Source organism: Fusobacteria bacterium ZRK30 (genome assembly GCA_024628785.1).
Taxonomy (GTDB): Bacteria; Fusobacteriota; Fusobacteriia; order Fusobacteriales; family Fusobacteriaceae; genus Psychrilyobacter.
Genome location: CP102404.1, coordinates 922745 through 980415, shown reverse-complemented (window position 1 = coordinate 980415; position 57671 = coordinate 922745). Strand labels below are relative to the sequence as shown.

39 protein-coding genes, 4 pseudogenes and 1 riboswitch (2 of these 44 running past the window's edge) are annotated in these 57671 nt (G+C 31.0%); of the genes and pseudogenes, 22 read left to right on the top strand and 21 right to left on the bottom strand.

All coding sequences use genetic code 11. The features are described 5' to 3' along the window. Positions 1-343, top strand: the final stretch of a protein-coding gene (gene serS, locus NRK67_04655; GenBank protein ID UUV17197.1) for a serine--tRNA ligase. 929 nt of this gene lie to the left of the window's left edge; 343 of the gene's 1272 nt are visible here — the last part of the coding sequence; its start codon lies off the left edge, out of view; its stop codon occupies positions 341-343. A 538-nt stretch (positions 344-881) separates the two neighbouring features. Continuing rightward, positions 882-1862: a class II fructose-1,6-bisphosphate aldolase gene (locus NRK67_04650; protein ID UUV17196.1), complete on the top strand. Its 981-nt coding sequence runs from the start codon at positions 882-884 to the stop codon at positions 1860-1862. Positions 1863-1914: 52 nt separating this feature from the next. Here NRK67_04650 and NRK67_04645 read toward each other — a convergent pair whose 3' ends face one another. After that, positions 1915-2508: a hypothetical protein gene (locus NRK67_04645; GenBank protein UUV17195.1), complete on the bottom strand. Its 594-nt coding sequence runs from the start codon at positions 2506-2508 to the stop codon at positions 1915-1917. 172 nt (positions 2509-2680) lie between these two features. On the opposite strand from NRK67_04645, the gene NRK67_04640 reads away from it, so the two are divergent. Then, positions 2681-3448, top strand: a complete 768-nt coding sequence (locus NRK67_04640; protein ID UUV17194.1) for a sulfite exporter TauE/SafE family protein — start codon at positions 2681-2683, stop codon at positions 3446-3448. 32 nt (positions 3449-3480) lie between these two features. Here NRK67_04640 and NRK67_04635 read toward each other — a convergent pair whose 3' ends face one another. Then, positions 3481-5592 (bottom strand): glutamine synthetase III, encoded by a 2112-nt coding sequence (locus tag NRK67_04635; protein ID UUV17193.1) that lies wholly within the window; start codon positions 5590-5592, stop codon positions 3481-3483. Between the two features lie 92 nt (positions 5593-5684). Beyond that, positions 5685-5782: riboswitch (purine riboswitch) on the bottom strand. Between the two features lie 275 nt (positions 5783-6057). On the opposite strand from NRK67_04635, the gene glgB reads away from it, so the two are divergent. The 5 genes from glgB (at position 6058) to NRK67_04610 (ending at position 14257) form a co-directional block, all read left to right on the top strand. Next, positions 6058-7944 carry a 1,4-alpha-glucan branching protein GlgB gene (gene glgB / locus NRK67_04630; protein UUV17192.1) on the top strand — a complete coding sequence of 629 codons (1887 nt, stop codon included), beginning with the start codon at positions 6058-6060 and terminating at the stop codon, positions 7942-7944. A 151-nt stretch (positions 7945-8095) separates the two neighbouring features. Continuing rightward, positions 8096-9220 carry a glucose-1-phosphate adenylyltransferase gene (locus NRK67_04625; GenBank protein UUV17191.1) on the top strand — a complete coding sequence of 375 codons (1125 nt, stop codon included), beginning with the start codon at positions 8096-8098 and terminating at the stop codon, positions 9218-9220. Between the two features lie 15 nt (positions 9221-9235). Further along, complete coding sequence (glgD, locus tag NRK67_04620; GenBank protein ID UUV17190.1) at positions 9236-10357, top strand: glucose-1-phosphate adenylyltransferase subunit GlgD; 1122 nt, start codon at positions 9236-9238, stop codon at positions 10355-10357. 54 nt (positions 10358-10411) lie between these two features. Further along, positions 10412-11839 carry a glycogen synthase GlgA gene (gene glgA, locus NRK67_04615; GenBank protein ID UUV17189.1) on the top strand — a complete coding sequence of 476 codons (1428 nt, stop codon included), beginning with the start codon at positions 10412-10414 and terminating at the stop codon, positions 11837-11839. A gap of 21 nt (positions 11840-11860) precedes the next feature. Continuing rightward, on the top strand, positions 11861-14257 hold the full coding sequence (locus tag NRK67_04610; protein ID UUV17188.1) for a glycogen/starch/alpha-glucan phosphorylase: 2397 nt from the start codon (positions 11861-11863) through the stop codon (positions 14255-14257). 56 nt (positions 14258-14313) lie between these two features. Here the strand turns inward: NRK67_04610 and NRK67_04605 are convergent, their stop codons facing one another. The 7 genes from NRK67_04605 to NRK67_04575 form a co-directional block, all read right to left on the bottom strand. Then, positions 14314-14985: a phosphate uptake regulator PhoU gene (locus tag NRK67_04605; GenBank protein UUV17187.1), complete on the bottom strand. Its 672-nt coding sequence runs from the start codon at positions 14983-14985 to the stop codon at positions 14314-14316. Between the two features lie 49 nt (positions 14986-15034). Next, a complete protein-coding gene (pstB, locus tag NRK67_04600) occupies positions 15035-15799 on the bottom strand; it encodes a phosphate ABC transporter ATP-binding protein PstB (GenBank protein ID UUV17186.1) in 765 nt (254 codons plus the stop codon). Between the two features lie 42 nt (positions 15800-15841). Further along, positions 15842-16687: a phosphate ABC transporter permease PstA gene (gene pstA / locus NRK67_04595; GenBank protein ID UUV17185.1), complete on the bottom strand. Its 846-nt coding sequence runs from the start codon at positions 16685-16687 to the stop codon at positions 15842-15844. Between the two features lie 21 nt (positions 16688-16708). Further along, positions 16709-17587, bottom strand: coding sequence for a phosphate ABC transporter permease subunit PstC (gene pstC / locus NRK67_04590; protein UUV17184.1), 879 nt, complete (start codon positions 17585-17587; stop codon positions 16709-16711). 132 nt (positions 17588-17719) lie between these two features. Next, entirely contained in the window at positions 17720-18553 is an 834-nt protein-coding gene (locus NRK67_04585) for a phosphate ABC transporter substrate-binding protein (protein UUV17183.1), read from the bottom strand. Positions 18554-18864: 311 nt separating this feature from the next. Continuing rightward, positions 18865-19320 carry a D-aminoacyl-tRNA deacylase gene (gene dtd / locus NRK67_04580; GenBank protein UUV17182.1) on the bottom strand — a complete coding sequence of 152 codons (456 nt, stop codon included), beginning with the start codon at positions 19318-19320 and terminating at the stop codon, positions 18865-18867. Between the two features lie 46 nt (positions 19321-19366). Continuing rightward, positions 19367-20173, bottom strand: coding sequence for a Cof-type HAD-IIB family hydrolase (locus NRK67_04575; GenBank protein UUV17181.1), 807 nt, complete (start codon positions 20171-20173; stop codon positions 19367-19369). Between the two features lie 192 nt (positions 20174-20365). On the opposite strand from NRK67_04575, the gene hydE reads away from it, so the two are divergent. Then, entirely contained in the window at positions 20366-21454 is a 1089-nt protein-coding gene (gene hydE, locus NRK67_04570; GenBank protein ID UUV17180.1) for a [FeFe] hydrogenase H-cluster radical SAM maturase HydE, read from the top strand. Between the two features lie 84 nt (positions 21455-21538). Here hydE and NRK67_04565 read toward each other — a convergent pair. Next, positions 21539-22851, bottom strand: a pseudogene (locus NRK67_04565) (IS3 family transposase). A gap of 992 nt (positions 22852-23843) precedes the next feature. Continuing rightward, positions 23844-24596 (bottom strand): annotated as a pseudogene (locus NRK67_04560) (ATP-dependent DNA helicase). A gap of 1081 nt (positions 24597-25677) precedes the next feature. On the opposite strand from NRK67_04560, the gene NRK67_04555 reads away from it, so the two are divergent. From NRK67_04555 to NRK67_04545, 3 genes are all read left to right on the top strand, one after another. Continuing rightward, positions 25678-26757 carry a hypothetical protein gene (locus tag NRK67_04555; protein UUV17179.1) on the top strand — a complete coding sequence of 360 codons (1080 nt, stop codon included), beginning with the start codon at positions 25678-25680 and terminating at the stop codon, positions 26755-26757. A 598-nt stretch (positions 26758-27355) separates the two neighbouring features. Further along, positions 27356-28153 (top strand): tyrosine-type recombinase/integrase, encoded by a 798-nt coding sequence (locus NRK67_04550; protein ID UUV17178.1) that lies wholly within the window; start codon positions 27356-27358, stop codon positions 28151-28153. A gap of 127 nt (positions 28154-28280) precedes the next feature. After that, positions 28281-29147, top strand: a complete 867-nt coding sequence (locus NRK67_04545; protein ID UUV17177.1) for a hypothetical protein — start codon at positions 28281-28283, stop codon at positions 29145-29147. Positions 29148-29540: 393 nt separating this feature from the next. Here the strand turns inward: NRK67_04545 and NRK67_04540 are convergent. From NRK67_04540 to NRK67_04500, 9 genes and pseudogenes are all read right to left on the bottom strand, one after another. Next, positions 29541-30252: pseudogene (locus NRK67_04540) on the bottom strand (transposase). 265 nt (positions 30253-30517) lie between these two features. Beyond that, complete coding sequence (locus NRK67_04535) at positions 30518-30652, bottom strand: hypothetical protein (protein UUV17176.1); 135 nt, start codon at positions 30650-30652, stop codon at positions 30518-30520. Positions 30653-30704: 52 nt separating this feature from the next. Further along, on the bottom strand, positions 30705-30863 hold the full coding sequence (locus NRK67_04530; protein ID UUV17175.1) for a hypothetical protein: 159 nt from the start codon (positions 30861-30863) through the stop codon (positions 30705-30707). Positions 30864-30992: 129 nt separating this feature from the next. Next, positions 30993-31472: a DUF1097 domain-containing protein gene (locus tag NRK67_04525; GenBank protein UUV17174.1), complete on the bottom strand. Its 480-nt coding sequence runs from the start codon at positions 31470-31472 to the stop codon at positions 30993-30995. 25 nt (positions 31473-31497) lie between these two features. Beyond that, entirely contained in the window at positions 31498-32733 is a 1236-nt protein-coding gene (gene preA / locus NRK67_04520) for an NAD-dependent dihydropyrimidine dehydrogenase subunit PreA (GenBank protein UUV17173.1), read from the bottom strand. Next, entirely contained in the window at positions 32733-33923 is a 1191-nt protein-coding gene (locus NRK67_04515; GenBank protein ID UUV17172.1) for an FAD-dependent oxidoreductase, read from the bottom strand. The genes preA and NRK67_04515 overlap by 1 nt, the downstream gene beginning before the upstream one ends. 1333 nt (positions 33924-35256) lie before the next feature. Then, the gene (locus NRK67_04510) at positions 35257-35439 is read right to left on the bottom strand and encodes a hypothetical protein (protein ID UUV17171.1); all 183 of its coding nucleotides are present in this window, start codon (positions 35437-35439) and stop codon (positions 35257-35259) included. 824 nt (positions 35440-36263) lie between these two features. Further along, positions 36264-36356, bottom strand: a pseudogene (locus NRK67_04505) (prepilin-type N-terminal cleavage/methylation domain-containing protein). Positions 36357-37550: 1194 nt separating this feature from the next. Further along, positions 37551-38756, bottom strand: coding sequence for a tetratricopeptide repeat protein (locus tag NRK67_04500; GenBank protein UUV17170.1), 1206 nt, complete (start codon positions 38754-38756; stop codon positions 37551-37553). 214 nt (positions 38757-38970) lie between these two features. On the opposite strand from NRK67_04500, the gene NRK67_04495 reads away from it, so the two are divergent. The 4 genes from NRK67_04495 to NRK67_04480 are packed head-to-tail and all read left to right on the top strand — an operon-like array spanning position 38971 to position 43908. Beyond that, complete coding sequence (locus NRK67_04495) at positions 38971-40200, top strand: MFS transporter (GenBank protein ID UUV17169.1); 1230 nt, start codon at positions 38971-38973, stop codon at positions 40198-40200. A 25-nt stretch (positions 40201-40225) separates the two neighbouring features. Next, entirely contained in the window at positions 40226-41476 is a 1251-nt protein-coding gene (locus tag NRK67_04490) for an MFS transporter (protein UUV17765.1), read from the top strand. Positions 41477-41517: 41 nt separating this feature from the next. After that, the gene (locus NRK67_04485; GenBank protein UUV17168.1) at positions 41518-42756 is read left to right on the top strand and encodes an MFS transporter; all 1239 of its coding nucleotides are present in this window, start codon (positions 41518-41520) and stop codon (positions 42754-42756) included. Positions 42757-42804: 48 nt separating this feature from the next. Beyond that, positions 42805-43908, top strand: a complete 1104-nt coding sequence (locus NRK67_04480; GenBank protein ID UUV17167.1) for a hypothetical protein — start codon at positions 42805-42807, stop codon at positions 43906-43908. Positions 43909-44432: 524 nt separating this feature from the next. On the opposite strand, the gene NRK67_04475 is transcribed toward NRK67_04480, so the two are convergent. Next, positions 44433-44720, bottom strand: a complete 288-nt coding sequence (locus NRK67_04475; protein UUV17166.1) for a hypothetical protein — start codon at positions 44718-44720, stop codon at positions 44433-44435. A gap of 554 nt (positions 44721-45274) precedes the next feature. Here NRK67_04475 and NRK67_04470 point away from each other — a divergent pair. The 6 genes from NRK67_04470 to NRK67_04445 all read left to right on the top strand — a co-directional run. After that, a complete protein-coding gene (locus NRK67_04470) occupies positions 45275-45577 on the top strand; it encodes a GNAT family N-acetyltransferase (protein UUV17764.1) in 303 nt (100 codons plus the stop codon). A 190-nt stretch (positions 45578-45767) separates the two neighbouring features. Further along, entirely contained in the window at positions 45768-47138 is a 1371-nt protein-coding gene (gene istA, locus NRK67_04465) for an IS21 family transposase (GenBank protein UUV17165.1), read from the top strand. After that, positions 47135-47443: an ATP-binding protein gene (locus tag NRK67_04460; GenBank protein ID UUV17164.1), complete on the top strand. Its 309-nt coding sequence runs from the start codon at positions 47135-47137 to the stop codon at positions 47441-47443. The genes istA and NRK67_04460 overlap by 4 nt, the downstream gene beginning before the upstream one ends. A gap of 2 nt (positions 47444-47445) precedes the next feature. Then, entirely contained in the window at positions 47446-47865 is a 420-nt protein-coding gene (locus tag NRK67_04455; protein UUV17163.1) for an ATP-binding protein, read from the top strand. A gap of 973 nt (positions 47866-48838) precedes the next feature. Next, positions 48839-50479, top strand: coding sequence for a BamA/TamA family outer membrane protein (locus NRK67_04450; GenBank protein UUV17162.1), 1641 nt, complete (start codon positions 48839-48841; stop codon positions 50477-50479). A 12-nt stretch (positions 50480-50491) separates the two neighbouring features. After that, positions 50492-57671, top strand: partial view of a leukotoxin LktA family filamentous adhesin gene (locus tag NRK67_04445; GenBank protein UUV17161.1) — the beginning only. 8888 nt of this gene lie beyond the right edge of the window; the window shows 7180 of its 16068 coding nt (coding positions 1-7180); its start codon is at positions 50492-50494; its stop codon lies off the right edge, out of view.

Sequence of the window (57671 nt, the reverse complement as noted above, 5' to 3'; positions counted from 1 at the left end):
ATTAGGATTACCATATAGAGTAGTTCAACTTTGTACAGGAGATATCGGATTCTCAGCAACTAAAACATATGATTTAGAGGTATGGTTACCATCTGAAGATACATATAGAGAGATCTCATCTTGTTCTAACTGTGGAAATTTCCAAGCTAGAAGAATGGGACTTAGATTCAAGCCGGCTCAAGGCGGAAAGAGTGAATTTGTTCATACATTGAATGGATCTGGATTAGCAGTAGGAAGAACTTTACTGGCTATTATGGAAAATTATCAGCAAGCAGATGGAAGTTTCTTAATTCCAGAAGCTCTTAAGCCATATATGGGCGGATTAGATGTTGTTAAAAAGTAGTATATTCTTTATACTCCTAATTACAATCCTTACATCTAATATATATATATTAATAATAGTAGCAGGTTTGATGATTTTTTCAAACCTGCTATTTAACAAAAATTTAAAAAATTCTATAAAGAAGATGAAATATGTTTTTCTTCTTTATTTCACTACAATATTATTTCAATTGTTGATGATCCAGGATGGTGAGGTTATTTTTAAATTTTATAATTTTTATATCACCTGGAGGGGAGTTACCCAGGTTGGAATTAATTTTTTGAGGATTTTTGATATACTACTTATTTCGTGGCTAATAAATGCACAAAACATTTTTACTGGAAAACTACAGAGATATAACGAATTAATAGATACGATTATAGAATTAGTTCCAGAGGTTTTTGTTCTATTTAAGAAGAGAATGAAATTCAAGGCGTTTTTTAGGCATATTTTAAAGCAAATAGAGGGTAAAATATAATCTTTCAAAAGATTGCTTTTATGTATTAAATTTGGTATTATTAAAGAGTAGAAAAACTCAAATACAATAGAGGAGGTAATTATGAGATATAATTACAAAGATTTAGGATTAGTGAACACTAAAGAGATGTTTGCTAAAGCAAATAAAGAAGGATATGCAGTACCTGCATTTAACTTCAACAACATGGAGCAAATGTTAGCAATCGTTGAAGCATGTGCTGAGATGGGGTCACCAGTTATATTACAATGTTCAAATGGAGCTAGAAACTATATGGGTAAACCAGTAGTAGCTATGTTAGCTAAAGCAGCTGTTGACGTTGCAAGAGAAATGGGATCAGATATCCCTATCGCTTTACACTTAGATCACGGGTCATCTTTTGAGCAGGCTAAAGATTGTATCGAATGGGGATTCTCATCAGTAATGATAGACGCATCTCATCATTCATTTGAAGAAAATATTGCTGAATCTAAAAAAGTTGCAGAATACGCACATGCAAATGGTGTAACTGTTGAGGCTGAATTAGGTGTTTTAGCTGGAATCGAAGATGAAGTATCTAATGAAGAACATATTTTCACACAACCACATGAAGTAGAAGAGTTTGTAGCAAAAGCTGGAGTAGATTCTTTAGCTATCTCAATCGGAACTTCACATGGAGCACATAAATTTAAACCAGGAGATGATCCTAAGTTAAAGCTAGATATCTTAGCTGAAATTGAAACTAAGATACCTGGATTCCCTATCGTATTACATGGTTCATCATCAGTACCAGCTAAATTTATCTCAATGATAAAAGAGTTTGGTGGAGAGATCAAAGATGCGATTGGTATCCCTAATGAGCAATTAAGAGGAGCTGCAAAATCAGCAGTTGCTAAGATCAATGTTGATACAGATGGTAGATTAGCATTTACTGCTGGTATCAGAGAAGTATTAGCTACTAAACCAGGAGAATTTGATCCTAGAAAATATTTAACACCAGCAAAGAACTATATGAAGGAATTCTATATGTCTAAAATAACTGATGTATTCGGTTCTGAAGGTGCTTACAAAAAAGGAAATAAGTAATAAATTTAAAAGGAGATAGTCTGACTATCTCCTTTTTTTATTTAGATTTTAATTATGATCTCTTGTGATAGGTATAGCTGATTTTAGAATCCAAAACTCTCTGATACTGTTTTAATTTTCTTTTTTCCTTGCTGGGATCTAAAAAAAGCAATGAAAAAAACTCCCAAAGGAAAACCCATCCTCCTACATAAAACCCCTCTATGACTATCTCCCATACCAGGTGTGTAAGGGGAAGATTTTTTTTGATAATGGAAATTGCAAAAATAAATAAGACACCAGTAATAAAATTTCCCATAGCTGACCTGTAAATTTCATAGATCTCCTTTTTTTTCTTCTTGTGCAGATATAAAAAATAGTGTTTTATTTCCTTTATCCCTCTGTTCTCCTTAACTTTATCATAGATATTTTGAGGCATATTTATATTAACTAAAAGATTGTATCGAAAGGGAATGTCTTCTATGGACTCTTCTAGATAGGCAATTAAATCATCATCTAAATCCTTATTTTTAAAGGGGGAAAAATCCAGAGTACTGTAAAGAGCTTCATAGTGATCTACAAAAATATCTATTATATAAGAATTGGTTTTCTTATCAAATCTAAAAAGTTCATCTAATTTTATCTCATTTTTCAAATTGTTAAAAATCATTTTAACCACCCCATGGTTCTCTATATTACTTTTTACAAAGTTAAATAAAAAAATCCTTTTTAACGGCTTTAATAAGAGTGACAAAAGGAAGACTTGAAGGGATACAGGTTGACATAAATAAGAGATTAGCCTATCATAGATATACATATTAATTTTATAAAGGTGGAAAAAAATGATGATATTATACTTTGGTATTGGACTACTGGCAACAATTTTTGGATCACTGGTTGGATTAGGCGGAGGAGTGGTTATAAAGCCGGTTTTAGACGCTATAGGAACTTATGATCTGACTACTATTGGGATACTCTCTTCCTTTACGGTTTTTTCAATGGCTGTTGTATCTACAGGGAAACAAATAAAGAAGGGATTTAAAATTGAAAAGAATATGCTGGTAATTGCAGCAGGATCAATATTAGGAGGGGGAATTGGTAATTTATTATTTGGTATTTTTTTAAAAACTTTAAATAATGAAGGTTTTGCTACTGCGATTCAAGGATTTATATTGGCATTTCTTTTGATATTGGTTTTATTTAAAGAAAATTTCTCAAAATATCATGTAAAAAATTACTTGTGGTTATTCTTGGTAGGTATGATTCTTGGAACTATTGCATCTTTTTTAGGGATAGGAGGAGGTCCTATAAATGTGATGGTGCTGGTTTTACTCATGAATATGGATATAAAAAAAGCAGCAATAACTTCAATATTGATAATTTTATTATCTCAGTTTACAAAATTAACTTTGATATTTATAGAAACCGGATTTATAGGACTCGATCTATCCATGCTCTATGTAATGATTCCTGGTGGGATATTAGGAGGGTTTATAGGTGCTCACTTCAATCATAAATTAACCCATGAAACGATCCATAGAATATTCAATATTTCTATAATAGCTTTGGTGATTTTAAATATTTATAATGTGATAAGCAGTTTAGTATAGAAAAAAGAGCGGAAAAATCCGCTCTTTTTTATTTATAATTTAAATAATAATTCTTCGTAAGTCGGGAATGGCCACATCTTGTGTTCCACTATTCCTTCTAAGTTATCTCCATGAACTCTTAATTCTTTCATAAGAGGCAATAGTTCATCTTTAGTGAAGTTAACACTTAGTGTAATATCTTCTAAATTGTTTAACTCATCTAATTTTTCTTCTAGTTTTTTAGCTGCATTATATAAACCAGCATTATTTTTTAAGATAGAAGCCAGAAGTTCTTTTTGAGTTACTGCGAACCCTTCTCCTAATATTTTAGAAGATTTTTTAATTATTTCAGCCAGCTCTAAAGCGTATCTATTTGATGCCGGATAGATATCTTGAACAGCCATCTTAATCATTACAGCTGATTCTGTTACTATTTGGTTGTAATAATTTTCAGCATAGATATTGTATCTAGAGATTAATTCTCCCTCAGACAATACTCCGTGTCTTCCAAATAATTCAATTGTATCAGAAGTAATATAAGTTCCTATTACATCTGTAGTAGATTTTAAATTAGGCAATCCTCTTTCCTTAGCTTCTTTTACCCATTCTTCACCATAACCATTTCCAGAGAAGATGATTCTTTTATGTTCTTTGTATGTTTTAGATATTAATTTTTGAATTCCCTTAGTCTTATCTTCTACCCCTTCTAATTCATCAGCAAACTCTTTTAATACATCTGCCATAATAGTATTTATCATGATATTAGGTGTAGAAGTACTTTGGCTGGAACCAGGCATTCTAAATTCAAATTTATTTCCTGTAAATGCAAATGGAGAAGTTCTGTTTCTATCGGTGATATCCATAGATAACTTAGGTAAAGAATCTACCCCAATTTCCATTTTACTTCTAGTTTCTAATTTTTCATCGGTCTTTTTGAAGATAGTCTCTAACTCATCTCCTAAGAAGATAGAGATTATAGCTGGTGGAGCTTCATGTCCTCCTAATCTGTTGTCATTAGATGCACTTGCAGTAGATAGTCTAAGAAGTGGTGCATACTTATCTACAGCCTTTATAACAGCAGCTACAAAGATTAAAAATTGTGCATTCTCTTTAGGATTTTTCCCTGGATCAAATAAGTTTATACCATCATCAGTAGCTAGAGACCAGTTATTATGCTTACCTGAACCATTAACATCTGCAAATGGTTTTTCGTGTAATAATGCCACTAAATCATGTCTGATAGCCACTTTGTTTATAGTATCCATCACAAGTTGATTTTGGTCGGTAGCTACATTTGAAGTACTGTATACAGGTGCAAGCTCAAATTGGTTAGGAGCTACTTCGTTATGTTTAGTCTTTGAAGGGATTCCTAATCTCCATAGTTCAAAGTCCAGCTCTCTCATATAGGCAGCCACTCTCTCTTCTATAGTTCCATAATAGTGACTTCTAAGTTCCTGTGATTTAGCAGGTTTTGCACCAAATAATGTTCTACCTGTATGAGCCAGGTCCAATCTCTTATTGAATAGGTTTTTTTCAACTAAGAAGTATTCCTGCTCTGCTCCTAAACATGTAGTAATATGTTGAGAAGTGTTGTTTCCTAAGATCTTTAAGATTCTAAGAGCTTGTTTTTCAACGGCATTCATTGATCTGAGCAGAGGTACTTTTTTATCCAAAGCCTCTCCTGTATAAGCAACAAAAGCAGTAGGGATATATAGTGTGATCCCTGTATTATCATCTTTTAAAAAAGCAGGTGAGGTAGTGTCCCAGGCAGTATATCCACGGGCTTCAAAGGTAGATCTTAGTCCGCCATTTGGAAATGAAGATGCATCTGATTCTCCTTTAATTAACTCTTTACCAGAGAATTCCATTATGATTTGTCCATCTCCGATAGGAGAGATGAAAGAATCATGTTTTTCTGCAGTAAGTCCATTAAGGGGTTGGAACCAGTGGGTAAAATGAGTAGCTCCTTTTTCTATAGCCCAGTCTTTCATAGCATTGGCTATTACCTCAGCAATGGAAAGAGTCAATTCCTTTCTACCATTTTGTACCTCTAAAAATTCTTTGAATACACTCTTTGGGACACGCTGTCTCAAAGTAGTTTTGTCGAAGCAATAATCTCCATAAATTTCAGGTACACTTTTAGTTTCATTAATAATTTTTTCCATTTTGACCTCCTAAGTTGTTTGAATGTTCGTTGTGATTAATTTATAAAAAAACAAGACATGTTTTAAGTAAGTGAAAAACAAGCCTTGGACGATAGCGGCATAAATTCACTTATAGTGGTTAATTTGCGGTAAACCCTAGAAACTCCCAACCATATTATGGGGATATATAAGTTTTATATAAATTTTAAAAAAGGGGGACAGTGACCCGAAGTCACTATCCCCTATAAGAAACTGTTTTTAGTTTTTTAGATACTAAGCCCATCTTTGAAGTAAAGCTAAATATGAAAATGTCTAATCTGTCAATTTTTTTTAAAACCATTTGCTTACCTCCAATATTTTATGTGTACCAACTATTTAGAGCATTATAACAAATTTTTAGGAAAAAAGCAATTTTTTTTTGTAAACATGATCGAGTTGGGGTATACTCCTAATGTAAAACAAACTTAACAAACAAAGGGGTTAGTTATGAAATATGAGGAAGAAAAAAAGGAAATTGAATTTGATGTTCATATTTTTCACGAAGGGAACCATTTTGAGTCATATAATTTATTAGGTGCACATATAAATGACTGTGGAGTATCTTTTAGAGCTTGGGCTCCCAATGCAAAAAGTCTCTCAGTGGTAGGGGATTTTAATAATTGGGATCATAATAGTCACAGGATGAAAAAAATTAATGACTTTTGGATTCTTCAAATTGACGGGATAAAAAAAGGCGATAAATATAAATATGCTGTTGAAACATGGAGTGGCAAAAACCTTGTAAAATCAGATCCATATGCGTTGTATTCAGAATTAAGGCCAAATACAGCTTCAATAGTATGGGATTTAGAAAATTATGTTTGGAATGATCAGGAATGGCAGGAGGATAAAAAATCCTATCAACCGTATAAAAATCCTATGAATATATATGAGGTTCATTTGGGATCCTGGAAAAAACCCCAGGGGAAGGAAAATTTCCAGACCTATAGAGAGTTAGCAGAGGAACTGCCTAAATATGTTTCTGAAATGGGATATACCCATGTAGAATTGATGCCTATAGCTGAGTATCCACTGGATGATTCCTGGGGATACCAGGGTACAGGATATTTTTCAGTTACTAGCAGACATGGAATACCAGAAGATTTCAAGTATTTGATAGATGAGCTACACAGACACGGAATAGGAGTTATTTTGGACTGGGTACCGGGACATTTTTGCAAAGATGCTCATGGTTTATATAGATTTGATGGGACCCCGACATATGAATATAGCAACCCAGTATTGGGAGAAAATGAACAGTGGGGAACTTGTAACTTTGATCTATCCAAACGAGAGATTCATAGTTTTTTAATATCGAATGCTATATTTTGGATGAAAGAATATCATATAGATGGTCTCAGAGTAGATGCGGTATCTAATATGTTGTATTTAGACTTTTGCAAGGAACCTAGTCCGGAGTTGAAAAATAAAGATGGCGGTAACCAAAATTTATGGGCAATTGATTTTATGCAAAGGTTGAATGCCGCAATATTTAAGGAGTTTCCAAATGCACTGATGATCGCTGAAGAATCTACATCTCGGCCAAATATAACTAAGGGAAAGGAAGAAAATGGGTTAGGATTTAACTATAAATGGAATATGGGATGGATGAATGATATCTTGAAATATATGGAGCTCGACCCCATCAATAGAAAGTTTCATCATAATCTAATCACATTCTCAATAGTTTATGCATTCTCAGAAAATTATGTTCTGCCTTTTTCCCATGATGAAGTAGTTCACGGGAAAAAATCTCTTATAGAAAAATTTCCAGGATACTATGTGGATAAATTTGCAAGTTTGAGGTTACTTTTAGGATATATGATGGCACACCCTGGAAAAAAACTTCTTTTCATGGGGGGAGAGATCGGCCAGTTTTTAGAATGGAGATTTTATGAGTCGATAGAATGGCAGTTATTGGAGCTTCAAAAACATAGAGAGCTGCGAGAATTTGTTAAAAATTTAAACTTTTTTTATAGAAAAGAGAAATCTTTTTGGGAAATTGATCATTCATATGAAGGATTTCATTGGTTAGAGGCGAATAATAGTAATTGTGGGATAGTTTCCTTCATGAGAAAGAGTGAGGAGAGGGATGATTTTATAATAGCAGTATATAATTTTACACCTGTTCATTACTCTAAACATAAGATGGGAGTACCTAGATTTGTTGATTATGAAGAAGTATTGAACAGTGATACCAATAAGTATGGGGGAGAAGGGAGAATAAATTCAGAAATATTAAAACCTAGATGGGGCGGTATAGATAAAGAACTTTGCCATATAGAGATAGATATAGCTCCCCTTTCAGTATTATATTTAAAACCAAAGTTTTAAAATACAGTATTTATAAAACTTTTAGTACTGAAATTTTAAACGAACAATTTTTTATAGTGTGACGATTAAAAAATATTCAATTCACCTGATGAATTATAAGTGAATTGTGATAAGATGTCTAAAAGTTAAACATTCATAGGAGGGAGTTTAAATGAGAAAAAAAGAGATGATAGCTATGCTATTAGCAGGAGGACAAGGGAGTCGATTGGTTCCTTTAACTTCAGATGTAGCAAAACCAGCAGTTGATTTTGGAGGTAAATATAAAATTATAGATTTTCCATTGAGTAATTGTACAAATTCAGGGATAGATACAGTGGGAATACTTACCCAGTATAGACCATTTTTATTAAATACACATATAGGAACAGGCTTAGCCTGGGATCTGAATAGTATGCATGGGGGGACGGCAATCTTACCGCCATATACAACACAGGAAGGTGGAGCCTGGTATAAAGGAACGGCTAATGCTATCTACCAAAATATCCAGTATATAGACAGATATGACCCAGATCATGTACTCATCTTGTCTGGAGATCACATCTATAAGATGGATTATAATAAGATGTTAAGGGAACATAAAAAACAAGGAGCAGACGTAACCATTGCTGCCTTAACAGTGACCTTAGAAGAAGCTAAAAGGTTTGGGATAATGAATGTCAGGGATGACAACACAATATATGAATTTGAAGAAAAACCAGAAAAACCAAAGAGTAATTTAGCATCTATGGGAATCTATATCTTTAAATGGTCGGAATTAAAAAAATATCTCATTGAAGATGAAAAGAATAAAGAATCAGAAAATGATTTTGGTATGAATATACTGCCTAAGATGTTAGAAGATGGGCTGAAAATGGTTACCCATCCATTTAAGGGTTATTGGAAAGATGTGGGAACGATCAATAGTTTATGGGAAGCTAATATGGATCTGTTGGATGAAAATAATGATTTAAATTTACATACCAATAATTGGAAGATATATACATCGGGAGAACCAAAAGGAGCTGCGTATTTTGGTGAAAGAGCCGTAGTTGAAAATTCTATGGTAGTAGATGGATGTGAAGTCTATGGTTCTATAAAGAATGCAGTACTATTTCCCGGTGTAATTATTGAGGAGGGAGCTGTAGTTAAAAATTCAGTGTTATTTCCAAATGTAAAAATAGGAAGGGGAGTAATCTTGGATAGAGTTATAGTAGGAGAAAATACAAATGTTCTGTCTGGAACTCATGCTGGAGATACTACGATAAAGGTGATACCACAAAATAAAACTATAAAATAAATTTGGAGGAGAATTATGGCAAAATCATATATGGGATTAATACTGGCATCTCAAGACACTAATGATATAAGGGGACTTACAAAATATAGACCGATTGCATCTATTCCATTTGCAGGAAGGTATAGAGTAGTGGATTTTTCCCTAACAAACCTGACTAGGTTTGGGATTTCAAATGTGGGAATAGTAGTTCCACACAGCTATGTTAGATCACTGAGAGATCATATAAGGGGAGGCCAGTTTTGGGACCTAAACAGAAAAAATGGGGGGATATTTTTGATGCATCCTACCATTGATTCTGAAATTGGAAAATCAAATGTAGAAAACTTTAGATCTAATTTAGAATATTTGCATAAGAGTAAAGAAAATTATGTTGTATTATGTTCATCTCATTTAGTTGCTAACATTGATCTACGATCTATTATAGATTCTCATGAAAAATCAGGGAAAGATCTTACTATAGTGTATAAAAAAATAGATGAAAATATAAAGGCGTACAGAGGATCTACAAGTGTAATACTCAATGAAAATAAAGAAGTGAAAAAATTTGGAATGGTTGTAGATTCCCAGGAAGAAACAAATATATCATTGGAGATAAAGATTATAAAAAAAGATCTCCTAATAGACCTTCTCATGAGCGGGGTGCAGAATGGCTTTGTGGGAGATTTAAATAAATTTATTGAACATAGCGTTCATAAAATTTCTACCAATCTATACGAGTTTACTGGATATGCTAAATTTATTGATTCCACAAAAAATTATTTTAGAGCAAATAAAGATATATTAAAAAAAGAGACCAGAGAGGAACTTCTCCTGAATAACGGCGGAATATCTACAAAAATTAATGACACGCCACCAGCCATCTATAAACCGAATTCTAAGGTGTCTAATTCCCTTATAGCTAATGGTTGTATTGTAAAGGGGTCGGTGAAAGACAGCATAATAGGTAGAAGGGTAGTAATAAAAAAAGGGGCTACCATAGAAAATAGTATAATCTTGCAATCTTGTATAATTGAAGAGGGTGTGGAGATAAGAAATGTGATTATAGATAAAAATGTAACAATCAGCAAATATCAAAAAGTGATTGGATCGGAAGATTTTCCATTAATAATAGAAAAAAAATCACTCTTAGACGGATAACATATTTTTTGCTGGCTCTACGGAGCCAGCATTTTAAGAAAAAAGGAGAGCATTATGAAAATATTATTTGTAAGTAGTGAGGCACACCCCTTTGCCAAGAGCGGAGGGTTAGGAGATGTTGCACATTCTCTTCCTAAAGCCCTTGTTAAAACAACAGATATCAGGGTGATCATGCCTAAATACACAAGTATCCATGACAGATATCGTAGTGGAATGAGATTGATATCTAAGTTTACAACCAATGTATCTTGGAGGGAGAAATATGTAGGTCTTTATAATATGAAATATGACAATATTCCATTTTATTTTATAGATAACGAAGGTTATTTTAATCGTCCAAATGCCTATGGATATTTTGATGACGGTGAACGATTTGCATATTTTGCTAGAGCAGTAATAGACTCCATTGAACACATGGATTTTATACCTGATATTATCCATTGCAATGATTGGCAGTCAGCTTTAATTCCTGTATTTTTAAAGGCATTTTATGGGGAAAAATATAAAGATATAAAGGTGGTATATACCATACATAACCTTAAATTTCAGGGTGTATATAGTAAAAATACACTTCACGATATCCTAGGTTTAAGCGATTATTATTTTGATGAGGAAAGATTAAAATTTAACGATGCTATCTCCTATATGAAAGGGGGAATTACTTTTTCTGATTATATAACTACAGTGAGTGATACATACGCCAACGAGATAAAATATCCTTTTTTTGGGGAGGGTCTCCACGGGCTATTTCAAAAGTTAGATTATAAAGTTACAGGGATAGTAAATGGTATAGATTATGAGAGTTTTAATCCTAGAAAAGATAAGGAGCTTAATACTAAATATGGTATCTCTACAAGGACAAAAAAAATAAAGAATAAACTGGCTTTGCAGAAGGAGCTGGGGTTGCCAGAGAGTGAGGATATACCGGTTATTGGAATTGTAACGCGTCTTACCGGACAAAAAGGTTTAGATCTCATAGCGCATATATTAGAAGAACTATTAGTTTTAGATATACAGCTGGTTGTATTGGGAACCGGAGATCTTCAATTTGAAGATCTATTTAGGTACTATGCACATCTATATCCATCTAAATTATCAGCAAACATTACTTTTAACAGTGTACTGGCTAAAAAAATATATGCTGGATCAGATATATTTTTAATGCCGTCATTATTTGAACCATGTGGATTGTCTCAATTAATTTCTATGAGGTATGGAACTATCCCTATTGTAAGGGAAACAGGAGGATTAAAGGATACAGTTATTCCGTATAATGAATTCGAAGGAACAGGAACCGGTTTTGGATTTAAAAATTATAATGCCCATGAATTACTGGAAACCTTAAAGTATGCTTTAAAAATCCATGAAAACAAAGAACAGTGGGATAAGCTGGTTAAAAATGCCATGGAAAGGAAGAGCAGCTGGGCAAATGCAGCTAAAGAATATAAGAAGATATATAAAGCTCTAATAAATAAAAAATAAAGGGAAGATAGGAGGGATATTATGAATATTACAAAAGAAAAGATCCTATCTGATTTAAAAAAAGTAGCTATGATAATGTTTACAAAGGAATTTGTGGACACATCTAAAGAAGGTCAGTATAAGATATTTGCCACAGTTATAAAGGGGTATCTTTCAGAAAACTGGCTGGAAAAAAATGAAAATTATAGGATTGGAAAGGAAAAACAGGTATATTATTTTTCCTTAGAATTTTTATTGGGGAAGATGACAGGTACTAATATCATTAATCTAGGTTTGGAAGAACTATGTATGGAAGTTATGGATGAATTGGGGTTAGACTTCAAAGAATTTGATAAATATGATGCCGAACCAGGTCTTGGAAATGGCGGGTTAGGAAGACTGGCTGCTTGTTTCTTGGATTCTATGGCATCAATAGGAATACCAGGACATGGATGCGGTATAAGATATGATTATGGTTTGTTTGAACAAAAAATAGTAAATGGAGAACAGATAGAGGGGCCTGACAATTGGTTAAAAAATGGATTTGTTTGGGAAACTAAAAAAAGTCATCAATCTAAAAGGATAAAATTTTATGGAGACATAACTTTAAAAGAGTTAGGGGGATTTTTAACACCTGTTCATACTGGATATGAAACAATCTTAGCAGTTCCCTACGATGTACCTATTGTAGGTTATAAGAATAAGGTTGTGAATAATCTGAGATTGTGGAAAGCTCAAATAGAAGGGAATGATTTTGACTTTAATTCCTTTAGTTATGGTACTTTTTCAGAATTAGATGAAAAGAAAAGAAAGGCTGAAGCTATCTCAAAATTGTTGTATCCTGATGACACAACTGAAAGCGGGAGACTGCTAAGATTAAAACAAGAGTATTTTTTTGTCAGTGCCGGACTCCAGAGTATAGTGGACTATAATTCTAAGAAAGGTGTTTCACCAAGTGAATTTCCTGACACCTTCAGCATACAGATAAATGATACTCATCCTGCTCTTTGTGTTGCAGAATTTATGAGAATTTTAATAGATGAAAAGAAAGTATACTGGGATGAAGCCTGGGAGATCACAAAAAAAGTGATGTCTTACACCAACCACACAATTTTGACAGAAGCCATGGAAAAATGGGAGATAGACAAAGTTCAGGAATTAATTCCAAGAGTATATATGATAATTGAAGAGATTAACAGAAGATTCTGTGATAAGGTTTATCAAAAATACGATGATTGGGACAGGGTTATGGAAGTTGCGATTATTAAAGACCGATTAATAAATATGGCACATCTAGCTATTGTAGGAAGTCACTCTATAAATGGAGTATCAGAGTTACACACAGAGGTTTTAACAAAAAAAGTACTGAAAAATTTCTATGAATTATATCCAGAGAGGTTTAATAATAAAACTAATGGAATAACCCATAGAAGATGGCTTTTAAAGTCAAATAAACCATTGACAACATTGATAGATAATACGATTGGATCTAGTTGGAAAGACGACCCGAGTCTTTTGGAAAAATTAACTGAATTTTCAGAAAATAGGAGTTTTTGTGAGAAGATAGAGGGGATAAAACTAGAAAACAAAAAAAAATTGGCTGAACTTATATGGAAAGAAACAGGGATAGAGGTAGATATCAATTCTATCTTTGATACCCATGTAAAAAGACTCCATGGATATAAAAGACAGCTCTTGAATGTTTTACATATAATTTACCTGTACATGGAAATACTTGAAAATCAAGACTTTAGAATGCATCCAAAGACATTTATTTTTTCAGCTAAGGCAGCACCTGGTTATTATTTAGCTAAAAGAATTATAAAATTGATTAATTCTGTAGGAAAATTGATAAATGATGATGAGAGAATCAATAAATTTATAAAGGTAGTATTTATTCCAAATTACAGCGTGAGTAAAGCTCAAATAATAATCCCTGGAAGTGATCTAAGTGAGCAGATATCCACTGTTGGAATGGAAGCTAGCGGGACATCAAACATGAAGTTCATGATGAATGGGGCCTTGACTATAGGAACCTTAGATGGAGCAAATGTTGAGATAAAAGAAGCTGTGGGAGAAGAAAATATATTTATTTTTGGATTAAACTATAAGGAATTAAAAGAGATAGAGAAAAAACAATCTTATAATCCAATAAAATTTCTAAAACAAAATCCTAAAATAAATAAAGTTGTAGAAATGCTCCGGGACGGAACATTTGGAGGAGACTTTTCAAGTATATACAGTCACCTAATAGATGAAGACAGGTATTTTGTTCTAAAGGATTTTAACTCCTACTTAGAAACACATAAAAAAATAGATGGTATTTACCGTGACCGTGATAGATGGAATTCCATGGTAGTTAAAAATATTGCAAAATCCGGTCGTTTTTCTAGTGATAACACCATAAGAAAGTATGCAGAAGAAATTTGGAAGGTATAGATGAAAAAACCTGATTTTTAGTCAGGTTTTTTTCTTGGTTTTTAAAAGAGGTCCTATTATTTTTCAAGCTCTTGTTTCCTTAAATTTGCACCACTCATAGTATAAATAAGGCCTTTTCCAAGCTGCATGATTTTGTCTGATAGCCGTTCAAACTTCTTGCTTAAAAGCAAGATAAGTGAGCCACCTACAATATTTTCAGGGCTTTCTTTCATAAAATCTATTATCTCATTTATGACTTCTACTCTCATCTCGTCTATCTCTTCATCGGAAGCCAAAAGAATGTATATTTTTTTTTCATCTTTTTCTATAAAAGCTTTCATATAGGTTTCAAATATGTCGTTAACTTTTTTTGCCATCTCCTCAATTATATAGAGATGTTCCTTTGCACCATTACCATGTTTATGGAGTTTTCTCATGAGTCTGAGATTATTCTTCAGAAGATCCCCCATCCTCTCCAACATTTTAACACAGTCTATGAAAGTTAGGAGGGCTCTCAAATCTCGTGCTGCCGGCTGAAATCTAGCTATAGCCTGGATAGAGTCCTCTTTTATTTTTACTTCACAGGAATTTATCCTATCTTCAACTACCTTTGCCTCTCCATAGAGTGATTGTATAAATACTTTTTTATCAAGCATCTCCATATTAATTTTTAAAAGTCTGTCTACATTTTTAAACATTTCAATAAATTGTTCAGTCAGTTCATCTATTCTTTCGTGAAGATTTTTCATTTTAGCCCCCTTAGTTTTTTAGAATTTATATCCTATTTTCCATATTATTCTATCCGAATTTACCTGTGATATAATCCTCTGTTTTTTTGTTATCAGGATTAGTAAAGATCTTTTCTGTTTTGTTAAACTCCTCCACTACACCCTGATAGAAGAATCCGGTATACTCAGAGATTCTGGCTGCCTGCTGCATATTATGGGTTACTATAATTATAGTATAATCCTTTTCAAGTTCCCTTATGAGACCTTCTATCTTTGCTGTAGATATGGGGTCTAGTGCAGAGGTAGGTTCATCCATTAAAAGTATTTCTGGTTTTACAGCAATGGCCCTTGCTATACAGAGTCGCTGCTGTTGCCCCCCAGAAAGTCCTAGAGCCGACTGGTGGAGTTTATCTTTTACTTCATCCCATAGAGCTACTGCTTTTAGACTCTCTTCCACAATTTCATCTAAGATCTTTTTATTTTTTTCACCGTGAAGTTTTGGGCCATAGACAATATTTTCATAGATAGTTTTTGGAAATGGATTTGGTTTTTGAAAAACCATTCCGATTTTTTTTCTGAGTTCGACTATATCATATTTCTTACTGAAAATATCATCTCCGTCTAATTTAATTTCACCCTCATATTTTGATATATCTATAAGATCATTCATCCTGTTTACCGATCTTAAAAATGTAGATTTACCGCATCCAGAGGGGCCGATAAGGGCTGTCACTTTATTTTTATAAAAATCCATATTTATATTTTTTAAAGCCTGAAATTTTCCATAATAAAAGTTAAAGTTTTTTACTTCCAGTCTAAGTTTATTGTTTTTCATTTTTTATATCCTCCTAAAATCAAAGCTTAAATAATTTAAAATTTATACTTCTTTATTGAATTTTGTTCTTACATATGCTCCTAGCATATTGAATCCAACTGTTATAGCTACTAAGACAAATAATGTCCCGTCCATATTAGTCTTTGGCATATTAGGAACCTGGGTAGATATTACATATAGGTGATATGGCAGTGTCATAGCCTGGTCCCATATACTTTCAGGTAAAAAAGGAAGGTAGAATGCTGCTACAGTAAACATTATAGGAGCGGTTTCCCCTGCGGCTCTGGATATGCTCAGGATAATTCCTGTAAGTATCCCAGGAGATGCTGCCGGAAGAATAACTTTCCATGTGGTTTCCCACTTGGTGGCCCCTAGAGCTAGGGAAGCTTCCCTCAAATGACTTGATACCGCTAATAAAGATTCTCTGGTAGCTGTAATGATTACCGGCAGACACATTATTCCAAGGGTTAAGGACCCTGCTATAATAGAGGCTCCCATACCCATATATATTACAAAGAAAGCCATCCCGAAAAGCCCGTATATGATGCTGGGTATCCCTGCTAAATTAACTATTGTAAGGTTTATGGTTCTTCTTATCCAATTATCTTTGGAGTATTCTACAAGATAAACTCCTGTGAGTATTCCAAATGGTACAGATACAACTATAGTTCCCAATGTAAGATAGATACTTCCTATGATCGCCGGTAAAACCCCTCCTGCTCTCATTCCATTTTTTGGAGCCTGGCTTAAAAATTCCCATGAAATAGCAGGAACTCCTGTAAAGACTATATATCCTAAGATAAGAACCACTGGAAGTATAGAAAGTAATCCTATTGTCTTTATAAAATTCTCTATTATTTTTTCTCCTTTTCCCTTTAGTATGCTCATTATTTGTCTCCTTTTAATATTTTATTTCCCCATTATCTTTCTGGATCTGTGTATAAAGTGATCGGCTATTGTATTTGTAGTAAAACTGATAGCAAATAATACAAGGGCTACTGCGAAAAGAGAGTAATAATGAGTACTTCCCTGGACTACCTCCCCCATCTCAGCAGCAATAGTTGCAGTAAGTGTTCTTACTGGTGAAAGGATACCAGCATCTAAAATTGGTGCATTACCTGTTACCATGAGCACTGTCATTGTTTCACCTATGATCCTCCCGAATCCTAACATAATTCCTGCAAATATCCCGGGAAAAGCTGCCGGCAAGATGATCTTAATAATTGTTTCTAGTTTGTTTGCCCCTAAGGCTAAAGACGCTTCCCTATAAGATCTGTCTAGTGCCCTGATTGAATCATCTGATATACTTACCATGGTAGGGATAGACATAAAGGCTAACAATATACCACCTGTAAGTGCAGTAAGGCCTGTATTTAATCCAAAGAACTCCTTGATAGGATTAGAAAGAACATAGAGTCCTATATAACCCAGCACTACTGAAGGTAAAGCTGCCATAGTTTCTATAAGAACCTTAAGTCTCACTCTGGTTTTATGGTTTGCATACTCGGCTATATATATGGCTGTAATGAGACTCAGGGGTACAGATATTCCAAGTGCCACCAAGGTCACCCAGAAACTCCCCATAAATAATGGGAGTAATCCGTATTTATCAGAAAGAGAGATCCATTCTCTGCCTAAAAAGAAATCTCCTATAGGAAAATCAGTAAAAAACTTCACACTATTTGTAAGAACAAAGAAGAATATTAAAAATACAATTATTATATTAAACCCTGCTACTCCAAAGATACTGTTTTTCATAAATAAATCTTTACTTTTTCTTATATTCATTATTTTTTTCTCCTTATTTATAATTATTATCTTAAACTTATAATTGATATTTATTTTCAATTACAAATTTAAAATAATAGAGTTACATTACCAATCCCTGCGAAACTGCAGAGATTGATAACAATAAATTAATTATCTAGCTGGTACAAACCCTTCTGATTTCACAATTGCTTGTCCCTTAGGAGAAAGAGCAAAATCTACTAATTTAGCTTCATCACCTTTTCTGTCCCCATCAACATACCAGTATACTTCCCTTGCAATAGGATAATTTTTATCTGCAACATTTTTGAAGGTAGGTTCTATCCCATTGACAGAAAGTGCATTGACAGAATCTTCCATATATCCCATACCAATATATCCTATAGCGTACTTATTAGACTTTACCTCCTGAAGTATTGCTTGGTTAGAAGGCATGTATAATGTCTTAGGTCCATATTCTTTGTCACTCTCTTTTTTACCGTTTCTGACGATTTCTTCTTTGAAGTAAGAATGGGTTCCTGAAGAAGAGTCTCTCGATAAAACTACAATCTCAGCATCCTCTCCTCCTAATTCATTCCAGTTAGTGACCTCTCCTGCAAATACTTTTCCTAATGTAGCTTTATCTAAGTCTGTAATCTTGTTATCATGATTTATAATTACAGTTATTCCATCGAATCCAAGTACGATCTCCTCTAGATCAATCCCTACCTCTTTGGCTTTTTTTACTTCCTTATCCTTTATAGATCTTGAAGCCATCGCCACATGAACTGTCCCATTTAACTTTGCTGCTATTCCAGTCCCGGACCCTCCTCCTGTAACTGCTATTCTTGCTTCTTTATTTTCTTTCATGAATTCCTCAGCAATGGCCTGAGATGTGTTTAAAATTGTATCGGAACCCTGTAATTTAATTACCTCTGACTTAGTTTTTCCCTCTCCACATGCTACTAATAGCAATAATGATACACCTAATAATATTTTCTTTAACATTTCATAACCTCCTAAAATTATTTATTTCTTATATTTAGAAGTTTACGATATCTGTGTAAAAATCATATTTATTTGGAGTAAAGATCATGTAAAATTAAAATTGCAGTGTAAAGTTATTGTAAAAAAGTAACGTGACCTTGCATCCAAATAAATACAATTTTAGATTTTACAGCCTTTTATCTGGTATATAAATTTGACCTCAAAATTCTATGTTTATATTGCAAACTAATAGCATTTTGTAATGATTTTGAGGGTAAAATTTATAGATAATAAAAAAAAGCTATCTGTTAAGATAACTTTTTTGAAATATTCTATCCTCTAAGTCTTGCAGGAGAATCGATTACCAAGGTAACCGGACCATCATTTAAAAGATCCACCTTCATATCAGCACCAAATTCACCACTTTCTACATGAACTCCTAACTTTTTACATTTCTCTATAAATTCTTCATACATAGGGACAGCCTTTTCTGGTCTGGCAGCATCTATAAATCCTGGTCTTCTTCCCTTTTCACAGTCACCATATAGGGTAAATTGTGAAACTATTAAAAGACTGCCATCTACATCGGTTAAAGAATTATTCATCTTTCCATCCTCATCTTCAAAGATCCTAAGTCCTATGACCTTATTTACCATCCACTCTAATTCCTTCATATTATCATCTACATGGATACCTAATAACAGTAATAATCCATTGTCTATTTTTCCAATTACACTTCCTTCTACTTCTACACTTGCTCTTGAAACTCTCTGTAAAACGACTCTCATATCCTGTTCCTCCTAGTAATTTTTCAAAAATTTATGATTAAATCTATTATTTTTTTATTTTAAATATCTCTTCTAATTTTTTAGCTACTCCATCATCTGTATTATTTCCAATAACTTCTAGATGAGGTAACGTTTCTTTCAATGTCTGGCTGCCGTTTTCCATTATGAATCCTTTCCCTACTAACCCTAACATCTCTAAATCATTTAACCCGTCCCCAAAGGCTATTGTTTCTTCAATTTTGATATCTTCTAATTTTAAAACTTCTACTATGGCAGTTCCTTTAGAGACATCTTTAGCCATTACTTCCAAACAGATAGGAAGAGACATAGTTACATTAAGCTGATCAGGATAAAGTCCCTTGATTTTTTCTTCTAACTGGGACATTACCTCTGGATCTTCATGGAGGTAGAAGAATTTTGTGATTTTAGTATTTTTTAGTTCTTGAAAATTAGCTAAAGTGTAGGTAAATCCAGATTCAGTATGAAACTCTTCGGTCCACTGAGCTTCTTTTTCTGTATACCAATGATCTCCGGCATATAGATTAACATAAATTTCCTCATCTAGTTTAAGATCCATTATCTCCCTTGATATAGACAGGGGAAGATCTCTCGCCAGGATCTCCTTGTTTTCCTCATCATGTACTCTAGCACCATTAGAGGTAATCATAATACTGTCTAAATCTAATATCTTCTTTATAGCTAACACGTCGGTATGGTGTCTTCCGGTTGCAATGAAAAATTTTACCCCGCTATCGATGATAGATTTAATAACTGTTTTAGTATAGTCTGAAATTTTATGTTCTGAATTTAAGAGTGTACCGTCTAAATCAGAAATAACTGCTTTATATTTCATAAGTATGATCTCCTTTTTTTTCTTATTATTATAGCATAGATTGGTCTAAAAAAAATCCAACCTTTAACCTTGTTAAATATAAAAATGAAATCCAAGGAACTCTTAATTTTTTTTAGGAGTTTTTTTGTGGAAAAAATCACTTATTAATGGTATTATTTATCTATTGAATAAAGATTTATAGGGGGATTTATTTTGGATATAGAAAGAATATTAAATAAAGAAAAATTAGATCGAAGTGATTTGATCTACTTAATGAATACAAGTTCAACAGAGGATATAGAAAAAATATTTAAGAAAGCTTATGAAATTAAGTTGGAAAATATCGGGAATAAAGTTTATTATCGTGGACTTATAGAAATTAGTAATGAATGTATTAAAAACTGCCTTTATTGTGGTATTAGAAGAGACAATGATAAAGTTGAAAAATTTAGAATGACCAAAGAACAGATTTTAGAAGGTGCTAAGTGGATATATGAAAATAACTATGCATCCATAGCTATTCAGGCCGGAGAAAGGTGTGATGAAGAATTTGTTAACTTTATTGAGGAAGTTGTAATTGGAATAAAAGAGATTTCAAATAATAAATTGGGAATTACTCTGTCCCTGGGTGAACAAACCTATGAAACATATAAAAGATGGTTCGATGCAGGAGCTCACAGATATTTACTTAGAATAGAGAGCTCTAATAAAGATATGTACGAATCTCTTCATCCAAAAGATCCTCTTCATAATCACGAGACTAGAATAGAGTGCTTAAGGGACCTGAGAAAGGCTGGATACCAGGTAGGGACAGGAGTAATGATTGGATTACCAGGTCAGACTACAGAAGATTTGGTGGATGATATATTGTTTTATGAGAATATGGATATAGATATGATAGGTATGGGGCCTTATATCCTTCATGATGATACACCTATGGGGAAAAAGGAAAAAAATAATATTTTAGATAAGAAAAAAAGAGTTGAATTAGGATTAAAGATGATAGCATTGACGAGAATTTATTTAAAAGATGTTAATATAGCAGCTACTACTGCCCTTCAGGGATTGGACTCTTTAGGTAGAGAGAAGGGGCTAAGGGCAGGAGCTAATATTTTAATGCCTATTACAACGATTAAAGAGCATAAGGCTAAATACCAGCTTTATAATAATAAACCATGTATAGACGATAATGCTGATCAATGTAAAAGCTGTTTGGGTAAGAGAGTCGAAAGTGTTGGAGATGAAATTATTTACAATAATTGGGGAGATTCTCTGCATTTTAAAAAGAAACAGATTAAATAACCTAGTTTAAAAGAAATAAAAAAAAGGAAAGTTAGAGTGTATTAAACTGTACCCTTTGTCAAGGACACTTAAAAAAAGGTCTGGTTAAGATACTGTTAAAAGATGATTTCTGTATTGCGCAGGAGTCATCTTTTTTAGATTCCATTGATATCTATGGTTATTGTAATAATTCATATATTTAAATAGTTCTTTCTTTACATCATCTAATGTTTTTAAGGGCTTTAAATTTATTTCGTCTTTCATATGTCCAAAGAATGATTCCATGGGAGCATTGTCCCAACAGTTTCCTTTTCGCGACATTGATTGGAGAATTTTATTTGATTTCACTAACCTTTGGAACTTAGGATTAGTATAGTGGAAACCTTGATCTGAATGAATAATGCACTCTGGGTGTAGTTTAAACTTTCTTCTAACTAAGCGCTTAACTGTATTTAAAGCAATATCTAGACTGAGGCTATGTGAAACTTCATGAGCTAGTATTTCATTAGTGCTGCTATCTTTTATTGTTGAGAGGTAAGCTCTTTTGCCAACCCCATAAGTTAAATAGCTGAGATCAGTTAAGAGAATTTTTCTAGGAATTCCTTGTTTAAATTCTCTATTCAATATATTTGGGACTGTTGAATGTTCCTTAGTTGCTTTAGCTATGTTTTTATAGGGGTTAGGTTTTCTATGAGGACATATTATTTTGTATTTTTTCATAACTCTTCTTATTTTTTTCAAATTAAAAATAGTATCAAATTCATTCTCTAAAATCATTCTGATACTTCGGGCACCCTTCTTAAAACCTCTTCTATTAAAAGCTTTTAGAATTAATTTTTTGGATTTTAAATCTTGAGCTTCTTTATTATTTCTATTTTTTTCTGAATTAATATAGTTGTAAAAACCAGACCTAGAAACCCCTGCTTGAAAGCATAAAAATTTAATTTTTGATTTTAACTTATATTTTTTAACTATTAATTCAATAGCTTCAAAAATCTCAGTTTTATTTAAGCATCCCCCCTTTCGATCTCGTCTAACTTTTTTAAGAATTCATTTTCTATTTTTAAATACTCAATCTGTGCTTCTAAGCGTTTAATTTTTTCTAAATCTGTTAACTCTCTTTTTAGAGGTCTTCCAGAAGAGGTTTTTCTAGTATCTTTTAAACCCAATTCTCCTTGTTCTTTAAACGCTTTTCTCCAACGGTTACTTGCAGTTTGGATTCTCTTTTTTCCAAGAATCTCAATATCTAAACCAGCTTCCTCAAAAATTATGCGCGAAAGCTTTCCTGTTTTGTATTCATCAATAAATTTCTTCTTAAATTCAAAAGTATATGTAATAGCTTTATTTGAAACTTTAGAAATATTTTTATTTTTAGATAATTTAATAACTTCTATATCTGAAAATACTTTTTTAGACATTAAATTCACTCCTTTAAACTCTTATTAAAAAATTGTATCAAAAAAACCATGAAACTAACACTCTTTTTCAAGTGTCTAGTTTCATGGTTACAGTTTATATCTAGCTTTCCTTTTTTTATTGGTGACTTTGTTTTTTTAAAGGATTTCTTTTTATTACACGGTAAAAATTATTATAGATAAATAAAAAAGCTGCTATTAAAAGCAGCATTGAATTTATTTAAAATGGCGCACCTAATAGGCATTATTTAAACGTAATTCTATTCACTAAACCCCCGTTTTTATTAAGGTCTAATACCGGTATTTTATGCGTTTTTTTGAAAAAAAATACTTTTTGTCCCCAAACTGTCCCCACAGAATAACTATTTTAGGTAGAGTTTTTATGATATAACTTGATTTAATTTTTAACTTCTAGACAATATAATGACGAATAAAAAAATAAACTTCTAGCGCATACGTTAGCGTCTGTATCCACAAAGATAATTAAAAAAGATCCTAATTTTTTTAAGACCTTTTATTATTTTAATTTTAATAGTTCTTCTTTAAAAAAGTCCACAATTTGTGGGCTTTTATCTTTAGAATAAATAGATACCATAGCAAGTATCGTTATGAACCTTTAAGTTTAAACATTTAAATACTTCTTTTTTTAATTAGGCAACAAGTTGTTGCACAATTGTAGATCAATAAAGATAAAAGTTTCTCATGTACTTTTTATTTTAGGATAATGCATTAACTTTTCTAATTTTTAAAAATATAATGAGTTAATTTTCCCTTACCTTTTTTTAAGATAATTTCTTTCTTTCTCATTTCTTCTAGTATTTTTCTTGCTCTAGAATCTTTAACATTTAAAAGTTCTTCTACTTCTTTTTTTGTAACTTGCTCATTTTCTTTTATAAAGTTACTAATTATTTTTTCTTGATTATTTAATATTTTTCCAGTACTTTTGAGTCTTCCAGTACTTTACCAGTACTTTCATTTCTAAATAACCTAACTCCTACAAAATCATTTATCTCTTCTATAAATGGCTCTTTTAACCCTGCTTTTAAACAAGATAATTTAATTCTATTTATTCCACTTCCCCATTGTTCGATGTAGTTTAATTCTTTGAATACTCTGGCAATTACTCTATTCCTTACCTCAGATCTTCCTGTAAAGATATCTTCATTAGTTAACCCGTTAGGCAATCCTCCTGGAGAAACAATTTCTATCTTATTATCATAGATAGCTACCTTGATATCTCTTCCCAGGTTGCTATAATCTCTATGGACAATGGCATTAATTAATGTTTCTCTTATCGCTACCTCTGGAATTTCATAGGTATCTACCCTTTGGAGACCTTTAATGTCGCCTCTAAGGTTCAAATGATTTTTTATAAATATTTCTATATTTTCTAGTTGAGTAAATAAATCTTCACTGTATTCTTTTTTATCTAAAAATACCTCCATAGTGTTTCCTTTAAATCGGCTGCACTTTGTGGAGACATTTTCTAAAATACCAAGTATTATTAGAAGACCATTAGTTGGATATTTATTACCGTTTTCAATTTTAATTAATTTTAGTGTCAACAATTTTTCTTCTGTGAGTTCTTTTTTGAATTCGGTAAAGACTTTCTTTAAAGGTGATAAATTTAAAGAGTCAAGTTTATAATCATAATTAATATCTTCATCAAAGGTAATATTTCTTCTCTGTTTTTCTAATTCTATTATATTTTCAAAACTAGCTTTTCTGTTAGTCGCTCCTAATTTTATTTCATCTTCTAATTTCAATTTTTTTCACCTTCTATTTTTTATTTTCATAAATTTATACTCTAATTATAACATAAATAAAAATAAAGAATCCTCAAAATTGAGACCCCTCTAAACAAATTATTATTTGTTTTGACAAAGAAAAAAGGTCAGGGTAACTAATCCTGACCACATGAGCGGCTAAAAATAAATTACTATTTTCTAAAAAATAAAATCAAAGCTATTACTAGCAATGAAAATATATATTCTTTAGGTAATAGTTTTAATATTTCTAGTAAAAATACATATAGATGCTTCAAAAATTCACCTCCTTTAAAAGGTGTTAAACAAAAGGTGTGTCTAAGACCAATTGTTTACAGGCTACAAATAGCCACTCATATTAATTTTATCATACAGAAGATAAAATTAATATAAAAAAAAAAAAGCCAACTAGTTAGGTTGGCTTTTTCATAGACACTTATATTTTTGAAAACATCTATATTTATGTACATTTCAATTATATAGAAATATTTACAAAAAGTCAAACTATCGTAACAAATAAGAATTTGTTTGTAGATTTAATGATTGTTTCAATTTTAAAAATTAATTTAAAAAGATCCTAAATTTTTTAGGATCTTTCTTTTATTTTAGAGGCTTCAAGTAATGTAGTAAGTGCTGTGCAATTTAATTACCCTATATTCATTTTCATTGAGACTTTTTTGCTTAAAGTTTACTTCCTACTATACTAAGTTTATCTTCCTATTTATTAAAATATCTCATGATAAAATAAAATTTAATAAAAAGAGTGAAAAGGAAAATCCATTTAGTTTTGTATAAATCAAATAATAAAAAATACAATAGATGTATCAAGAAGAAAATGGAGGAACTGCTAATGACATTCCACAATATGACTACATCAATTAAAAAAGAGGAGCTTACAAGCCTTTATAATCATAGCAATTTTACATGATGGGGGGATAGGGATACCTGATCTTATACTAAATAAGGTTGAAAGATTGACAGAAGAAGAAATCAAAGGAAAATTATAACTGTCTGGCAGGAGTGTATGTAAATTTAAAAAAATAAATAACACATGGAGTTAACTATGAAAAATTTAAACTATCAAAAGATTAAATATAAATTAAAATATATATTAATTATTTTTATTCCTATAATTATTATTGGGATTTCTGTTCTGTTAACAATTAAGTCTAAAAATAACGAAGATACTTTGAAAAGAATTAAAGCTATTGAAATAATAGAAGTACAAAAAATACATAATATTTTATTAGATGACGTGTTAAGTGTCTCATCAGATTTAATGTATTTATCTCAAAATTTTCAGTTTAATAAATATTTGAATGGTCAGATAAAAGATTTAAATGGTATAGAAGAAGATTTTTTATTGTTCTCAAAGAATAAAAAAACATATAGTCAAATTAGATATATAGATGAAAGTGGTATGGAAATAGTTAGAATTAATTACAACAAAGGAGATCCTTATATAGTAAAAAAAGAAAATTTACAAAATAAAGTTAATAGATATTACTTCAAAGATACTATTATTTTAGATGAAAAAAAAATTTTTTTATCTAAATTTGATCTTAATATAGAAAATGGCAGTATAGAGTTCCCTTATAACCCTACTCTAAGGTTTGCAACACCTGTATTTGATTCCGAGGGAAGAAGAAAAGGAATCGTTATCATAAATTATTTTGGTGAAGAATTGTTGGACAATATTAATAAAAAACTTCAAATTCAAGAGGACGCATTACCTTTTTTAATAGATGAGAACTCATATTATTTAAAATCAGTAGAAAAATACAAAGAATGGGGATTTATGCTTGAAGATAGAAAAGATCTTAATTTTAAAAATGATTCTCCAGAAGTATGGAAACAAATCCAAAAAAATAATTCTGGTAGTGTCTATCAAAATAAGATTTTATACACTTATAATAAGATTTATCCAAATAAAACAAATAATAAAAATTATTATTGGATAATCTTTACAAAAGCACATGTTTCAAAATATGAACATGAAAATAATTTTATTTTTTTTCAAAGGGTATTATTCTTAACCATTATAGCTTTACTATTGTCTATTATATATTCAAATTCTAAATACTATAAATATGAACATTCTAGAGCATTGCTAAAAAAAAAGGAAGAATTAAATAAAAAATAATCACTTTAAACCTCTAATTAATGATAGATACTTTAAATTAAAAGAAAAGCTCCCAAATTGGGAGCTTTTTAAATGTCTATATAAGTTTACACCATTTTAGGGGGATAGCGTGTGGTGCAACAGCCCCTATATAGATGATCAACATAAGATGTATTTAAATAGGGGGATATACCGCAAAAGATGGCTAATTATGAAAATAGATGATCAACATAAGATGTATTTAAATTTTAGAAAGTCTGCTATAACTGCCTTGGTCTCCCTGAATAGATGATTAACGTAAGACGTATTCAAATAGTAATAGATTTTAATGAAAAAAGTGAACTCAGTGAGTTCATAATTTAGTTAAAATTAGATAGATTCTAGTTTTTAATTTTTATAATGAAGGCTAAACCTTATAGGTGGTATTAAATTAACTGAGAATGACTTATTTTCTTTGAATTTATTGAGATTGAAGAGAGTGTAAGCAGAACATTAATTCTAAATAATAACTCTTCCTTCTTATAGTTTCTCTTCTACAAAAGAAACTGAGGAAAGGTATGAAAGTAAAGGTAGAGAAATTCAAGAAAATTTAGGGGAATATATTCCTGAAGGTATGGGTTTGAAAGGAAAAAAGGGAAGACCTCCCAAGATGGAGAAGTTTTTTATTTTCTTGAGAGCTTCTGAACATAGCCAGAATACCCTGAAAACCTATAAATCAGCCATAAAGTTTTGGAATGGGGTAGCAAGATCCAACAACAAAACTATCTATAATCTAAATATCGAGGAACTGGAGAAAGGGATCATGTCAAAGGATCTCAATACCAAGAGAAAATTAGTATCCGCACTAAAGCAGCTAGGGAAATGGTATCTTAGGAGTGACTATCCAAAACTATACATAGAACTAAATAAACTGGTAATCATAGGACATAAAAGTAGAATACCTGCAACTAAGAGTGAGAAGGAATTTATTGAGATAAAAAATCATGCTAAGGAACTTATAGGCAAGGGAAAAAGAGAGGGAATATGGCTAGCATTGATGCTCACTTGTGGTTTGAGAATCAGTGAGATACAAACTGTAGAAGCTGAAGATGGGCAGATAAAGGTAATTGGAAAGAGAAATAAACAGAGGATAGTTCCGACTTCAGACTGGATATTAAAAGGGTTGAAAGATCTAAAAGATACCGGAAGAGGAGGATATAAGAAGCCTAGGGGAATAGTCGATCGAGGTTTGAGGAGGATGGGATATACCCATCTGCATTCTCTCCGACATACCTATGCTACTATTCTATTGAAAAGAGGATTACCCCTCAATCAAATCCAGAAATTACTGGGGCACAGTGATATATCCACTACGACTATCTATGCTCAGACTGAGGTGCCGAAGAATGTGGCGGAGTTATTGGAGAAGGATTCCTAAAGAATAACCTAAAAAATAGAAAGAAGAATATGAAATTATTGATATTCAATTTATTAAGTTTATAGTTGACTTTGAAACATTAGTATAATAATATTATATAGAAAATATATATATAAGGAGAGTGAGAATGAAAAAATTATTTAAATTATTTATCTTTATTGTACTGACTACAGGAATTTTTGGAGCTTCTATACCTAAAAATGGTAAGGATTATGTACTCAGTAAAGTTATTAAGGTAAAAGGTAGACAAGGAATAGCTGCGGATAAAAATTATTATTATGTTTCAAGTAGTAAAGCTCTTTATAAATATACTAAAGATGGAAAACTTGTTTCAGAAAATTTGAATCCTTTTACGAAGCTAGAAAAAGCAGCAAACCACTTTGGAGATATTGATATTTATAACAACGAAATTTATACAGGTATTGAAATTTTTGATTTTGGAGTGAGTAAAAATATACAAATAGCAGTGTATGATGCCAAAACTTTAAAATATAAATACTCTATTCCTTGGAATGCTGAATCTGGACAAGTGGAAGTATGTGGTTTAACGGTTGATAGAGTTAACGGGAAAGTGTGGATGGCAGATTGGACTAAAGGAAGATATTTATATTCATATGATATCAAAACAAAAGAATATGAAAGGAAAGTTCATTTAAGGCCAGATCCACAATATACACAAGGAATATTTTATATTAATGGCAAAATATTGATTGCTGCTGATGACGGAGATGCAGATTATAATGAATCTGATAATATTTACATATCAGATTTTTCTAATCCATCAGATACGGCAACATATGTTTCTCTATATAGAGAAATGAATGATTTTATAAGAGCTGGAGAAATAGAAGGATTATCAATTGATCCCACAAACTCTGATTTATTAGTTGTCGCTAATAGAGGAACTAAAATTGATAGAGGTATGCCTGTTGGTTTTTATAAAGGGTATGATAAAGAAATTTCTGAATTATATATTTATAAAAAAAATAAATAAAAATTTGTATAAATCTAAATTTTTTAGAAGCTTCAAGGTATAAATATAAGGGCTTAGGTTTTAAAAGAGTTTAGAAAGGAAATGAGAGCCTCAAAAAAATCAAGGTTTATTACGGAGCGACCTTTTTCCTTAAAGATAGGTTTTGAATTAAAAAAAGTGTACCCGTAAAGGGCATCACCAAAGTATCTAGAAATTTATTATCATAAATTAAGAACTTTAAGAGGGGCTGTTGCAAGTTTTGTGTAAACTCTAAAAATCAATGTAAAATTTCTATAAAATGGAGAGGTATAATTACTTTAATTATTACTTCTCCTTTTTGGGGTCCCGTCAGGAAAATGTGGATTTACAACGCTAAGGAATTTGTCCTGACGAGGAACGCCTTTAATATCAGGCTTAAGGCAAATTCAACTCTCTTAAAACTTCTATAGAAGTCCCCTCATTTGAATTAAATGTGTATTCACCTAAAAAGTTTATATGTTCCCACCCCATTGGAGATATATTGGAGAGTAGTTCTTCATTAAAATCACCAATTTCTTTCTTGTATTCAACAGCTTTTTCAAGGTAAAGTGTTTATGGCATTTATTAGGATATTAAGAGGACTAGCTCTTTGAAGCTGATTTTCTAAAGTCCTTTCCCTTAGTTCACCTTGTTTTCCAAAGAAAATAGCTCTAGCAAGTCCATTCATAGCTTCCCCTTTATTGAGACCTTTCTGTATTTTTCTTCTCAACTCTTCACTTGAAAGATAATCTAAAATAAATATAGTCTTTTCGATTTTACCCATTTCTCTAAGTGCGGTAGAAAGACCGTTCTGCCTTGAATAAGAACCTATTTTACTAAGAATTAAGGATGCCAGAACAGTCCCTTCACGGATGGAGGCTGCAAGCCTCAATACATCGTCATAATTTTCTTTTATTACCTTTTCATTTATTTTTCCACGAAACATTAAATTTAAACCTTTGTAATCATCAACAGTACTAAGGGTAAATAGCTTAACGTCTGCTAAATCTCTTATTCTAGGAGCAAATCTAAATCCTAAGAGCTGAGTAAGTCCAAAAACTTGATCGGTATAACCAGCTGTATCTGTATAGTGTTCCTGTATAGCCACGCTCCGTTTTTTCCGAATTTTTTCACCAAAGTCTAGTTTTAGTCAAAAAAATCAAGTGTTAGCTTCGAACTGAAGTTATCGCTTGATTTTATTGACTTAGAGCTATGTAACTGTAGATGGTGGATATTGGCGACGTGATACTTTATACGAATCGTGAAAACAAACTCTAATTCTAGCTAAACTTGGGGCTAGGGTTAGAAGTCTGCTCAGATCCTCATTACCGAATTGTGAAAACCTAGGAAACACAAGGTTTTCTAGTTTCTAATTAATTATCGTCATTGAACTCATCCAAATTATTTTCATCTCGAGTTCTATTGTCACTACCACCAGTCCACATATCAAAAAATGCAAATACTATAGCAATGCATCCTAATACCAACAACATTGTTATTATGATCATCCCCTCCATTAGATTCTTTTATTACAACTGATTTACCATGCTCTGTTTAGGGTCAACTATCCAAATCCTTACACTGAGCTTTTGCATCTTCTTCTCTTTCTTGTTTCAATAAATCTAACTCTTCCCAGAATTTTTCATATCCTCTAACTAATTTAATACAAACTCCTTGCTCCCCTACTTCAGCAATTCCATCAACAACATTTAAATTCAAAAATTTCTCATACTCTTCATCAGCATACCAGACTATGGCTTATCTTGAGCAAATCAATGGATTAGATCGAAATGCTCTTTTAGAATGTAAATTTATAAATGGATATTTGGAATTAGTGCTTAAAGGATATTAGGTAACAGAATTCTTAGAATCTGATTTAATTGTTACAACAGAATCAAGTTTTGTACCACTATAATCACATAAGAATCCTAGAGCCACTCCTAGGATTAAACCAGGGATAACCTGTTCCCAGTGTCCACCAGCAGCAAATGTTGAAAAACTACCAATAAAGGTACCAGGAATAAATGCAAACAACTTAAGTCCTCCTTGAATGCACATAATGAAGGTAACAATTGCAGTAAGGGTAGCACTTGAGTATTCACCAGGAAAGTAATTGGAAAGTTGAAAGATGACAACAGCCCATAATACACCACTAAGAGTAGAAAATAATGCTTTTGGAACACCATTGTCACTACATCCTCCTGCAGCAAAAAAAGCTGTACAACCTGCAAAACCAATCCAAGTAGGGATGTTTAGAGCATTACCAATTAATATCCAAATTCCACACAATATACCTGTGGTTAAAGATAAGGAAAATAATTTTTTCATTGTTCACCCCCCTATTTTAAAAATATTAAAGGCTAATTTCTCTGTTTTCATTTTCATTTTTGAATTTTATTTCACCTTTACTAATACATTTAACAGGACATACTAATGAACATAAATGACATCCTACACATTTATCTTTATCAACAGAAACTTCTCTGTTTTCTTTGTCCCAAGAAATAGCTTGATGTCCACCATCGTAACATGAAATATAACACCTTCCACATTTTATACATTCATCTTTGTTTATTTCAGGATAAACAATATATCCTCTATCAAGATCTTCAGCAGGGATAATATTATCAATTGCTTTTCCTACTAAATCTTCAAGTTTATCTATGTTTTTTTCTTCCATATAATGAGAAAGACCACTTATTAAATCTTCTACTATTCTATAACCGTATTGCATAATTGATGTAGTTACTTGTAGAGTTTCACATCCTAGAAGAATAAATTCTAAGGCGTCTTCCCAAGTTTCTATACCACCGATACCACTTATAGGAGCATCTTTAGTTTTTTCATTTGTTTTTAATTCATGTATAAATCTAAGAGCTATAGGTTTTACAGCCTTTCCAGAATATCCAGAAACAGATGATTTACCATTTACAATCGGTAATCCTATTTGTTTTTCAAGATCTACTCCAACAATTGATTTAACTGTATTAATAGTAGCAATTCCTGTAGCTCCACCTTGCATAGAAGCATATGCTGGTTCTACCATGTTACCTATGTTTGGAGTCATTTTTGCAAGAAATGGTAAATTACTTCCTCTTCTTACTGCTTGGCAGTATTTTTTAACTAATTCAGGATTTTGACCAACGTCAGAACCCATTGCGTGACTTGTCATTTGTGGACATGAGAAATTACATTCAATCATATCTGCACCTATTTCAGTAACTAGACGTGCAAGGTCTTCCCATTCTTTTTCGTTTTGACCCATGATAGATGCAATAAGAACTTTATTAGGATAATCTTCTTTTAGTTTTTTCATTGCAGCTAAGTTTTCTTCCAAAGAATGTTCAGCTATTTGTTCCATATTCTTGAATCCAACAAAAGGGGCTCTTTCTTTTTGTAGTTCAGCAAATCTTGGAGAAACTTCGTTTGCTATAAAGAAACCTACAGTCTTAAAAACTATACCTCCCCAACCACTTTCTAAAGCTTTTGAACACATTTCATAACAGTTTCCTACTGGAGAAGAAGAAAGAAGGAATGGATTTTCAAATTTTACGCCCATAAATTCTATTGATAAGTCTTTTTTTAACATTATTTTACACCTCCTAAAAATTCAATTATGCTTTTTGCGTTTTCTTTACCTCTTTTTATTGCCCAAACAACCGTTTTATCTCCTTCAGCAATATCTCCTGCAAAGAAAATATTAGATTCTTTTTTAGATCTTACACTTGAATCAAGATTACTTTCTTGACCAATAGCAACAATTATTTTATCACAATAAGTTTCTATTTTATCTTTACTATCTGTACCTTTGAATATAATTTTATCTGCTTCTATCAATTCAGGTATAAATCCACCAATAATTTGAATATTTAATTCCTTTGCAATTCTCAATTCTTCTTCACTTGCAGGAAGTTTGTCAAGAGTTTCTAAAGCTATTACTTTAACAGTTTCAGCTCCTAATAATTTTGCAGAACAAGCAGCATCAAGAGCAACGTCTCCTCCACCTACAACTACAACATTTTTTCCAATATCATTTTTTTGTTGTTTTTTAATTCTTGCTAAAAATTCAACAGCAATCTCTACATTTTCTTTCCCTTCAAAAATAGGTAAAGTTCTTCCGGTATTATTTCCTGTAGCAAATAATATACTCTTAAAGCCTTCTTTTTCAAGGGATTCTAAAGTTATATCTTTACCAAATTCAGAATTAAGAATAAATTCTACACCTTGTTCTTTTATGAAATTGATTTCATGGTCTAAAATTTCTTCTCCTAATCTATATTCAGGAATTCCATATCTTAACCATCCACCAAGTTTTTCAGATTTTTCAAATATAGTTGCTTTATATCCTTCTTTTGCAAGTTCTGATGCAGTAGTTAATCCAGCAGGACCAGAACCTATGATAGCTACTTTTTCTTTTGTTAAAGGAGTTTTTTTAATAAAATTAAGATTAAGTTTTCTTTCGTATTCAGTTAAGAATCTTTGAATTTTACCTATTTCAACAGGTTTATCAATACCTGATCTGCTACAGCCTTTTTTACAATATGATTCTGTAGGACAGACGTGTGCACAGACACCACCTAATATATTATTTTCTCTAATTCTTTCTACTGCACCTTTTAAGTTTCTGAAATATAGTGATCTAATAAATTTATCAGGTGATGTACCTGCAGGGCATTCTGATGAGCAAGGAGCGTCTTCACAAAGCAGACATCTTCCAGCTTCTTCGATTACTACCAAAGGAGATAGTGTATTTTCAAATTCTTCTTCATATTTTTTCATTTGATTCCTCCTATTCTTGAATATTTTTCATAAACTTTTCACTGCGCAGTAAAAATATGTTTATTTTTTAAGTGAATTGATAGTATGAATATACTTTATTAATATGATATAGTCAAATAATTTTAATGAAAATTTAATAAAAATTTAATTGTAATTTTTTAAAATAATTGATAATTTTAATAGTCTCATAAATATTATCAAAACTATTGTCAAAATCTGTGTATCAAAAATATGGATTTTAGAGGCTATAAGACTTGTAAAATCTATCAGGTGTGGTAAAGTTAAGGCATTTTTAATTTTATAGAAAATAAATTCATATAATAGAAATAATGGGGTAGCAAAAGGGTTTAAAGAAGTTGGGAGAATCTTAAAAACTAAATACATATTAGAATACTACACTAAAAAGGAACTTTTTAAATTTTTTTAGAGATTAAAAAAACAAAGTTCCAAGGATTTCGCCCTTGATACGGGCTACCTTGATGCTACGATTATTAAAATTGATTCTAATTTGTAGAATAAATTTTAAATGTAGGAAAGAAAAGCTAACGGAAAAATTCAAGAAGGTTTCTTACTCTTCCTTTTTATGGTTTCTCGATTGACGAGTACGAAATTTTCTTATAGTTATAAAAAAATTACGATGTCAAAGAGAAACCGAAGCTAAAACCATTTTGTCTGAATAAGTAATACACGATCGTTATTGTAGGAACATTACTACTGAAGCCGGACGACTACAAACTTCGAATAGAAAAATATCTAAAAAAATATAAAAATCTTTTTTGTAAGGGGTTTCTAGGTGTAAACATAAGAGGATAAGTTTCGAAAGGGCTTAGAAGGGGAATGAGAGCCTCAAAAAAATCAAGGTTTATTGCGGAGCGACCTTTTTGCTTAAACATCGGTTTTGAATTTTAAAAATGTACCCGTAAAGGGCATCACCAAAGTATCTAGAAATTTATTATCATAAATTAAGAACTTTGAGAAGAAAAAGAGTAGATGCTATCTTCATTCATCTGCTCTTTTTTGATTGTTTTTAAGTTTTTAAGTCTAAAACTATAATATTAGACTATAAAAAAGGATATCCGAGACCGCTTATCCCTGCCAGGCTTCGAGGATCGCTTCTTCAGGGAATGAACTGCGTGTTCTTCTACCCAGAGGGTCATTGGATGGCAGAGATGGTCGAGGTTCACCCAATCCTGTACTTATTGACTCAGCAAAGTGCTACCCCATATGGATCGCACTCTACAAGGGAAGGGGGAAGAAAAAAAATTTCTTTTTAAGTTTCTAGATATTTTTTTCTTATTTATACCTAGGGAAGATTTTTTTATTATAACTCTAATTAAGAACGATTATAACCTTGCTCTTCATACTCACGAAATTCCTCGGGGATTTCTTCTATCTTTACATTTTTTATTATTTTTATAAGATTGGATGTTTTGAGTTTTTCTGTAGTTTGAGCACTACTACTTTTACTTTCATATCCAAAAATAAATAAGTTAATTATTAAAAATAAATATTTCATATATCCTCCATTTATACTGTTATTATTACTTATAATTATCAAAATTTAATAACTGTCTGGCCTTCAAGAACTTCATATGTCTCTAAATAAATTACCTATTCATCGTTTTCATCTTTCATAGTTTCTAAAATAACAGTATCTCCTTCAGATCCTACACTAATAGTGGTAGAGCTCTGCCCAGCTCCCCAGCTCTGGCTTATAGACCAGTTCATCGTTCCTGATGCTGTTACAATGTCTTGGTATAAAGAAGTTACTTTATTTGTATTTAGTTCAAAAAAGTCATTCCAATCTGCAACAGGAACTTCTAAGAAGTCATCTTCCTTATTATTTGAAGCCATGGTATTCCACTGCTCTATCTTGCTAACATCTACTTGAGTATATATTCCTGTATTAAAATCTTCAAAACTTGAATTACTTATATATTCTCCTTGATCATTGATTTCCATTGCCTCTATATTGCAGACATCTTGTAAATTTTGTAAATCTGTTATTGTAACTGTCTGATTGTCATTCCAAATTTCATATTTTGAATCCCCAGTATAGGCACCATTAGGCAGGTTAGCATAGATTTCTCCTTCCTCCTTAATATAGTACCATCCACCACTATTATCTCTAACAGAAACTACTTTATCTGTTTCTCCATATGAATTACTATCAGATGAAAAAGGTTCTGTAGGATGGATATCAAATTTATTCAATAAATTTATATCGTTGGAAACTAAATCAGGGAATTCAAAAGAAATATTACTTTCAATGGAAAGTTTGGACCTGATCAATCCTAATTTATGCTGAACCTTTGCCACCTTCCCTTTATTTAATACTTTTCGAAGCTTTGGGATAGCCGTCACAGCCAAAACACCTATAATAGCAAGAACTATTAATAGTTCTATTAAAGTAAAACCATTTTTTTTATTCATAAAATCACATCCTTAATATATATTTATTATTTATTAAGTAAAATCCTTTTATTTTATAGGTATATGGATTAAATCTGATAAGTTTTTTGATTTTCACCGATTTTTTTTATCTGTGAGAATCCATTTAAATCAGATCTAATCTGCATTCTATTAGTTTTATTTTAGAAACAGTTCTGGGGAAGCTGTATGACTATAAAAGAGGATATCCGAAACCACTTATCCCTGCCATACTCCAAGGATCGCTCCTTCAGGAAATGAACTTCGTGTTCTTCTAACCAGAGGGTCTATGGGTGGCAGAGATGGTTGAGGACCCCCAATCCTGTACTTATTGACTCAGCAAAGTGCTGCCCGATATGGATCGCACTCTACAGATGAAGGGGGAATATCCGATAAAACCCAACTAAGAAGTAAAAAGAGAAAAAAAATAAAACTTTATACCCGTAAAGGGCATCACCAAAATACTAGAAATTTACGCTGTAAATTAAGAATTTTGCGAAGGTGGGGATAAACAGGAGATTCCATCCAGGAGGGGTGGGGAAGGGTTTGAAATTTTTCAAAGAATCGCTATGGGGAGCTTATGAGGTGCCTGTACTTTCGGCCCTAGTGACGCAAGTAGCTTATTCCTACCTAATATTATATAGAAAGGTGGAATAAGCTATAAAATATAATAGTCACAGGGCTATCCCTACTATCTACACCGAGCGAGGGCGGACGAGCTGAATCCCCCATATGAGTATCCCCTCACGAACGCTACCGATTTTAGAGGGGGTAGCCAAGGGGAGTGTGAGGGGAACGGCGAGGGGGGATGAAGTAAGCTCCCCTCGGCTGGAGATCCTCCGAGTCTGTCTCCAATAAGGAGGTCAGAAGAAAGCGGATATTTGGTCGTACAGAAGCTGGTCTCCAGCCGATCTTTTTGAGAATCGCCCGGGAATGAAAGAAGAATATTGGATATCCGTCTGAATATAGGAATAGATGATTTTGAAAGTAGGAGAAAAAAGAGCCCTTGAAGCATTAATGCTTCAAGGGCTCTTTTTTTAGTTAAGTTTAATTAGAAGTTTAAATTTTATACATGTAAGTATCTCTGTGAGTATCCCTTCTTCCTCTCCCTGCATTTTTATTAGCTAAAGTGATACTAAAGAGTAATAAGACACCTATAAATATTAACCATTTTTTTCATTTTTTCCCCCTTTAAATTTATAATTGTATTTTCTGAATAAGAAGATTAGCTTCGTATTCTAAAGAATTTTTTATATAAAATTTTAATATATACATAGAAAAATCGTAACACATCATTTCTTTTGGTATTTCACAAATTATTTTTATTAATTCCTGCTGTTTTAATGGCTGATGACCATAAAGTAAAACAAGTTGTTTTATGGAGTCTAAATATTTAGTGGGATTAAAGTGATGATGCTTAAGATCTAAAGGGAATGAAATTTCCTTTTCAAATGCAACAATGGCTTTCTTTGTTTCTCCTAAATATAGGTAGGATAACCCTAAATTCCAATAAGTTTGATACAAAGCTTTGTTTTTTAATTTTTTAAGTATATTTTCCAGTTTATTAACAGTAATTTTTACTAGTATTTCATTTTTCATTTTTTTAGCACAAGAAATGATGTTAGTATAACAAACTTCCAACTCATGATAATTTGATGGATCACTCACACTTTTTTTAAAGTGTTCAATAGCTTTCTCATATTCTCCTAAGTTTTGATAACAAATACCTAAATTATTGTAGGAGTGGTAGTAGTGTTTTGTAATCTCTGGCATATCAATGATAATTTTAAAAAAAGGGATAGCTTTACCCCATTTTTTAGTTTTCAAAAGATTTACACCAGTATTATAAGTTAAAAGAGCTTTTGTTTTAAATGGAGCTATATTAATTTTATTTTTATATTTCAGATGTATTTCATAGACAATTTGAGCTTTTTCTAATCTAGTTATTTCAATTAAGACAGAATAGAATAGAGCGGAGCAAGAGAAATGATTTAATAGATCATAATAGATATTTAAAGCTTTTTCTTTCCTCCCCATCTTTTGATTATATTTGGCTATAATATATCGATATTTACAGCTGTGAACTTCTTTCTCACGTCCAAATAATTCTATTTCTTCTTGTTTTTCTTTGGAATAGATACTTTTATTTATAAGACTTTCAACAATTAGTTGATCTAGTTCCTCCTGAGGACTAATCCATAATTCTTTTATAGTAACAACTTTATTTATATTTCTTTCTTGAAAAATTCTATTAAAAGAATCAACCAACAAGGGGATATGTTTTTCTTTAAAAAAATTATGACCTCTTTTTATTTTAGAAAGATATGTTGAACTAAGTCTTTGCCTTGAAAGTTCTTTTAAAGTTATTTTATGTTCTTTTGCTAGTTCAAATATTTTTTGCACGATAATCCCTCCCTATTTAGTATTAAGAGTATATCTTTAAAATTCAATTTATCAAAAAAACTTTAAAATAGGTGAAAAAATGAATAAAATAGTCCTTTAAAATTCATTTTTTGTCTATTTTTCAATTTTTTTTGATATTTCAGAAAAGCCCAGTATATATATTATAGCAATGAAAAATATTTAGTTTTTTATTGATTAAAAAGGGGAGGAGAATATGAATTTTTTACTATATTTAATATCATCAGTTACATCAATTGTAGGTTCGGGGATGCAGTCAGTTGTTATTCCACTATATATTTTAAAAGTCACAGGGTCAGGCCTAGAGATGGGAAAAGCTGCCAGTGTATTTTTAGTTCTAAGTCTTATTACCGGTCCAATAATGGGAATAGTAGCAGATAAATTCAATAGAAAACACCTATTAATAATATGTGATTTTTTGTCTTTTATAACAATATCAATTCTACTTCTCAGTGGAAGAACTAGCACTTCTTCTATAATTCTTATGCAAGGAGTTCTGGTTGTTATTTCAAGATGTTTTTCATCTGCATCTTCGGCAATTTTTTCAGAATTAGATTCTATAAAAAAAGTTGAAAGAAATAACAATATCTATAGTGGAGTAATCACCTTTACACAAATATTTACTCCAATTTTAGGAGTTGCTTTGTATGGATTTATGAAAATAGAATTAATCTTTCTTTTAAACGCAATAACTTTTTTAATTTCAGGATTCTCTGAATTTTTTATACAGTATACTCCTAGTGAAAAAAGAAAAGAGATCAAGATTCAAAGTGTTAAAAGTGTCATAGCATCCTATGCTCCTGTTGTAAAATATTTAAAGGAAAAAGATGAAATCTTAGGGGTTTCAGGGTATATTATTGTTCTAAATTTCTTTTTTAATCCTGTGACAACGATTGTATTTTCATACTTTATCTTACAAGAATTAAACTTAAAACCTTCATATATAGGTTATTTACAGAGTGTATTTGTTATTGGTCTTTTATTAGGTAATATTATCATTGGTAAATTTTTAAAAACAATTGAATTTAGAGAAAAAATAACTTATTTTTTGATGATTCAACTAATGATTTTAGCATTATTTATAAATATGGATCTGTATATTCCTAATCCATATTTTATTTATATAAATGGATTTCTTATCTTGATGCTTGGTATTTTTAATAGTTTAGTCAATGTTCCATTTTTATCTTATCTACAAAAAACCGTAGACTGTGATATTAAAGGGAGGTTTTTCTCATTATTGGATACAATGGTTAGATCTGTAGTTCCTTTTGGTTTAATAATTTTTGGTCTTTTGATAGATTATAAATTCAATATAAGATCTGTTGTTACTATGGGATCAATCACATTAACAATAGCAACCTATTTATTCTTTGGAAAAACTAAAGCAGGAAAAAAGTTTGTAAATAAATCAATTGCTAATTAATTGTAACGAATAGGAGGAGAGGAAGATTTTTAATAAAAAATTATTAAGAAATTCAAATTTTATGTTGTTAATTGTAGGTCGGTTTGTTTCGATTTTTGGGACATATATTCAAAACTTTTCATTATCACTATATGTACTTCACAAGACTGGAGATGCTGCATTATTTGCGTCTACGATAGCAGTATCTTTTATACCTAGAATTATTTTAGGGCCATTTGCAGGAGTATTGGCAGATAAGTTTAATAAGAAAAAAATTATGGTTACCTTAGATTTTATAAGTGGAGGAGTAATAGCCATCTACTCTTTGATATTTTTTTTTAAAGGAGAGTTTTCAATCTTTGATATCTATGTTATCCAAATAACGCTTTCTCTTCTTAATGTAATGTTTGCTCCTGCCTCAATGGGAGTATTACCTGTAATTATAGAAAAAAGCGAAAGAAAAAATGCCAATAGTTTAAACTCATTTTTATCTTCAGGTTTGGAGTTTATTACTCCGTTAATTGCAGGATTCACATACAGCTTTGGATTACTTCCTATAATGATGTTTAATAGTTTAAGCTTTGTTATATCAGGAATAAGTGAGATATTCATAAAACTTCCTGTGAGTAAGAGAGGAAAAAGTAAACTTGATGTAAAAAGTTTATTAGTAGATCTAAAGGAAGGTGTAGTTATTTTAGGTAAGGATAGATCTATATTAGGTCTTATATTTATAGGATGCGGCTTAAACCTATTGATAGGACCTCTTTTCTCCATTGCTTTTCCGTATATATTAAAAACACAACTATTAGTTGATGATAGAACTTTTGGAATTGTTCTATCCATAATGATCAGTGCTATGGTTATCTCTCCATTTATAGCCAGCAATATATTAAAGAAAGTTAGTATCAATACACTACTAAAAAAAATTTATCTATTAATAATAATTATGACAATCGCTTGTGGTGGAATCTTTTTAGGAACATCAAATTTCTTAGTTCTTATAATTTCACTGACTATATTTGGATTTTTAGTAGCAGGGTTGATAAATATTCTTGGAATATGTCTAGTAGGAAGTTTTCAAGATATAGTTCCAGAAGAGTATTACGGCCGAATAGGAGCTCTATTTAATAGTTCCATGGATATAGCCACACCCTTAGGTCAATTGCTGATAGGGTTTATATTAGCAGGGGGGAATTCTGCATCACTTTTTATTATTACCGGTATATTACTATCTACTTATCTTATAGTTTTTAGATGGTTAACAAAAGAAAATAAAAATAAGTATAGAAGTGTATAATTTATACTAAAATTATCTTGTAGGTATAGGGAGGAATAAAAATGAGAAACTATTGGTTATATTTTTGGTGTAGGATCGCGTCAATACTAGGAGGATCGCTCCAAAATGCTATTATTCCTATCGTTATACTAGAGGGGACCAGGTCCGGAGGAACACTGGGTTCTGTTTTAGGTATACAGGAAGTTTTGCTCTTATTGACTTCATTTGTAGCAGGGTATATAGCGGATAAATTTAATAGAAAATATATAATGATTATTTGTGATCTGATAAATGCAGGGTTATTAGGTGGATATATATTTTTAGCAGAAGGAGACATCAACTATCTTTTTGCTCTTATTTTTATACAAAATTCAGTGAATAAACTTTTCTTTGCAGCCTCCGGAACTATTTTTAGTCAAATTGTGAAGAGTAAAGACTTGTTAAAAAGAAAATCATTGATGAAAACTGTGGTCAGGATTATAAATATATCTGCTCCTCCTGTAGGAATTTTCCTCTATACGAAACTAGGATTAAACTTTATTTTAACTATCAATCTATTATCATTTTTAATCTCTGGAATTTTAGAGTTTTTTATTAGATATAAGTCACATCTGACAAAATCAAAGAATAAAGAAAGGGTAAATATTATTAAAGAGTATAAGGAACCATTGGTATATATCAAAAATGCTAATTCGAGCTTTAAAGGACTTATGTTGTTTATGTTATCTGTAAACTTCTTTTTTAATCCTATAATATCGGTTGTTTTTCCATTTATTATCACCAGCTATCTAAAACTTCCAGTAATATTTCTAGGATATACAATGTCTAGTGTTGCAATAGGATATATTATAGGAGGAGGGATTTTAGCTAAATATCCTGAAAAATTTGAATTAGGAGGGAAGCTATGGAAAAAGATGGTTATAATTAATTTTATAGTTTTAGCAGGAATTCCTATTTCACTATATGTTTTTAGTAATAATTTACTGTTGTGCCAGTTGAGTATAATCAGCTTATTTTTTATCTTTGGGGCTACAAATATTATATATGTTGAAACTTTATTTGTATATTTTGAGATAGTGATACCTCATAAGATAAAAGGCAGGGCTTTTTCATTGATAGAGATATTTGGATCTATATTGACCCCTATCGGTTATTTTTTAGTAGCTGGAATTATAGATAAAGTTAATCCGCTTTATTTATCTCTTACTGCCAGTGGTTTATGTGCTGTTTTTTACTTTATTGTAGTGGTGAGAAGGGTAGATTCAAAAGATATAAAAATGAATTTGGGAAAATTTATATAAAAGATTCTTCGAAAATTTTATTAAAATAAAATTAAAAAGGAGTATATTATGAAAAAAATATTTTTAATAGTTTTAATATTTGTAGCATTGGTATTTATAGGAAAAAAAAGGATAGAAACTACTTATTTTAATGAAACATTCCAAAAAACAACCTTAGAAAAATTTCAAACTGAAGTAGTTGAAAAAGATATAAAATTGATTACAATAGGTGAAAATCATCGTTATTTTTTATCATATGATATCTCTTTGGATTTTTTAAAACTTCTTTATGAAACAAGAAATATAAGACATTTTTTATTGGAATTCCCTCCTGCAAATGCAGAATATGCTAATAAATTTGTATTGACTGGCAATGAAGAATACTTATATAAAGCTATAAATTTTCCAGGTGTAATAAATGATAAATTTAAAATTCAACATGTTAAGTTTGAGAATTTTTTTAGAGATCTTTATGAATTTAATAGATCAAAGACTTTTGAAGATAAAGTTAAATTAGTAGGTGTTGATCTTGAGTTTAGACCTCATCCATTTTTAAACTTTTTATTAACTGAAGTAGTAAAAGATAGGAAGTTAAAGGGGGAAATAAAAGATTTGTTAGTGAAATATCCAGATACTCACACTAAAGATTACACTAAAGATCATAAAACTTTTTTAAAGAAACTTCAGCGTAAATTGGACAAAGATTTAGACCCTATGACTCGTTATTTTATAAAATCTGCAATAGATACCTCAAACATACATCAAACTAAAGCCGTTGATCTCAACAAAAGAGAAGTTCATATTTCAAAAAATATTGAATATATTTCAAAACTCTACCCTAATGAAACATTCATATTAGTTATAGGTAAAGATCATATATTTAAAAGTAAAGTTAATAGTTATACATCTTGTGTTTATTTATTAAAAACTCAGAGTGATTATTTTAAAGATAAAACTTTATCTCTTGATATTGAACGAAGATCAAATATAAAATCGAATAGTTTTTTAAGTAATAATTATATTGAAGACAAAATCTTCTATAAAACTATAAACTCAGATATGTTTAATAATATTGCAAATTTTATTTTTCCTAAAAAGAAAATATCCTCTAACAAAACTTTTGAATATGGTCAAAAATATAGTGATATTTATGATTATTTAATTATTAAGTAAGTAGCTTTAAATTTATGAAGTTAAAGAATTTACTTCTAGAATAAATTTTTATTCTGAATGCTACAAAGAAAACAATTCAGATAAAAAATTATAATTCTAAATTTAGAGATGAAGATATTGAAAAAATGAGAAAAAAAGGATATCTAAGACAGTTTATCCCTACTATCTACACCGAGCGAATGCGTAACGAGCTGAATCACCCATATGAGTATCCCCTCACGAACGCTACCGATTAGAGGGGGTAGCCAAGGGGAGTGTGAGGGGAACGGCGAGGGGGGATGAAGTAAGCTCCCCTCGGCTAGAAATCCTCAGAATCCGTCTCCAATAAGGAGGAAAGAGGAAAGCGGATACCTGGTCGTACAGAAGCTAGTCTCCAGCCGAATCTTACGGAGAATCGCCCGGAATGTAAAAAGAACCAGGGCATCTTGTACCCATATTTTTTTGATGTGTGTAATTTTTTTGTTTTTTTACACATATTTAACAATAAGAACTATAGGAAAAGAAAAAAAGACCTAGATTTTAGTCTAGATCTTAGGAGTTTCTATCAAGTATTTTAATTTATCAGGAGTCATTATTCCCATATAAATAGCTTTACCAGGGTATTTTTTTATAAATCCATCAATTAAAGTGTAAAGAGGATTAAAATCGTATTCTGGTTTAATTTTATCAATTATATATTTTATAAAGAATAATGTTCCTTCAAGATAAAACCAAATTACCTTTAATTGATCTTCATTGTTTACTATAAAACCATCAGATTTTATCTTTTTAATTTGCTGATCAATTGTAAAATGACTTTTGTTATATTTCATCTGATCTCTCCTATAATTATTCAAAAAAAAATCAGCCCTGGTACGCATGGTAAACCATTAAGCGTGGCTGATATATTATAAATACCTTTAATAAAAATCGTTACAACTCTTATATAAACTATTATAGACTATATTTTGTATTTTATCAAGTTTTTGATTTTAGAAGAAATATTAAATTAGGAATGAAAATTCTTGAAGAAAATAGAAAAACCGCGGACAGATTTAAAAGATTATTGCAAACAAAATATATGAAAGTACCAAATAAAAGGACACTCTAATAGGAGTGTACTTTTAAGGTTGATTTTATTGAGTTCATTTATGAAAGTTCCAAAATAGTTATTTTAAATAGAATATAAAAAGTTAGGAAATCAACAAATAATTTATTGTGCATTTATTTGGTATTATATAAAAAATTGTCTGCATTACTATTCTTTTTATTGGGTTTCAGACTGTCCGCGATGGATTAAAAAAGGGTTCTCCTTTTCAATTCCAGTGATACCAGTAAAAACAATTATTTAAAATGCAATATAAGAGTAAATAGAGTTCCACAAACTATTTATTTTGCAATAGAAAATGAAACAGTGGTAGGAGTAATAAAGATCAGAGAAAGTCTAACTCCTTTCTTATTAAAGCTAGGAGGAAATATAGGTTACTGTGTTGCTAAAGAGCATAGAAGAAAAGGGTATGGAAAGAAGATGCTTTCTTTAGGTCTAGAAAAAACTAGAGATATGGGAATGAAAAAAGTATTGATTACTTGTAATATTGATAACCAAGGATCTGAAGGAGTTATTTTAGGAAATGGTGGAATATTAGAAAACGTTATAGAAGAACACAAGCGTTTTTGGATAAAATTGTAGAAAAGAATTTGGGGCTGTTGCAAGTTTTGTGTAACTTTAAAAATTAATGTAAAAATTCTATAAAATGGAGAGGTGTATGTAAAGGGTAATATAAAATTGACCCTTTTGAGATAAAAAAGGCAGCTAATTATTGACCCACCCTAATATTACTCTGTACAATCTTTTTAAAGAGATGTACAGGAGGTTTGAGGTGGCAATTCATATGGATACATATAAAAAAATTAGACGACTTCATCTAGTTGAAGGGGTTTCTATTAGAAAAATTTCTAGAGATCTTCATATTTCTAGAAACACTGTTAGAAAGTATATTAATGGAGATACAATTCCTGGAGAAAAAAAGTTTTCTTCTCGAGGAAAACAAGTTATGACTAGAGAAGTCTTAGACTTTATTGAAGCTTGTATTTTTGAAGACAACGAGCATACTCATTCAAAACAGAGGCACACTGCTAATAGGGTTTGGGTTAGACTCAAAGAAGAGGTTGGGTTTCTTGGTTCATATTCTTCTGTTAAGGTTGCATTTAGAGAATTAAAAGGTAAAACAAAAGAGGTTTTTCTACCACTTACCTTTAATCCTGCGGAAGCTATGCAAATTGATTTTGGTTCAGCGCATATCTTTCTCAATGATGAAAAGCAGGAAATAAAATATTTTTGTGCTCGGTTAGCATATAGCGCTCATATCTTTACTAAGGCCTACTTCGCAGAAAGAGAAGAATGTTTTTTAGATGGGATCATCTCTGCTTTTGAATATTTTGGTGGTATTCCTAGAGAAGTTCTCTTTGATAATGCCAGAGTTGCTGTATCAGAAGGCTATGGAAAACATGTAACTAAAATAACTAAAGGGTATGAAACTCTCGTTGCTCATTATGCTTTTAAACCTAAATTTTGCAATGTTAGAAGTGGAAATGAAAAAGGTTTGGTTGAAAATTTAGTAGGACTTATCAGAAGAAATACTATGGTTCCTATCCCTAGAGTTAAAAGTTTGAATGAGTTAAATATCAAAATAAAAAAGGCTTGTGATAACTACTTAGAAAATCATAAAGTTGGCGGTGAAAGCTTAAGTGTTAAACAAAAATTCCAGATTGAAGCTAATAACCTTTTAGAGCTTCCTAGCCATTCACTAGATATTTCTAAAAGAGACTATAAAAGAGTCACTAAGTTTTCAACTGTAACTTTTGAAACTAATAAATATTCATTACCCTGTGAATTAGTAGGAACTGAGGTGATTTTAAAAACTGGTCATTCAGAAATACAATTTCTTCATAAAGGTAAAGTTGTTGCAATTCACCAGAGAATATTTAAAAAAAATAAGCATAGTTATCAATTAATTCACTATCTTAAAGCTTTAGAAAGAAAACCGCGAGCTGTATTTAATGCTGATCCAGTTATACAAAATATTCCTAAAGCAATTTTTGAAATGTATCACTCTAAAGGAGATTCAAAACTCTTTTTAGAATATCTAAGAGAAGAAGTCGGTCTTCCTAAAATCAACGACCAAATAGAAGTTCAAAGAAATAATTTAGGTAAATATGATAACTTAATTTCCCAAGAGGTGATCCAATGAGTGTAATTAGTGAAAAAATTAAACTTTTTTCCAAAGCTTTAAAACTATCTAGCTTCAAAGACTATCATGAGGTTCAGCGCCAAGCAATAAATTCAAAACAAGGATATGAAGAATTTCTGCTTACACTATTAGAAAAGGAAGTATTAACTAGACAAGACAATAAACTTTTCAGGTTAAAGCGCGGAGCTAAATTTCCCTTTGAAAAAACGCTAGAAGAGTTTGAAGTTAAACGTCTTAGCTATTTAAAACCTTCAGTAGTAGGCGAACTCTCCAGCTGTGAGTTTATCAAAAAAAAGAAAATATAATAATGATAGGGAACCCAGGAACTGGAAAGACACATCTTTCTATAGCTCTAGGACTTAAAGCTTGCAACTGTGGACATAAGGTGTACTTTACTACAGCTGCTAACTTATCAAATAAATTAGTTGAAGCGCAAGAAAATAGTAATTTAGGGAGATTCTTAAGGCAATTAGCAAGATTAGATCTACTCATAATAGATGAGCTTTCCTACCTCTCCTTTAACAAACATCAATCAGAACTCCTATTTCAAGTGATTTCAGAAAGAAGTGAGAGGGGAAGTATTATAATTTCTACTAATTTAGCATTTTCAGAGTGGGAAGAATTCTTCCCTGATACAATGTTAACAACAGCTTTAATAGATCGCGTAACATTTAGAGGACATATTTTAAACATGAATGGTGACTCTTACAGGGTCTCTGCGAAATAGGCAGGGTGGGTCACTTTTTAATTACCCTTAGGTGGGTCAAAAATTAACTGCCACATGGGTCAATTCTTGATTGACATTTACATATACTTTTTTTTAAATTAATATCAATATTTAACTAAATTTATGACATTATAATTTTATTTCGCAACCCTTAATACCCTTTAATTTCTTGGTTTTTATTAATGATTAATTGTTTTATATTTTAAGTTAAGTTCAATAAAAGTAAAAATTTTCTAAAAAAAAAATTAAATATAGTGTATAGTATTACTAATAGGGATTAACCTACATATATGTATATATATACGTATGTGTGTGTTTTTTTGTTGTTATACGTTTAAAAACCAAACAATAATTATTTTAGGGAAAGGAGTAGTGTAGTGTAATGAAAAGAATAAAATGGTATATAACAAGGTGGTTCAGGTATCACATTTTAAGACCTCATTATCAAAAATTCTATGGAAGTTTTGATAATTATTGTAAACAACGAGAATTCTACGAGAGAAGGAGAAGGATCAAGTAAAATTAGAAAAAAGATTAATAGGCTTTTTTTATTGTATAGGAAATTATAAAAGGTGAATCTCGTTAGAGGTTTGCAATAAAGTAGTCTTTAAAATTGAAAGCTAAGTTTTAAACACTGAATTATTAGAAAAATCGCATAAAAAAAGGACTTAAAAATTAAGTTAAGGTAATATATTTAATTTTTGAAATCTAAGGATAATACAGATCACCATATTTTTTATGATGAAATTGAGATAAAAAACAAATGAAAAATTTAACACCAATAGGATTCTCATTAAAAAATGAGGATTTATAGTTGCGATTTTAAAGTGGTATTTGAAGAAGAATTGAGCAAAGATTCCTTCATAATAGATAGTAGATTCTAATCAAACTAAAAAATATTTATAGGATATTTAAAATAAATAAGAGAGGAGGGTGTGATAAGAATCCTATACACTTATCATAACAAGGATATATGTGGAAAATTAAAAAAAGAGAAATATTATTAATGGGAGTGTTCTTATTTTTTTTAAGCAACTGTAAAGAAAGTTTAGCTATTGGAGAAGAGTTAAATGCAGGGCAGGAATTAAATAGGCAAATTAAAGCAATTGAAAATTTTAAAATAAAGAAAGAAATTGAAAAAGGTTCTCAGATTCAAAAAAAAGAAGAGAAGGAAGAAATATCAGAAAAAGAAAAGTATCCTGAAATTGAATTTATTTTGAAAAAAGTAGAGCATAATGATTCTAAAATTTTAACAAAATTAGAATTAAAGAGTATAATCAAGAATTATGAAAATAAAAAAGTAAATTTGAATGAAATGTTTGAACTGGTAGAAAAAATAAATAAACTTTATGAAAAAAAGGGATATGTAGTTTGTAAAGCAATTATCCCACCTCAAACAATAGAAAATGGAGTTTTTAAAATAATATTGATAGAGGGAGAAACTGATAAAATCGAAATAAAAAATAATAAGAGTACAAAAGATTCTTATATATTAAAAAGAATGGATAGTTTAAAAAAAGGGGATATCTCCAATTTCAATGAATTAAATAAAAATCTAGTATGGTTTAATTCAGTGGAGGATATCTCAATTGAAATTCAAATGAAAGCAGGAGAAAAATTTGGGACAACAGACTATATTTTAAATGTAAAGGAACCTAAAAAAACAGATTTAATAGTTTATGCAAATAATACTGGAAGCGAAAGTACTGGAGAATATAAGGGTGGTTTTGCTTATGCTAATCACAGTGTTTTTGGTTATAGAGATAGTTTAAACTTAGTAGGTGCTGCAACGGAAGGAAGTATGACAGGTGTGGTAAGTTATTCTATTCCTATTTCAAGGAAAGGAACTAGGTTGGAACCTCAATATTCAGCAAATGAAATGAGTTTGAAAAATGGAGATTATGCAGAGTTAGATACAAAGGGAAGTTCTAAAAATTATCAAATGACAATATCTCAACCTTTATTTATAAGAAGAGATCTTAAGGTTAATTCTGGCCTTACTTGGGGAAATCAAAAATCAAGTACAACAATTTTAGATAATAAATGGATTGATGATACAACAGAAAAAGTATCAGGTTATATGTCTATATTAAAATATTTTAATAGATCAGTATTTTATATGAAAAATACTTATTCATATTTAGATTATGAAGATATTAAATTAAATAAAAAATATTTCACAAAATATGAAGTAAATATGTTGTTCCAAAGATTATTAGAAAATAATGCAATTGTTTATTTGAAAATAAATGGTCAGGGGACAGCTGATGAATATTTACCATCTTCAGAACAATTTTTTATAGGTGGATCATATATGGGAAGAGGTTATCCAGAAAGCTTTATGGGAGCAGATAAGGGGATAGCTTGTAGTTTAGAATATGAAGTTCCTATAGTTAATAAGATGAAGGCATTTATGTTCTTTGATGGTGGAATGTTATATGGGGAGACTTCCTACGAGGATAAAGAAATTTATTCTGCTGGATATGGAGTTAGAGGTAGTTTTTATAAAAATTTAGATTTATCATTAACAATGGGTATTCCTATGGAAACTGATTATAATGGTGAAAAGATAGATTCTTTTAGACTACATTTTGTTTTTAGTTATAAATTATAGGAGATGTGAAATATGATAAAAGTTTATAGTAAAAAATATTTGGATACAATAACAAAAACTTTATTAGTTGGAATTTGTACAACTAAAATATCATATGGAGAAATAATTTCCCATAATGATGGTTCGAATATATCTATTAATGATAATATAATAGATATAAATCCAGAAGAAATAAACGGTAAAAATGCATTTAATGAATTTGATAAATTTGGATTGGATGCAAATAAAATAGCAAATATGTATTTTAATAAAATAGGTGAAACTAAATCAGCAGATAATCTATTTAACTTTGTTTACGATAGAATAAAAATAGATGGAACTGTAAATGCTATAAAAAATAATAAGATTGGGGGAAATTTATTTTTCCTAAGTTCAGATGGAATGATAGTTGGAAGTAAAGGAGTTATAAATGCAGGGAGTATAAATATGATAACTCCAACAGAAGATTATATGAACAAAATAAAAGGAAATAGAAGTTTATTAACAGGTGAAAATACTACAACTTTTAAGGATATAAAAGATGATAGAATTTATTTAAATCCTCAAGGTACAATCACTATAAACGGAAGCCTTAATGCAGTTGATAAGATAAAATTAAGAGCAGGGAAAGGTATTTATATAGGAAAAGGGTTAACAGAAACTGAGTTAGCAAATAATATATTGGAAACAGGAATCAGTGATTTTTCAGCTTTGGTAAATACAGGAGATTTAGAAAGTGGAATAACGGAAGAAAATGCAAAGCTAGAAGGAATTGTAGGAGATGGAAATATAGTTCTAAGCGTTGATTCGAAGTCTTTGAAGGGAGATGAGAGGACAACAAGAATAGCGAAAATAGAAATTAATGGAAATATCGTCGCTAAGGGTGATGTAAATATTACATCAAAAATATCAAATAAAACTGAAGGAGAATTAGAAGAAGCTGTACTAGGTGGAGATATAACCTCAGAAGTAGATATAAACGGTGAGATAACAGGTAAGAATATAAATATAGATTCAAAAGCTGAAACTATATATAAGGGAGAAAAATCTTTTATTAGAAATATAGGAGATGAGATATTTGAAGGGCTAGAGATGATAACACCTTTAAATATAGATTTAGAATATGTTTCTTTAAATAATAAAGCTACTATAAATATAGGTTCAGAAGCTAAATTAATTGCTAATGAAGATGTGAATATAGCTTCAGAAGCTATTACAGATATAGAAGTAGGAGCTGCAACATCAGGATCTCAAATGAAAGGATTAGATGGATTTAATGGTTGGCTACCTAGTTTGGGTATGATGGCAACAAAAATAGAAAATAGTTCTGAAGTTAATATATCTGGAGATATCAAAAGTGAAGGGGAAAAAATAGATATTAAATCTAAAGGAGAATTTGTAGGAGAGTTATCGGTAGAAAATTCACCAGAGGAAGATGAAAAAATAACTTTAGGTTATATGTATGGGGAAGATAAAAATTCTTCTAAGATAGATATAGGGAAAACAGCTAATTTAGATTCAGAGGGATCTATAAATATATCCAGTATTTCAGAAAGTACTAATACCAGAACAGTTGAAGTATCTACTGGAGATGGGGGACCAATAGCTGCTGCTGTAAATATATCTAAATATGAGAGTGATTCTACAATAAATATAGATGGATCTTTAAAAGCTAAAGATGGAATAGTTATAAGTTCTTTAAATGAAGTAAAAGATAATTCTATTAGTTCAGATAATGGTATAGAAGTTTCAGATGATGATGAAGAAACTCCAGAAGAAGATGCAGATGCTTTAACAGAAGAAACTGTTAAAGAAAATTTTGCACAAAGTATACAGGGGATAATTGAAAAAGTATCTGAAAAAATGGGGAAAGCCCCTGAAACAGAGGAAGATAAAGAAGCTTCAATAAGTGACTCCTTTAAATTAGGAGGTTCCGTTCTTTATGTAAAACAAAAGAACACTTCAAATATTAATATAGGAAATACAGCTAAAATAATATCAGAAAATAAAAACGTAGATATAACATCAAAAGTTTTAGTTGATGATACTAATATAAGTTCTAATGGTGTTTTAACTTTAGAAGGTGAAGATAATTCAAATAAAGCAGCTGTCAGTGGAGGTGTTTTATTTTCTGATATAACAAATAGTAGTAATATAGTTGTAGAGGATTCAACAGATGAAACTGCTGCTGAAATTTCAGGAAATGAAGTTAATATAAAATCAGAGATATCTATGGAATATAACCGTATTGATAATATGATACAAGATGTTTTAGATAGTGTAGATGCTTTGGATGGTTTGATGAAATTAGATCTAACTGCTTACCCTATTGAAATTATAGATAAGATAAAAGAAATAAAGGATAAGTGTAGTGCCTTTACAGAGGAATATCCAGATGTAACAGGGGATAAAATTTCAGATAAAAATTTCTTAGGAAAATTTGAAATATTTTCAGGGGAAATAGGAGAGTTATTTGGAACTATAAAAGACTTGATGGATACTGTATCTAATGCACCTGAAGAGTCTCCTATTAAAAAAGCTGTTGATGAAGCTATTAAGAAATTAATGAAAGTAAAAGAGAATGCTTTAGAATTTGGATCACCTAAAAATTATTCTAATTTTTATGCTTCCACTAAAAATAAGGGAAATGCAGAAGATGCCGCTTCTATTTCAGGAAGTTTTTTAGATTCTAAATTAAATAATTATTCGGAAATAACTCTAGGAAGAGGGGCTGAAATTATTTCCTCTGGAGATATAAATGTCAATTCAAATAATAAAACATCTGTAGTTTCAGTTGGAGGACAAATTTCAGGACAAGAAAATGGTTCTGCATTTGGTGGAACAGTTTCAATATTAGAAAATAATATAAAATCAGCAATCAATACTCTAGAAGGATCAAAATTAAAGGGAAATAATATAAATATAAACTCAGATACAGATATTTTAGATGTAAATGTAGTAGCAGGATTTGGATCAAGTAAAAATGGATTTAATGGAAGTGCCTCTACTATATTGGGAGATATTGAAAATGAAATATCAATTGATGATGAAACACAAATTATAGCAGAAGATAAAATAGAAATTAATGCTAAAAATGACCTGTCCTCTGTAAATGTTGCAGGATCAGTTAGTGTTGGTAGTGGTAAAACAGGTTCTGTGGGTCTTGCAATTACAGATTATGATATAGATGTTTCCTCAAAAATCCATGATAATGATGGTGATTTTGATGGGAGTAAAAAGAATTTAACTGATATAAAAATATCAACAGGAGAGCTGGATGTTTTAGCAGAAAATACAGGGAATATTAATACAATCAGTGCTTCTGGTACAGTTACTAAAAATAGTGACGAAGAAGATAAAAAACCAGGGATAATAGATAATATCAAAGACAAATATAAGTCTGCCACAGATAAAGTAGATTCAGCAATGGACAAAATAGGAGAAATTTTTGGTAAAGATTCCGATGAAGATAAAACAGAGATCGATAAAAAAATGAATCCGGAAGAAAAAATATCAGGTGATGAAGAAAATAAATCAGGAGACTCAGGATTAACAGATGTAAATGGGAAAAATAAAGTTAAAATTAATGCAGCAGGGAGTGTATCGGTAAATTTAATTGATAAAAATACAGAAGCTTCGATTGAAAATGTTCATATTGAGTTTAAAGAGGGTAAAGAGGATAAACTAAATGTCCTAGGAAAAGATTCCCAGTTTATAGGAGCTTTTTCAGGAGCAGCAGGAATTCAATGGCAAAAGGCCACTAAACCTGAAAATCAAGGAACAAAAACAGTGGGTCTTGCAGGGGCAGCAGCAGTTAATAAGATAGAAAAAGATATATCAGCGTCCATTAAAAATACGGATATATTAAGGAGTAAAGAAATTAATGTTACTTCCCTTAGCGGTGGTCTAGAAATAGCTGAAGGATTGGGGCTTCAAGTTGCTAATAATTCAGGAGGAGCAGCCTATAATGGAGCTGCATCTATTTCTCTAAGTTTAGGAAATTCTAATTTAACTTCCAAAATGGAAAATACTGATGTAAACACTGATGATTCTTCAGAGAAGGCTGATGTAGATGTAACTTCATACAAAACTGATAATCAAATTACAGGTGGAGCAACGATCCAAGCTGGAAAAATGAGTGTTGGTGGGGGACTATCAGTAGCTATTAATACTACTAATAGTAATGTTAAGTCTGAAATAATAGGTGGAACATATCAAAATATAGAAAATATAAGTGTTAAAAGTTTAATGGATAGTGAAACTGTTAATACAGCAGTTGCCTTTGGAGCAGCAAAGTCATCGGAGGAAGGAAAAAAAGCTACAATGTTAGAGGGGGCTGTTGTATATAATGAAATTGACAATGATGTAAATTCCAATATATCAGGAGCAACAATAGATGCTAGTGGAAATGTATTAAGTTTGGCAAAGGATGTCGATGAAGATTCTACAAGTGTAGCTTATTATAAATCTTTACTTAAAACAGGAGCAAAACAAACATTAGAGGATAAAAATATGGCCATTGATTATGATGGCTCAAGTTTTTATGGTGACCAAAATATAGAATATGAAAAAAAAGATAATGCTGAAAATGAAAAAGTAAAAGAAGAAGATGAAAGTTATGGTTCTTCAATTGTTTCAGTGGCAGCAGCAGTTGCAGCAGCAGATGGAAATGCCGCAGGAGCAGCAGTATCTATAAATAATGTGACAAATAAATATAGTTCTACAATAGAAGATTCTATAATTTCTACTCCTAATAGTGTTACAAGTGATTCTGATTTTAATTCTTTACTGGTCAATATAGCAGGTGGTATTGCTGCTGGGGGAGATAAATTTGGTGGAATGGGATCAGTTGCCTGGAATAATATAGAAAATGATATTGATTCAAATATAAATACTTCCACTATAACAGGAAATACAATTAATTTAAATTCAGAAAATACTGGGAAACTAGTAAATGTGGCAGGAGCTTTTTCTTACGGTGGGAAAGTCGGCGTAGGAGCAGCTTTAGCCTATAATAATATAGAAAATAATATAGGTTCTTATTTAACAGGAAGTGAAATAACTGAAGAAGGTATAAATTCAAAGGTAAAATTAAATTCAGCAGCAGAGGACAGTGTTTATAATATAGCAGGAGGACTTGGATTTAGTAAGGATATAAGTATATCTGGAGTTGTTGCCTTTAATGAAGTTGGTGGGAATATTGAGTCTAAAATAGATGAAGATGAAAATAGTAATAAAACAAAAACAAATAATATAGATGATGTTCAAGTAAAGGCTGAAAATGATACAGATGTAAAGGACATTGCTGGAAATATAACAGTTGGAAAAGTTTCAATAGGAGGTTCAGTTGCCTATAATAATATAGGAGGGCTGGACTCTGAGAATAAAAAAGAAAAAGTTCTAGCTAGTATAAATAACTCTATTATAACAAACAGTAAAAATATAACGATAGAAGGTAAGGATAATTCAGATTTATTAACCATAGGTGCAGGAATTGCAGGTTCAAGTAAAATTGCCATTCAAGGAGCAGCAGGGGTATCTATTATAAATAAAGATGTCTTAGGAGAAATAAATAATACTGAAGTTTTAAGTGATGAGGATGAAAAATCAAATATTATAGTTGAATCTGATAATAGATCTAAAATATTTACAAGTGGATCTGTAATTGCAGTATCTGGAAAAGCAGGTATAGGAGTAGGTATAGGAGTTTCTAAAATAACTCAGGATACTGACTCTAAAATATCTGGTGGAGATATAAAGGCTAAAAATATTTTAGTGAAAAGTGAATCTAACCCTAACATAACTTCTTTAGGAATAGGTATAGGAGCAGGTGGGAATCTCGGTGCAGCTGGTTCTGTTTCATATAATGAAATAAAAAATAATAATTTAGCAAGTATTGAAAATGGAGCAAAGCTGGTATCTACTGGAAATATAGGAGTTGTAGCTAATAGTGAAAATGTAATTTCTAATTATGCAGGAACAATAGGTGTTGGTGGAAGAGCAGGGGCAGGAATATCAACTTCAATAAATAAAATATCAGGAAGTACAACAGCTAAAATATCAGGAGATAAAACAATTGTTATAGCCGATGGTTCTGAAGAGGATAAGATAATTACTAAAAAAGTTGAAGATTCAGAAATATTGGATTCTTTAATAGAAGAACAAAGTGTAGCTCTAGGCGATAATATAGATACAACTGAAGATAAAAAATCAGGGGTAGTAGTTGACGCCCTTACAACCAATACTACAAAATCTTTTGTTGCCACAATTGGAGCAGGTGGAACTGCAGGTGGAGCTGCCACAGTTAATATAAATAAAATATCAGGAAAAACAGAGGCAGGAATAGAAGGTGCTGGTATAGGAACCGAGGATATAAAAAGTAAATTACAAGTAAATGCAAAGGATCATTCCAATAGTTCAGGATTTGTTGGATCAGTATCTGCTGCAGGAACTGCTGCCTTAGGCGGAGCTTCAGATACAAATATTTTAGATAGAGACGCAAGGGCTTATATCTCTAAAACAACTGGAAATGAAGAGTCGTTAAATAATATAAAAGCTAGTGATGTAGATGTCAAGGCTGACTCTAAACAGGGTATCTCTTCCCTAGCTGCTTCCCTTGGAGTAGCAGGAACTGCAGGACTTTCAGGAGCGGTATCGGTAATTAAATTTGATGGGGAAACAAAGGTGGAAGTTTCAGATTATAATATAATATCTGATAAGGATATTAATTTACTTGCAAATCATGATGCCAAGGTTAATACAGGAGCCTTTTCTCTGGGTGGTGGAAATAATTTAGGTTTAGGAGCTGGAGTTACTGTAGTAAACAGTAATGATAGAACAGGTGTTCAAATAGATAATAAGACTAAAAAAGATTTAACAGCCAAAAATGATATAGACATCAAGGCAGATAATAAGTTAAAAGTTGATGCTAAGGCGATTTCAGCAGGAGCAGCTGGAATGGGAGCTGGAGTTTCAGGAACTGTTGAGGTAAATAATTTATCTAATACAGTATTTACAAATATAAATAAGGCCGATATTTCAGGAGAAAATGTAGAGATATCATCGGTAAATGATGTTAATTTCAAAAATATTTTAGGTTCAGGATCAGCAGGTTTAGCAGCTATAGGAGCAGGAGTTTCATATAACACTTTAAATAGTGGAGTGAAAAATGAAATTTTAGATACTGATATAACAGCTAGAGACACTGTGAAGA

Bases quoted from the DNA above. Each gene is read 5' to 3' on its own strand.
- NRK67_04650 (UUV17196.1), top strand. From the start codon at position 882: ATGAGATATAATTACAAAGATTTAGGATTAGTGAACACTAAAGAGATG.
- NRK67_04645 (UUV17195.1), bottom strand. From the start codon at position 2,508: ATGATTTTTAACAATTTGAAAAATGAGATAAAATTAGATGAACTTTTT.
- NRK67_04640 (UUV17194.1), top strand. From the start codon at position 2,681: ATGATGATATTATACTTTGGTATTGGACTACTGGCAACAATTTTTGGA.
- NRK67_04635 (UUV17193.1), bottom strand. From the start codon at position 5,592: ATGGAAAAAATTATTAATGAAACTAAAAGTGTACCTGAAATTTATGGA.
- glgB (UUV17192.1), top strand. From the start codon at position 6,058: ATGAAATATGAGGAAGAAAAAAAGGAAATTGAATTTGATGTTCATATT.
- NRK67_04625 (UUV17191.1), top strand. From the start codon at position 8,096: ATGAGAAAAAAAGAGATGATAGCTATGCTATTAGCAGGAGGACAAGGG.
- glgD (UUV17190.1), top strand. From the start codon at position 9,236: ATGGCAAAATCATATATGGGATTAATACTGGCATCTCAAGACACTAAT.
- glgA (UUV17189.1), top strand. From the start codon at position 10,412: ATGAAAATATTATTTGTAAGTAGTGAGGCACACCCCTTTGCCAAGAGC.
- NRK67_04610 (UUV17188.1), top strand. From the start codon at position 11,861: ATGAATATTACAAAAGAAAAGATCCTATCTGATTTAAAAAAAGTAGCT.
- NRK67_04605 (UUV17187.1), bottom strand. From the start codon at position 14,985: ATGAAAAATCTTCACGAAAGAATAGATGAACTGACTGAACAATTTATT.
- pstB (UUV17186.1), bottom strand. From the start codon at position 15,799: ATGAAAAACAATAAACTTAGACTGGAAGTAAAAAACTTTAACTTTTAT.
- pstA (UUV17185.1), bottom strand. From the start codon at position 16,687: ATGAGCATACTAAAGGGAAAAGGAGAAAAAATAATAGAGAATTTTATA.
- pstC (UUV17184.1), bottom strand. From the start codon at position 17,587: ATGAATATAAGAAAAAGTAAAGATTTATTTATGAAAAACAGTATCTTT.
- NRK67_04585 (UUV17183.1), bottom strand. From the start codon at position 18,553: ATGTTAAAGAAAATATTATTAGGTGTATCATTATTGCTATTAGTAGCA.
- dtd (UUV17182.1), bottom strand. From the start codon at position 19,320: ATGAGAGTCGTTTTACAGAGAGTTTCAAGAGCAAGTGTAGAAGTAGAA.
- NRK67_04575 (UUV17181.1), bottom strand. From the start codon at position 20,173: ATGAAATATAAAGCAGTTATTTCTGATTTAGACGGTACACTCTTAAAT.
- NRK67_04555 (UUV17179.1), top strand. From the start codon at position 25,678: ATGAAAAATTTAAACTATCAAAAGATTAAATATAAATTAAAATATATA.
- NRK67_04545 (UUV17177.1), top strand. From the start codon at position 28,281: ATGAAAAAATTATTTAAATTATTTATCTTTATTGTACTGACTACAGGA.
- NRK67_04535 (UUV17176.1), bottom strand. From the start codon at position 30,652: ATGATCATAATAACAATGTTGTTGGTATTAGGATGCATTGCTATAGTA.
- NRK67_04525 (UUV17174.1), bottom strand. From the start codon at position 31,472: ATGAAAAAATTATTTTCCTTATCTTTAACCACAGGTATATTGTGTGGA.
- preA (UUV17173.1), bottom strand. From the start codon at position 32,733: ATGTTAAAAAAAGACTTATCAATAGAATTTATGGGCGTAAAATTTGAA.
- NRK67_04515 (UUV17172.1), bottom strand. From the start codon at position 33,923: ATGAAAAAATATGAAGAAGAATTTGAAAATACACTATCTCCTTTGGTA.
- NRK67_04510 (UUV17171.1), bottom strand. From the start codon at position 35,439: ATGAAATATTTATTTTTAATAATTAACTTATTTATTTTTGGATATGAA.
- NRK67_04495 (UUV17169.1), top strand. From the start codon at position 38,971: ATGAATTTTTTACTATATTTAATATCATCAGTTACATCAATTGTAGGT.
- NRK67_04485 (UUV17168.1), top strand. From the start codon at position 41,518: ATGAGAAACTATTGGTTATATTTTTGGTGTAGGATCGCGTCAATACTA.
- NRK67_04480 (UUV17167.1), top strand. From the start codon at position 42,805: ATGAAAAAAATATTTTTAATAGTTTTAATATTTGTAGCATTGGTATTT.
- NRK67_04475 (UUV17166.1), bottom strand. From the start codon at position 44,720: ATGAAATATAACAAAAGTCATTTTACAATTGATCAGCAAATTAAAAAG.
- NRK67_04460 (UUV17164.1), top strand. From the start codon at position 47,135: ATGAGTGTAATTAGTGAAAAAATTAAACTTTTTTCCAAAGCTTTAAAA.
- NRK67_04455 (UUV17163.1), top strand. From the start codon at position 47,446: ATGATAGGGAACCCAGGAACTGGAAAGACACATCTTTCTATAGCTCTA.
- NRK67_04450 (UUV17162.1), top strand. From the start codon at position 48,839: ATGTGGAAAATTAAAAAAAGAGAAATATTATTAATGGGAGTGTTCTTA.